Origin of the sequence: uncultured Pseudomonas sp. (assembly GCF_913774235.1) — a bacterium.
In the GTDB taxonomy this organism is placed as follows: Bacteria; Pseudomonadota; Gammaproteobacteria; order Pseudomonadales; family Pseudomonadaceae; genus Chryseomonas.
On sequence record NZ_CAJYDW010000005.1, the window covers coordinates 111,583 to 168,819 of the forward strand.

The following is a 57,237-nucleotide window of genomic DNA, read 5'->3' on the forward strand; positions in this document are numbered from 1 at the left end:
CGGACTCCGACTTCGGAGTGGTGGCCAGGGCGCTGCTGCAAAGAATGGCCTGATCAAGGTCTGGCGTATGGCTGGCCTTGGTATAGGTAGTCGCTAGCGCCTGCCGGCGGAAGGTCGGCTGATCAGCCAGGTCAAGGCAAAATACAGTGGCTCCAGCACGATAAAGCCCAGCAGGATACCGCCCAGCCGCTCCATGCTTACTACGGGATCGATATGGTCATAGTGGTCAGGCACCATCACCACGAGGAAGGCCAGCGCGAACTGCATACCGAGATAGCCGATACCGAGCGGCCCATTTTCGATATGTCGGCCGATCAGCACGCCTATGGCCACACCCGCCAGTATCAGCCAGAGACTGCCCTGACCGAGCAATAGCAGAAGGGCGGCCAGGCCGCCGCCGAGAAGACAGCCGAGCATCCGATGCAATAGCCGCCTGGACACTGCCTTGCTGGCTTCGCTCAGCCTGTCGAGTGGAACGACCATGACGGCCAGGATGGTAATGGCCGCCTGGCTGATGTCCACGCCGATCTTCCACCCTGCCATTAATGACAACAATGCCAAGGCAAGCCCGCCCTGCAGGGCATGGCGCAGCGCCGAGGTCTGCCACAAGGCGAGGGCAAGCGGCTCCGATGTCGGGGTGTCCGGTGCCTTGGGCAACCAGCGGTTGCGTATGGCATAGGTGGATAGGGCGCTTACCAGCACACAAGCCGAGGTGCCGAGCAGGACCTCCAGCAGGCGTGACCAAGCAAATAGCTCGATTTTGTCGGGGGTCTGGAGGCCCGCCAGGATGACCATGGCATAGGTGAGGCCTCCGAGCAGCCAGGCATAGCCGTGGCGGCCCACCAGGGTCAGGTAGAGGGTGAGGCTCCCCACGATGCCCAGCAGTACCGCCTGTGCGTGCGTTTGCAGGTGCAGATAGTGCAGGACGAGCAAGGCGCATCCGGCGCCGATGCAGGTACCCAGCACCCGCAGGCAGCCACGAGCGAAGCTATCGCGGACATTGGACCTCATGACGATATAGCCGCTGAACGCCGCCCAACCGACATGCTGGACCCCGGCCAGGTGGCCTAGCAGGATCGCCAACAATACAGAGGCCAGGGTTTCCAGTTCATCGATCAGCCGGCGGCGATCACGGCCGAAACGCCGGAGATCTCCACCGAGATCCAGCAGCAACTGCTTGAGCTGCGACAGTGCGTGAGAAGGTAGCATGGCTTCAGGTATGACTACCGTTACGGCTGTTCATGCTACAGCGCCAACTCGACGTCCGATATCAAGCGAAGCCAACTATCTCGTTATCTCGCCTAAGGATTGATTCAGCGCTTTCGGTTCCAGGCGGATCGAATGGATACCGAGCGGACTTACCTTTTGGTATCCCTGGAATGGGTGGAAATTGCAGGGGGCACGGCAGCCGCCCTGAGCAGCCGCTGTAGCCCTGAACCTGCATGCGCTAATCAAGGAGGAGACCCCGCAGGCTGTTCCCGTGGCGATTGCAGGTGCCGCCAGATGATGATTGCAGCGGTGTGGGTGAAGGCGGCGGCCAGTTCGAGATCGACGGCATCGGGCAGTTGGGGATGTTCGAAGTACATCGCCAGGGAGCCGAGGCTCTCGCCTTCCGCGGTTTTCACCGGAAAGGACCAGCAGCCGCGGAAGTCGTATTGGCGCGCTAGCCAGGCCCAGGATTCCCATAGCGGTTCTTCCAGCACATCGCGGGTGATGACGGGCTCGCCCAGCGCGATGGCCAGTCCACAGGCCAGGGACTCAGGGGCGATCAACAGGCCTTCGACCTCGCGGGCATAGCCTTCGGCCATCCCCACCACATGGCTCAAGCCGGTGCTTTTGGCGAGGAAGAAGGCGCAGCGGCGCTGATCGCCGGCCTGGGCGATCAGCGCGCGGACGAGGATGCCCAGGGACAGGCAGAGATCCTCTCCCTTCATGGCGGCTTGGAAGGCCTCCTTTTGCGCCAAGAGCCACTGTTGGTTGCGTTTCAACTGGCGCTCGCGCTCGCGCAACGCCAGCTCCGCCTGGGTGCGCAGGGTGATGTCGGCGAAGGTGAGGACGACGCCGGTGACGCGCTGGGCATCGCCGGGATCAGGGCTGACCCGCCGAAGAAACCAGCGGGCGTCCTGGGACTGCACCACGGCGGTACGGGACTCGCCCCCCTGGAGTACCTGTCTGATGTCCTCGAACAGCGCTGGATCCCGGAATTTCGGTACCAGATCCTGCACATGACGCCCAGTATCGGCCTGCCGCAAGGGCAGCAGGTCGCTCATGGCCGGGGTGAACCAGCGGATTCTCAGGGTCTCGTCCAGGCACAGGATCATCACCGCGCCCGACGACAACACCCGCCTTTGCATCTGCAACTGCTCGATGTGTTCCTGCAGCGAGTCGTTCGCTCGGTTGAGGTCCTCGTTGCTCAGTTGCAAATGGTCGTTACTGTCCTTGAGTTCGTCGTTCAGAGCCTTCAGTTCTTCGTTGAGTGCCTGCAGCTCTTCTCGGGACGCTTCGAGCTCCTCCTGGGAGAGACGCACCGCTTCGCACCAGTCCGCTTCCTCCACGATGACGGCATCCGAGGTGGCTGCCGCTGCCGGCGGTGCCGTTCGGCTTTCCTGGCGGATGAAGGACACCAGGACCTGGTCATGCTGACCAGGTCCGTCCAGCGGAGTGATGCGCAGCGTCACGCCCAGGCTGGCGTCGAAGCGATCCGGCAATCCGGCCACCAGGGAGGGCTGGCCACCGTGCAGGGCGGAGGTGAGGTGGTGGCGCAGGTGGGCGACCCAGGGCCGCGGGACCAGATCGAGCAGCCGGTAGCTGGGCTCGCCAGCGGCGAGACCGAGAAAGGCCGAGGTATCGCCGTACACCCGCAGCACCTGCCCTTCGACGTCGATCAGCACCGACGGTAGCTCGAAGTGTTCGAGTGCCTGGCGCTGGGCTGCGGCGGCGCGGGTCGTCCTGGTGGACCTGACACGGGGCAGAGCGGGCGGCTGGGTCGACAGCGGTCCTACCTTGCGATGCAGGTTCCAACGCGGGGCGACCGGTTCGAAGCCGCGGCGATGCAATGGATAGGCTTCGCTCTTGCCGAGCAGCAGATAGCCACCGGGCCGCAGGGCGCCGTGCAGCACCTGGAGGACGACATCGATGGTCTCGGGTTCGAGGTAGATCAGCAGATTGCGACAGCTGATCAGATCCATCGAGGCCAGGGGCGGATCGAGCAGCAGATCCTGAATCGCGAACACCAGGTGCTCGCGCAGGACGCGCCTGACCCGGAAGGCGCCATCGACCGGGTAGAAATAACGCGCGCGACGTGCGGGAGAAAGCGCCGCCACCTCATTGGCGCGATAGAGGCCACGGCTGGCCTGGGCCAGTAGCTCCGGGGCCGGTTCGGTGGCGAACACCTGGGCCTCCCGGGTGCAGTCGTGCGCCGTGCGGAGTTCGTCCAGCAGCATGGCCATGGAATAGGCTTCCTGACCGCTGGAGCAGGCCGGAATCCAGATACGCAGCGGCTCGGCGTCCGGTCTGTCCAGCAGGGGCAGCAGGACCTCCTCGCCCAGAGCTTCCCAGGCCTCGGGGTCGCGAAAGAATTCGGTGACATGGACGGGAATGCCCTTGACCAGGGCGACCAGTTCCGCCGGATCGTCATCCAGCAGGGCGGCGTAGTCGGTGAAGGCCCAGACCCGGCGGACGTCCATGCGTTGCTGAATCCGCCATAGCAGGGGAGAGGTCTTGTAGCCGCTGAAGTCGAATGCCGCCTGCCTGCGGATCAGGCCGAGGATGTGGTCGAGGGTAGCTGCCAGAGGTGTCTGCTGCGTGGCAGGCGTTGGCCAGACGTGGTCCGGCGCGGCGCAGTCGATGAGGTAGTGCGCGATGTCGCCTATGGCGAGGGTCAGGTGATGCAGGTCGCGTTGGACGATGGCGGTGGGCATGCTGGCGTGGGCGGCCGTCAGCGGATCCTGGACGATCACCGTGCCTCCGCATTGGCGGATGTGGATGGCGCCGGCGGTGCCGTCCATGCCGCTGCCGGAGAGGATCACCGCGATGGTGCGGGCGCCTTCGACGGGGGACAGGCTTTCCAAGAAGGCGTCGATGGCATCCGTCCCCGGGCGCCGATGCCCACCTTCGGCAGGGCGGGTACGGAAGCGTTGGTCTTCCAGGGTGAGGATGTCGTCGGGCGAGGGCAGATGCACCGTGGCAGGCTGGGGGTGGGTGGCGTCCGCGGCCAGGCGGACCGGCATCGCCGTCCAGTTTCGCAGCAGGCCGGCGAGGCCGCTGGGGTTGCCCGGCGGCAGGTGTTGGAGCACCACGAAGGCGAAGGGCAGTTTGGCGCCCAGGGCTTCGAACAATTGCTGGAGGAGGGTGACGCCGCCGGCCGAGGCGCCTATGACGATGAGCGGAGGTAGCGCGACATCTGCGCCAGTTGCGGGGGATGGTGTCATGTTCAGGGTCCGTGGCAGCGCCGGCTGGCTGGTCGGTGGTGGACTGCAACCCGCGGCGCCAAGGACAGGGCCGACGTCTTGAGCCGGCGACGAACAACCTTGGGCGGAGGTGGTAGCCGCTGAGGCGGAGCCAGCGTGAGAGAAGCGCCAGGGCCTCAGGGCGATAATTCACGCTGAATGAAGGGTGCTCAGTGTTGAGCTTATACCCAAAACCGGAATCGGCCAGCGACGCCCGGAAGACCTTGCATTGCCGAGCCAGCCATGAGGGCTGACCGCTACCTATGCCTTACTCGTTGGTGGCAAAAAGCCACTACACAGGTCGCCTTGGCATTGGTAATGTTCATCATCATTAGCCAGACTAAGATCCACTCAACGTCTCCTCAGTCATTGCCCCTTATGACCGCCTCACGTAGACCTCCCCGCGCCGCCGGCCGCAGCGCCAAGCCCGATTCGCTCCGCGCGGCCCACCAGCAGATCACCCGTAACAACGGCACCCTGGCCGATATCGCCGACCTGATCGAACTGGAGGGGAAGGCCCATCCCGCGCGGCTGCCACCCGGCCAACCCTCGCGCGAGCAATCCAGGAGCGGCAAGGCGGCCAGCACCGCCGCGCCCCAGGGCCAGGCCAAAGCCAGCGGCGGCCAGTCGCTGGAGTATCACCCCTTCGGTATTCCGGTGCTGGCCATATTGCTCTGCGCCCTGATCGTCGGCGCGGCGGTCGGGGTGCCGCTGGGCGTCCTGACCTATGGCACCGCGATCTACAGCGCCGTGATGGACAGCCTGGCGGTGTTCTAGGCCAGGCACCGCGGGAGCATTCCGACCTGCCTCAGACCTTGAAGCGGCGGGTCATCTCCTGGAGGCTGACGCTGATGCGGGCCAGCTCCATGCTGGAGGAGGCCGTTTCTTCGCTGGCCGCGGCGGTCTGGTCGGAGATGTCGCGGACGTTGGTCACGCTGCGGCTGATCTCTTCCCCGGCGGCGCTCTGCTGTTCGGCCGCGCAGGCGATCTGCTCGTTCATGGACTCGATGTCCTTCACCGAGCGGGTGATGCGCTTGAGCATCTCGCTGGCTTCGCGCGAGAGGCCGACGCTGCTTTCGGTCAACTGTACGTTCTGGTCGAGTACCGCCGCCATGCGATCGGTGCTCTGGTTGAGGCCGGTGATGAGCTGGGCGATCTCGTCGGTGGAGGAACGGGTGCGCTGAGCGAGTCCGCGGACCTCATCGGCGACCACGGCGAAGCCGCGACCCGCTTCGCCGGCGCGCGCGGCTTCGATGGCAGCATTCAGCGCCAGCAGATTGGTCTGCTCGGACACGGCCTTGATCACATCCAGGACGCCGCCGATGCTTTCCGCGTGGCTCCGCAGGGTCGCCATGGCGGTCTTGGTCGATTCCATCTCGGTGGCGAGGAGTTCGATCTGGGTCACCGCCTTGGTGACGGCCTGGTCGCCCTGCAGGGCTTGCTGGCTGGCCTCCAGCGCGGACTTGGCTGCCGTCCCGGCATTGCGCGAGACCTCGTGGGTAGTGGCGGTCATTTCCTGCATGGCCGTGGCGATCTGGTCGGTCTCGACCTTCTGCGACTGCACGCCGGCGCTGGTCTGTTCAGTCACCGCCGAGAGCTGTTCGGCCGCACTGGCCACCTGGACGACGCCATCCTTCATGTCGCCGATCAGCCGCCGCAGGTTGAGGGTCATGCGCTGCATGCTGGCCTGGAGCGCGCCCAGCTCGTCCTTGCGGGTCACCTCCTGCTGATGGGTGAAGTCACCGTTGGCCACGGTTTCGGCGAGCGCCACGGTGTCCTTCAGCGGGCCCACGATGGAGCGGGTGATCAGCCAGGCGCCGAGCAGGCCCAGGGCGACGGCGATGGCCAGCCATACCAGCAGCAGTTGTCGGGCGCCGGTGACGTCCTCGCCCTGGAATTCCTTCTGGATCGCGGTCAACTTGTCCGAGTTGGCGAGGATCGAGGTGATGGATGCCGAGATGCCGGCCTGGCCTTCGTCTACCTTCGCCTGCTGGACGGCCAGCTGTTGCAAGCGCTGCTGGTACCCATCGATCTCACCTTCGAGTTTCTTCTGGAGATCGCTCGGTAGGCCGGTGCTAGCCAGCGCCTTGACCTGGGTCCGCACGCTATCGATGGCGCTGCGTGCAGCCTCTTCGGATTCCTTGCTCGGTGTCGCCGCATAACTGCGCAGGCTGATGCGCATCTTCTGCAGGCCGATGAAGAGCGCCGCCAGTTGTTGGCGATCTTCGAAGCGGCCGCCCTCGGCGTTGGCGGCCTCGGCCAGGCTCAGCAGATGAGTGTTGGCCGTTTCGGCCGAGGCAGTAGCCTGCTTCTGGAGGGCTTCACGCTCACGCGTCGCGGTCACGACCTCGGTGTAGAAGTCGCGATAGCGCTTGAGGGTGGCGCCCGTCTCGCTCATCAGCGCCTCGTTGATCTTGGAGGTGAAGTTGGGCGTGATGCTCTGCAACTGGGCTTCGGTCTTGTCCAGCGCCGCGAGCCATTTCGCGGCCTGGGCGTCATCGCCCTTGATGATGTACATCAGCCGCTCGATCCGCATGTTCCTGGCCAGCGTACTGAAGCTGGCGATGTCGGTGATCCGCTCGCTGCGGTCGCGCAGCGTGTCGGTCGCCCGCCAGCCCGTATAAGCCACCAGCAGGATCATGCCGATGAGCAGTGAAAAGCCGAGCGCAAGCTTGGCGCGCACGCTGAGGTTGGTGAACAGATTCGAGCCGGTCGTGGACATTGGGGCTACCTGGAGAAAGACCATCGAGGAGAGGGCGTCGCGCGCAGCGAAATTCGCCGGGTTTGGTTATTGCAATCATTATCATTTGCCGTGTGGACCTGGCTCTTGACGACTCCACCGGACGACCGCTCGAACGCCGGATCGGGGATCCTAGGCGCGTATCAGTGAGGTATCCGGTAGGAAAGGAGCGAGATCGGGGGGCAATACAGTGCACCGCTTCGGTTGTAGAGACTACCGAAACCGCAAAAAGTGATGCGGGTCACATAAAGTGGCGGATGGCCGGTGTTGGTATGAGGATGAGCGGCGTTGTCCCCGGCGCGGCTGCCGGAGAAGTCTCGGGATAGACGCAGATCGCCCGCGGCCAGAACGGGCGCCGGGCAGGAGAAGGGGAGAGTCGGAGCTGCGCTGGCAGGCGGTCACCTTGGCCCTGGAGGAGTCGCGCTCCCGTGAGGTGCGTTATGGCCGACCAGCGCCGGGCGGAGCGGCTGGCCTCGGCGGGGGGCGGCGACCGGCGAAGCCGGCCTCACCCTTGATTTAGACATCTCGCGTGGCAAATCACGGGACGCTCAGCCGAAACCAACCCGGGGTGGCGCGGGTCTGTGAAGTGTCCATTTTTTCAAGGGAATACCCGATGTCGAAGCTTCTCCTGCCAGCGTTCCTGCTGGCTGCCGCCACGACCCTCGCCGCCTGCGACAAGACCTCCGAAGACCACGCGCGGGATGCTCAGGCGCATACCGAGAACGCCCAGGGCCACGCTGCCGAAGGCCAGGTCCAGCGCGCGACCCAGGAGCAGGCCAAGGCTCAGGAGGATCGCTCCCAGGCCAATGCTGCCGCCGCCAACGAGGGGCGCCAGGCGCCACCGGATTCGGCGGTGCCCGGCTACATCAAGGCGCCCGACAAGAATACCCCCTGAGGTAGATCCGAGCGCCCTGGCGTCACGGCAGGGCAAGGTGGGCAGCGCCGACAGGCCGGCGTGCGCCTGATGACGTGACCCTACACCAGGAGGCCAGGCCATGAGCGAGCGGATCACCGAACAGGCACCAGCGGTCGCGGCACCCAGGGGCAACAAGGGGCTAGCCCAGGGCCGTCTCGGCTTCCTAGCCTGCGTGGTGCTGGGGATTTCCACCATCGCGCCGGTCTACACCCTGACCGGCGCCCTGGGGCCGACGGTCCGCGAGGTCGGCACCCAGCTGCCTGCGGTCTTCCTGGTGGGATTCCTGCCCATGCTGCTGGTTGCCCTGGGCTATCGCGAACTCAACGCCGCCGATCCGGACAGTGGTACCTCCTTCACCTGGTCGGCACGGGCCTTCGGTCCTACCGTCGGCTGGATCGGTGGCTGGGGCATGGTGGCGGCGACCACCATCGTGCTGTCGAACCTGGCCGGGGTCGCGGTGGATTTCTTCTACCTCTTTCTCGCCCAGGCCCTCGGGCGGCCGGAATTGGCCGAGCTCAGCGGCGTGCTGTGGCTCAATGTCCTGACCTGTTGCCTGTTCATCGCCCTGGCGGTATGGATTTGCTGCCGTGGGCTGGCGACCACCCTAGGGGTGCAATATGCGCTGGTCGCCCTCCAGGTACTGGTGCTGCTCGGCTTCTGCGTGGCGGCCTTCACCCTGGAGCGCGAGGCGCGGGTGCCGAGCTTCGAATGGCACTGGTTCAATCCGCTGGCCATCGAATCCTTCTCCGCCTTCGCCGCGGGGCTGGCGTTGTCGATCTTCGTCTACTGGGGGTGGGACGTGTGCCTCACGGTGACCGAGGAGGCGGTCAGCAGCCATGCGGTGCCGGGGCGGGCGGCTACCTGCACGGTGCTGCTGATCCTGCTGCTCTATCTGCTGACCGCCATCGCCACCCTGACCTTCGCCGGGGTGGAGGAGTCCGGCCTGGGACTGGGCAATCCGGCGATCCAGGAGAACGTCTTCGCCCACCTGGCCGGGCCGGTGTTGGGGCCTCTGGCGATCCTGATGTCGGTCGCGGTGCTGGCCAGTACCGCCGCCTCGTTGCAGTCGACCTTCATCACCCCTGCGCGCACCCTGTTCGCCATGGGCCACTATCGCGCGCTGCCCAAGCGCTTCGCCCGCGTCAGTAGCGCCCAGATCCCGCGTTTCGCCACCCTGTGCGCGGGCCTTGCGGCTGGCGTCTTCTACGTCAGCATGCGGTTGCTCAGTGACAACGTCCTGGCGGACACCATCACCGCGCTGGGCATGATGATCTGTTTCTACTACGCCCTGACGGCCTTCGCCTGCGTCTGGTTCTTCCGCCACAGCCTGGTGGACAGCCTGCGCCACTTCTTGCTGCGCGGACTCTGCCCGCTGCTCGGTGGCTTGGCGCTGGCCGTCATCTTCCTGCAGACGGCGGTCGATAGTCTTTCCCCCGACTTCGGCAGCGGCTCCCATATCGGTGGGATCGGCCTGGTGTTCGTCATCGCCCTGGTGATCTTCCTGCTGGGGCTGGCGCTCATGCTGCTGTTTCGCTGGCGCGCGCCAGCGTTCTTCGCCGGGGCGACCCTGGGCGAAGGCCCCCAGGCCGGGCCGCGAGGCTAACGGCGGAGCAGAGCGGTTCCGCGCCAGGGGCACAGCTGTTCGTCCGCCGAGCAACGGCTGTTTACATTGGGGCCAGGGTGATTAAAGTAGGGCGTCCGGCGCTCCTCAAGAGGAGCTGCCCCCGCGCCCACGCCCAGGAGTCGCCATGAGCCCTTCGCGATCCATCCGTTGGTATCGTACCCGCCCCGCCATCGAAGTCGTGGCGCTGGTGCTGGCCGCCATCGCGTTGCTGGTCGCCTGTGACCAGGGCCTGCGCAATTCGCCTGCCGAACACCTGGCCGACTACCATGCCTGCAAGGGCGACGGCGGCCTGGCGCGGATGAATGCCATCGGCGAAATCGTCTGTCGGCTGCCCAGCCCGACTCTCGGTCAGGTAGCGGGTAAGACGCCCGCCGTCTCCGGCCTCTGAGCTCTGCCGTTTCGTCCCGGATTACCCTCGCTGATCCCGCCTGCCTAGCGCCCTGCGCGCGTTCCTGCTGCCCGTCGCGCTCTTCCTGCCCTGCACCCTGACTCCGCTCGACGGACGTCATGGCTTGCGCCTGTTCGCCACGTCAGGCCGCTTCACTACACGTAACATTTGATAATGAGAGTTTTTATCATTTAAAGTGCTGGCCCTCGCGAGTCTCGCGGAGTGCAGCCTACGTGTACGGCGTCGCTGCAGCGCCACGGTCACAAGGATCACCATGAACGCCCAAGGAACCCTCTGCCAGCCCGTCCGCCCTGCGTGCGGCGTCCTTCGTCAGTTGCTGCTGGTCGGTGCGCTGATACCCTTTCCCTTGACGGCTCTGGCCGCCACGGTGGCCGAGCAGAACGCCACGGAACTGGACACCCTGACCATCGAGGGCAACCGTCTCTACGACATGGCGCCTTCGGAGCAGAGCGGCGGCTACACCGTGGATTCGGCGACCGTGGGCACCAAGACACCAGCCGCCTTGCGTGACATTCCCCAGTCGATCACCTCGTACACCAACGATTACATCAAGGATCGCAACTTCAACACCCTGGACGACCTGGCCAAGTCCACCGCCGGGCTGCGGGTGCTGACCAACGACAGTGGCCGTTCCTCCATCTATTCCCGCGGCTACGAGTACGACGAATACAACATCGACGGCCTGCCGGCACCCATGACCAGCATCTTCGGTACCGTGCCGATCCTCTCGCCCTTCGACCGGGTCGAGATCATGCGCGGGCCCTCGGGGCTGTTCAACAGCACCAGCGAGCTGGGTGGCATCGTCAACATGGTGCGCAAGCGCGGCACCGAGGACTTCCAGGGGCACATCACCGGGCGCTACGGCTCCTGGGATACCAACTACCAGGAAATCGACCTGGCCGGTCCGCTCACCGAGAGCAAGAACGTGCGCGGTCGCTTCGTCGCCTCCCGCGCCGATACCAATGGCGAGGTGGACTACAACGCCAGCACCAACGAGAGCTACTACGGCGACCTGGACATCGACCTGTCCGACGCCACCCAGATCTCCTTCGGCCTGATCCATCAGGTCAAGAACATCACCCCCAACAATGGCTTCCCCACCAATGCCCAGGGCCAGTTGCTGGACTTCAGCCATTCGCGCTTCTTCGGCGCCGACTGGAACTACTTCGACGGCCAGACCACCGATGGCATCTTCGAGCTGACCCACAGATTCGACAATGGCGGTTACGGACGGGTAGCGGCGCGGGCCTCGCATCGGGAAACCGACTACCTGTATGCGTTCACGGCGCAGAACAACAACGCCTATCGACTTCAGGCCAGCGATCGTGATTTCGAGCAGGATGCCTACTCTCTCGATGCTAGTTACAGCCAGCCGTTCGAGGCACTGGGTCAAGTCAGCGAGTTCGTCGTCGGCACCGACTACAAGCATTACGACACCGACTATCTCAACGGAACCATCAATCTGGGCAGCGTCAATCTGGCTACCTACACGCCTACCTTGTTCGCCAAACCGGCGAAGAGCTATCAGACCCGGATCACCAGCGACGAGAAGGAGTTCGGGCTCTATTCCAAGCTGACTTTCCGTCCCTTCGAAAGATTGGCGTTGATCGGTGGGGCCAGAGTGGGCTGGTACCGCGGGGAGGCGAACACTAGGACTTTCGCCACGGCAACGGCTGCCGAGCGCAACGCGCCCGCCGATCAGACACACAACGGTTATGTCACCCCGTATGCCGGCTTGGTTTATGACCTTGATGACAACCACTCCCTCTATGCCAGCTATTCGCGGGTTTACAAGCCGCAGACCGCCTATTTGGAAGCGGATGGCAGCCCCATAGATCCGCGTGAAGGCGAACAATACGAGGCCGGTATCAAGGGCAGCTACTTCCACGGCGACCTGAATACCCGTCTGTCGTTATTCCAGCTCACCGACGAGAATCGCGCCGCCGCGCTAATCAATGCGAATGGCACCGCTACTGGTTCCTACACCAACTCCGGCAAGACCCGGGTGAAGGGCGCCGAGGTTGAGGCCAGTGGCAAGCTGACCGACCAATGGGAAGTGCTCGCGGGCTACACCTACATGCGCACCGAAAACCTCAGTGGCGTGGCCAACACGCTCTTCGAAACCATGCCCAAGCACATGGCCTCGCTCTGGACCAAATACACGCTGGCTGGCGGACCCCTGACCGGCCTCAGCCTCGGCGCTGGGGTGACGGCGATGAGTGATTTCTCGCAAACCAACAACGGCGTGACGGTATCTGCGCCTGGCTATGCCATTGTCGATGCCAAGTTCGCCTACCCGGTCACCAAGCAACTCACCGCGACCCTGGACGTGAACAACTTGCTCGACAAGGATTATTGGTCCCGCGTGGGTTCGGTCTCCACCTTCAACTTCCAGGGGCCGTCGCGTAGCGTGATGGTCGGGGCGCGTTACGACTTCTGATGATACTTCTGTCCGGGCGGCGCTTCAGGCCGCCGCCCGGACAGAGCTCCCAGGATCGGTGACCTTGGGGTCGCCGCCGACGATCCATCCAGACGATGTACTGTAACGCGATGAACGATTCCTTCTTCCAGCGTGACGATGTGGGCCGCGAGCCCTGGTGGCAGGCCGTGGCCCAGCGGGGTACGCCGCTGATCGAACCCACCGAGGGCGGGCGCTATCGCCTGACCTTTCTGTGGCGAGATCTCGAAGGTATAGCGTCCGGCACCCAGCGGGTCTGGCTCAATATCACCGGGGTGACCGATCACCACCAGCCAGGCTTGCCGCAGAGCCTGCAGCGTCTGCCGGGTACCGATGTCTGGGCCTGGGAGACCGAACTGGACGGTCGCTGGCGGGGCAGCTATTGCCTGATCCCCACCGACGAGCCGGCACCGTTCGAGAGTGAGGCCCAGCCCGACCTCCAGGGTATCCGTCTCTGGTGGCGTAGCGTCTTTCCCCTGGCCCAGGCCGATCCCCTCAATCCGCGCCGCGCCTGGCAGGGCGGTCGTGGCCTGGCGGTGTCGGGAGTGCACCTGCCCGAGGCGCCGCCGCAGTCGGCCTGGGCCGGCTTCGATGTCGACGTAGCGCCAGCCGTCTCGCCCGCCTTGCAACAGCATCTGTGGGACAGCGAGCGCCTGGGCAATCGTAGACCCGTCTGGCTGTTCACTACCGGTAATACCACCCCTGATGAACGGCCGCTGGCCATTCTGTTGGATGGCCAGTTCTGGGCGCAGACGATGCCGGTGGGCGCGCCGCTGCAGCAGCTCACCGATGCCGGCCTGCTGCCGGAGGCGGTCTACCTGCTGATCGACAACAGCGACCGCGCTCTGCGCAGCAGCGAGTTGCCCTGCAATCCGGCGTTCTGGCTGGCGCTGCAGGAAGAGCTGTTGCCGCAGGTGTGTGACTGGGCGCCCCATGCGCAGTCGCCGTCCTCTACCGTGGTCGCCGGGCAGAGCTTTGGCGGGCTGGCGGCGCTCTACGCTGCGCTGCACTGGCCGGAGCGCTTCGGCTGCGCCCTGAGCCAGTCCGGGTCCTTCTGGTGGCCACAGCGGGGCGCGCCGGGACGGCTGTTCGAGGCGCTGGCGAGCGGGCAGGGGAGCACGCACCCCTTGCGGCTGTTCATGGAGGCCGGGCTGCGCGAACCGGCCATCCTCGAAGCCTCCCGGGCCCTGGTTCCGCGCCTGCGCGAGCAGGGCCATGAACTCGACTATCGCGAGATCGACGGCGGCCACGACGCCCTCTGGTGGCGCGGCGGCCTGCTCGACGGCCTGGTCCAGCTCTGGCGACCCCTGGTCGCGCCCGAACGCTAATCCTTTGCCCCAGGAGGTCCGATGGACGCTCTCAATCCCTTCGATGACCCCGAGCAGATCCTGCTGATTCTGCGCAATGCCCAGGGCCAGTGCAGCCTCTGGCCGCAGCTCCTGGAGTGCCCGCCCGGTTGGACGCCAGTGTTCGGCCCGGCACCGCGCGCAGCCTGCGACGACTGGCTGACGAGCCATTGGCGCGACATCCGCCCAGTCGTCTCCGCCGCCCCTTCCTTATAGGAGTCATCGTGTCTTTCTCTGCCCCTTCTGCCATCATCGAGCTGCCTCTGGTCGCCGCCCAACCCGGCATCTGGATGGCCGATCAGCTGTCGCCCCACGCCAACGCCTTCGCCGTGGCGCACCTGGTGGAACTGCGAGGCTCCGTCCAGGCCGCGCCACTCGTGGAGGCCATCGTTCAGGGCTTGGGCGAGCTGGACAGCCTGAGACTCAACTTCGCCGAGCGCGAAGGGGAGCTGGTGCAGTGGATCGATAGCGATGCGGCGATCCCTGTGCCCGAGTGGCTGGACCTGCGTGGGACGGCCGATCCGGAAGGCGCGGCGCGGGCGGCCATCCGCGCCGACCTCGACGGCGACCTGCGCGCCACCAGCGGCGGTCCGCTATGGCTCAATCGCCTCTACCAACTGGGTGACGATCACCTGTTCTGGTACCAGCGCTATCATCACCTGCTGATCGATGGCTATGGCTTCGCCGCCCTGGCCAAGCGCGTCGCGGCGCTCTACAGCGCCAAGGTGCGCGGTGAGACGGCCGAAGCCTCGCCCTTCGTTTCCTTTGCCGAGGTGGTGCGCGAATACCAGGACTACCAGCAATCCGCCGTCCGCGAGCGCGACGAAGCCTTCTGGCGCGAGCGCGGCGCGGCCTTGCCGCCGGCGGCCTCCCTGGCACCCGGTGGCCTGGCGGGTCAGGTGCCCACGCCGCGGGTGGTGGAAGCCCGCGCTCGGGTGCCCGCCGCGGTCTTCGCCAGACTGGCCGAGCAGGGTAAAGACCAGGGCGTGACACCGGCCGATCTGGCGGTGGCCCTGGCCGCGACCTGGTTCGCCCGTCTGAGCGGCCAGCCGGCCTTCAGCGCCGGTTTCATCTTCATGAGGCGCATGGGGTCAGTGGCGCTCAAGTCCGGTGGCGCGACGCTCAACGTCCTGCCCCTGGGCGTGCGTACCGACTCGGCCCAGACGCTGCCGCAACTCGCCGCCGTGCTGGGCGCCGAACTCAAGAAGGTGCGTCGCCACCAGCGCTACGACGCCGAACAGATCGCCCGCGATCTCGGTCGGCCGGGCGATGCCGAACCCCTGACCGGACCAGTCATCAATCTCAAGCTGTTCGATTTCGCGCTGGATTTCGCCGGGGTGCCGGGCATCACCCACGAACTGGCCTCGGGGCCGGTGCGCGACCTGGAGATCGCCCTCTACCTGGAAGCCAGCGGCGCTCTGGACATCAAGCTGCTGGGCAACGCCGAGCGCTATGCCGCCGACCTGTTGCAAGGGCATGTGGAGCGCTTCGGTTTGCTGGCGCAGCAGTTCGCCGGACAGCCAGGGCTCACCCTGGGCGAGGCGGAGCTGCTAGGGACGGCGGATCGTGCCTGGCTGGCGAACATCAATGCCACCGAACGCGCCTTACCCGCGACCACATTGGCGCGACTACTGGCCGAGCAAGCGTCCCGCACGCCGGAAGCTCCGGCGCTGGCCGACGAGCAGCTAGCCTTCACCTATCGCGAAACCCGCCAGCAGGTACTGGCCCTGGCCCAACGCCTGAGCGCGGTCGGGGTCGGTCGCGGCGACATCGTCGCGGTGGCCCTGCCGCGTTCGGTGTTCCTGTCCCTGGCGCTGCTGGCGACACTCGAACTGGGCGCCGCCTACCTACCGCTGGATAGCGGCTATCCCGACGAGCGCCTGCAACTGATGCTCGACGATGCCCGGCCCCGGGTGCTGGTGACCGATGCCAGTCAACGTGGACGTTTCCCGGGGCTCAGCGACGCTCAGACGGTGATCCTCGACGCGCCTCTGGAGGAGCTGGGCGAAGCGCCGGTGTTCGAAGGGCCGCGCTCCAGCGATCCGGCCTATGTGCTCTATACCTCCGGCTCCACCGGCCGCCCCAAGGGCGTGGTGGTCGGCCATGCGGCCATCGTCAACCGCCTGCTGTGGATGCAGGACAGCTATCCCATCGGCGCGGGGGATACGGTGCTGCAGAAGACGCCGAGTAGCTTCGACGTCTCGGTCTGGGAATTCTTCTGGCCGCTGCTGGTGGGCGCCCGGCTGTACCTGGCGCCGCCCGAAGCCCATCGCGATCCCGCGGCGCTGCAGCAACTGTTCGCCCGCGAGCGGGTGACCACGGTGCATTTCGTGCCTTCGATGCTGGCGGCCTTCGTCGCCAGCCTGGACGAGCCGGCCGCGGTGGCCCGCTGTGCCAGCCTGCGCCAGGTGTTCTGCAGCGGCGAAGCCCTGCCCACCGAGCTGGCCCGTACCTGGGAGCGCCGGGTCGGCGCCCCCCTGCACAATCTCTATGGTCCCACCGAGGCCGCGGTCGACGTCTCCTATCATCCCGCCCATGGCGCCGCCCTGGCGGCCGTCAGCGGCAGCAGCGTGCCCATCGGCAAGCCGGTGTGGAACACCGGGCTGCACATCCTCGACGAGCGTCTGCGGGCGGTACCGCCGGGTGTGGCGGGCGAACTCTATCTGAGCGGGGTGCAACTCGCCGATGGCTACCTGGGCCGCCCCGAGCTGACCGCCGCGCGCTTCATCGCCGCGCCGGATGGGCAGGGCGAACGTCTCTATCGCACCGGTGACGTGGCGCGCTGGCTGCCCGAGGGTGTCGTCGAATACCTGGGCCGCAGCGACGACCAGGTCAAGTTGCGCGGGCAGCGCATCGAGCTGGCGGAAATCGACCACGCCCTGTTGGCGCTGCCCGGCGTCGCCCAGGCGGTGACCCACGCCCGGGTGCTCGGCGAGGCGATCAATGCCACCGGCGGCGATGCCCGCCAGTTGGTGGGCTATCTCGTCGCCCAGTCCGGCGCCGTGCTGGACCTGGAGCGCCTGCGTGCGCGCCTGGGCGAAAGCCTGCCGCCGCACCTGGTGCCGGTGGCCCTGGTGGAGCTGGACGCCTTGCCCCTGGGCGCCACCGGCAAGCTGGATCGCAAGGCGCTGCCGCCGCCCCAGGGCGTGGCCAGGGCCGCCAGCCGGCCCCTGGCGCCGGGGCTGGAAAGCGACCTGGCGGCAGCCTTCTCCGAGGTGCTCGGCTGCGCCATCGTCAGCGCGGACGATGACTTCTTCGCCCTGGGCGGCCATTCGCTGCTGGCCATGTCCCTGGCGGCCACGCTGCGCCGGCGCCTGGGGCGGCCGGTGTCCATCGGTCAGATCATGGTGGCCTCCAGCGTCGCCCGCCTGGCGCAGCAGTTGGAGCAGGATGCGGCCAGCGCGACCCGTGCCGGCTTCGAGACGCTGCTGCCGCTGCGCCCAGGCGACGGACCGACGCTGTTCTGCTTCCACCCGGCCTCGGGCTTCGCCTGGCAATTCAGCGTGCTACAGCGCCATCTCGATCCGCGCTGGTCGCTGCTCGGCATCCAGTCGCCACGGCCGGACGGGCCACTGGCGCAGGGCGCCGATCTGGAAGCCGTCATCCAGCACCATCTGCGCACCCTGCGCGAGATGCAGCCGCACGGCCCTTATCATCTGCTCGGCTATTCCCTGGGCGGCACCCTGGCTCAGGGCCTGGCGGCACGGTTGCAGGCGATGGGAGAAGAGGTGGCCTTCCTCGGCCTGCTCGACACCTATCCGCCGGAAACCCAGAACTGGCAGGAACGCGAGGGCCAGCGCGAGCTGGACCCGGAGGTGCTGGCCGAGGTGAATCGCGAGCGCGAGGCCTTCCTGGCGGCCCAGCAGGGCCTGGCCGATCCGGCACTGGGGGAGGGGGCGGAGCTGTTCGCCACCATCGAAGGCAACTACGCCGACTCGGTGCGGCTGCTGGCCACGGCGCGCAGTGCCCGCTTCGACGGCGAGGCGCTGATGTTCGTCGCCCGGCGCACCCTGCCGGCGGGAATGGACGTCAAGGCCACCTGGGCGCCCTGGATCACCCGCCTGCAGGCCCACGAGGTGGATTGCGCCCACGTCGACATCATCGCCCCGGCCCAGCTGGCGCAGATCGGCCCGGTGCTGAATCGGGCGTTGAAGGCCCTGTGAAGGCTCGCGCGTTCGGCTCGACGGCGACTCCCCGCTCAGGCAAGGTGTGAAGCCTGGGCGGGGCAGGAGAGATGATCGGCCAGGCCGCTCCTTCTCTCGTTGCAGGTGGATCCATGGCGAAAAGCGTGACCATTCAGGATGTCGCCCGGCAGGCAGGCTTGTCCAAGTCTGCCGTTTCGCGCTACCTGAATCACAGCCTGAGCCTGCCGCCCGCCACGGCGCAACGTATCGAGGGCGCCATCGAGGCCCTGGGCTTTCGGCGCAACAGCCTGGCCCAACGCTTGAGCAAGGGCGGCAGCGAGACCATCGGGCTGGTGCTGCCGGACATCGCCAACCCCTTTTTCGCCGAGCTGGCCGATGCCGCCGAGGCCACGGCCTTCGCCCATGGCTACAACCTAGTGCTCTGCCTGACGCGCAACGATCCGGCGCGGGAAATCCAGTACGTCCACTGGAAGGGATCGCGCCGCGTGGATGGTCTGCTGTTCATCACCAACCGCGCGGATGACGGGACGCTGGCGGCGCAACTGGGCGCCTACCGGGAGATCGTGTTGCTGGACGAGGATGTCCCGGGTACCTCGATGCCCAAGGTCTTCGCCGACAATGTCGCCGGCGGCCGACTGGCCACCGACCATCTGATCCGCCAGGGGCATCGGCGCATCGCCCATGTCTCCGGACCGGCAGCGGTGATGAGCGTGAGGGAGCGGCGCGAGGGCTATGAGCGGGCCCTGGCCGCGGCCGGAATACCCTTGCGTTCCGATTATCTGCTGCTGGGGGAGTACAGCCGCGACTTCGGGCGTCAGGCGGCCGCGACCCTGCTGGATCTGCCGGAGCCGCCTCAGGCGATCTTCGCCGCCAGCGACTTCATCGCGGTAGGGGTGCTCGATACCCTGCGCGAACGCGGCCTGGCGGTTCCCGCTGCCCTGTCCCTGGTCGGCTTCGACGACGCGCCCTACGCGGAATTGCTCACGCCGCCGCTCAGTACCGTGCGCCAGTCGGCGCGGGACTTGGGTCGCCAGGGAATCGAAGCCCTGCTGGCGGTGCTCGCCGGGCAGCCGGTAGTGGGGGAGCAGCGGGTCGCCGTGGCCCTGGTGGAACGCGGCTCGGTCGCCCCAGCGCCTGCCCCAAGGTAGCACCTGGCGTTTCCATTCTGCCCAGTCGTGGAGCACTCCGGTGGCTGTCCGGCCAGAGGCTCTGCGCAGGGGGGTTTGAGTAACCGTTTGAATTGGCAGCGGAAGAGGATCCTCCAGTCGCTGCTGGCACGCCTTGTGCTGTTTCCTTTCCAGCAGAACCTTCCCGGTTCTATTTTTTGGCCTGTTTAGTAAACCGGTTTACTAGCCGCTGCCACATCCGCTGGCAGGGTAGAGGAGGATGGAGATGCTTCGATTCGGCAAGACGTTCGCTTCCATGCTGATGGTGTTCGGATTGGGCCTGGCCGGTAGTGCCCAGGCGGCACCGGCCAAGCGGCTGGCACTGGTCCAGGTGAATCAGCAGGCGCTCTATTTCACCCAGATCACCCAGGGTGCCCAGGCCGCCGCCAAGGCGGCGGGCGCCGAACTGGTGGTGTTCAACGCCAACGACAACCCTTCCGCCCAGAACGACGCCATCGAGGCCTATATCCAGGACAAGGTGGACGCCATCCTGGTCTGTGCCATCGACGTCAACGGCATCAAGCCGGCGGTCTCGGCGGCGGTCCAGGCCGGCATCCCGGTGGTGGCCATCGACGCCGTGCTCAATGGCGACAACCAGGTGCAGGTCGGCGTCGACAACCGCGCCGCGGCTCGCCAGCTGGGGGAATACACCGGCAACTACATCGCCCGAGAGCTGGGTGGCGAGGCCAAGGTCGGGGTGGTGGGAGCCCTGGGTTCCTACGTGCAGAACCTGCGCCTGGACGGCTTCCGCGAGGGGCTGGCCCAGCGTGCGCCCAAGGCGAAGATCGTCGGTACCGTGGATGGCAACAACGTGCAGGACACCGCGCAGAGCGCCGCGGAAAATCTGCTCACCGCCAATCCGGATCTGCAGATCGTCTATGCCACCGGCGAGCCGGCGTTGATCGGCACCGTGGCGGCCAGCGTCGCCCAGGGCAGCGGCGAGCGCACCCGGATCTTTGGCTGGGACCTGTCGCCTCAGGCCGTCCAGGGCCTGGATGACGGCTCCGTGGCAGTGGTGGTGCAGCAGAACACCCGGGGCATGGGCAAGGCGGCAGTGGAGGCGGCTCTGGCGCTGCTCGCCGGCCAGCAGGTCACCAAGCAGCAGGATATCCCGGTGACCCTGGTCACCCGGGAAAACCTGGATGCCTATCGCGCCGACTTCAAGTAGCGGAGACCCAGCATGGACACTGCGACGACGGTTCCCCGGGTCAGCATGACCGGCATCACCAAGAGCTATGGCTCCATCCAGTCCCTGCGCGGCGTCGACCTCGCCCTGCAGCCCGGCGAGGTCCTGGGGCTGGTCGGCGACAACGGCGCCGGCAAATCGACCCTGACCAAGATTCTTTCCGGCGCGGTGCTGCCCACCAGTGGCTGCATCCGCATCGACGGCCGCGAAGAGGTGTTCCAGGGCCCGGCGGATGCCCAGCGTTGTCGGATCCAGATGGTCTATCAGGATCTCTCCCTGTGCGACACCGTGGACGTGGCCGGCAACCTCTTCATGGGGCGGGAGCCCCGCCGCCGGCTGCTCGGGCTGCCGCTGCTGGACGAGCGCAAGATGCACGCCGATGCGCGCCGCATCCTCGAGGGGCTGCGCATCAGCCTGCCCGATACCCGCGCCCAGGTGCGCCACCTCTCCGGCGGCCAGCGCCAGGCCGTGGCCATAGCCCGTGCCGCGGCCTTCGAACCCCGGGTACTGATCATGGACGAGCCGACCGCCGCCCTGGCGGTGGCCGAGGTCGAGGCCGTGCTGGAGCTGATCCGCACCATCAGCCGCCAGGGGGTGAGCGTCATCCTCATCACCCACCGGCTGCAGGATCTCTTCCTGGTCTGCGACCGCATCATGGTGATGTACGAGGGCCAGAACCTGGCCGAGCGCCGGGTGGCCGACACCAGTCTGGGCGAGATCGTCGAGCTGATCGTCGGCCACAAGTTCACCGCCCGTTCCGCCTGCGCCTGAATCGGAGGATCTCATGAATACCCTCGACCTGACCCGACAGCGCGTGGTGGTGCAGTCACCGCTGCGCCGCCTGCTGCACGACTATCCCGGCGTGGCCAGCATCGCGCTGTTCTTCGCCCTCTGCTGCCTGCTGTTCGCGCTGGTGACCGACAACTTCTTAAGCAGCGGCAACCTGCTCAACGTCATTCGCCAGAACGCGCCCTTGCTGATCGTGGCCGTGGCCATGACCCTGGTGGTGACCACCGGTGGCATCGACCTGTCGGTCGGTTCCACCCTGGCCCTGGTGGGTGCCCTGGCCGCCCTCGGCCTCAACACCTGGCAGCTGCCCTGGCCGGTGGTGCTGGCCGGCGGCCTGCTGGTGGGGGCGCTGATCGGCGCGCTGAACGGCTACTTCATCGCCTACGCGGGAATCCCGGCGTTCATCGTGACCCTGGCGACCCTGACCATCATTCGCGGCCTGGCGCTGCTCATCACCCAGGGCTACTCCATTCCGGTTCCCCGTGAACTCGGCGCCTTTCTCGCGCTCGGTCGCGGCTGGGTGCTGGGACTGCCGCTGGCGGTATGGCTCGCGCTCTTCGCGGTGCTAGGCGGCATGCTGCTGCTGGGCAGGATGCGCTTCGGCCGCTATCTCACGGGGATCGGCGCCAATGCCGAAAGTGTCCGCCGGGCAGGGGTGAATACCCGCGGCGTGCTGCTGCGCGTCTACGTCCTGAGCGGCATGGCGGCGGCGCTGGCCGGGATGATCGTGACGGCACGACTAGGCAGTGGCTCCTCCAACCAGGGGGAGGGCTTCGAGCTGGAGGTCATCGCGGCGGTGGTGCTGGGCAGCACCAGCCTGTTCGGCGGCTTCGGTACCATCCTTGGCACCCTGCTGGGCGTGCTGACCATGGCGGTGATCAAGAACGGCCTGATCCTCGCCCATGTGTCGCCCTTCTATACCCAGATCGCCACGGGGGCCATCGTGCTGCTGGCCATCTGGCTGAACACCCGCATCCTCAAGACCGGCCGCCCGCTGGGGAGGGTAGGCGGATGAGTCTGTTTCGCCATCCCGAGCCGCTTCCGGTCGGGGTCGACAGCGGCCATGCCATGACGGTGCTTGGCCCGCTGCCGGTGGACCGGTTGGGCGTGACCCTGATGCACGAGCACATCCTGCTCGACGCCTCCGGCAAATGGGTGCCACCCCGTTGCTGCGGCGAGCGACACCTGGCCGAGCAGCCGGTGAGCATCGAACTGCTCGGCGAGCTGCATATGAATCCGCTGGTGAGCCGCGATAATTGCCAGCTGTTCGACGTGGAGCTGGCCTGCGCCGAGCTGCTGAAATATCGCGCCCTGGGCGGGGAGACGGTGGTCGATCCCACCAACCTCGGCATCGGTCGCGATCCCCAGGCGCTGCAGCGCATCGCGCGGCTCACGGGTCTCAACATCATCATGGGCGCCGGTTTCTACCTGGAGCCCTCGCACCCGGCCTATGTCAGGGAGCGCTCGGTGGAGGAACTCACCGCCCAGATCGTCCACGACGTGGGCGGAGCGGCGGAAAAGCCGGAGGTCATCGCCGGCCTGATCGGCGAGATCGGGGTGTCGGCCGCCTTTACCGCCAGCGAGGAAAAATCCCTGCGCGCCGCCGCCCGGGCCAGCGGCCTCACCGGGGTGCCCCTGGCGGTCCATCTGCCCGGCTGGGAGCGTTTGGGCCACCGGGTGCTGGACATCGCCGCCGCCGAGGGCGCCGACCTGCACCACGTGGTGCTCTGCCACATGAATCCCAGTCATCGCGACCTCGACTACCAGCACGGACTCGCGGAGCGGGGCGCCTTCCTCGAATACGACATGATCGGCATGGGCTACTACTTTGCCGACGAGGCCGCCCAGTCGCCGTCCGACGAAGACAACGCCCGCGCCCTCGTCGGTCTGCTGGAGGCCGGCTACGGCGAGCGCCTGCTGCTGTCCCAGGACGTCTTTCTCAAGACCATGCTCACCCGCTACGGCGGCCACGGCTATGGCTACCTGCTCAAGCACTTCGTCCCGCGTCTGCGCCGCCACGGCGTCACGGGGGCGCAACTGGAAACCCTGCTGATCGACAACCCGCGCCGCGTCTTCCAGCGCGTTCGATCGGCCTAAAGTCCCGCAACCGGAGAACCTATGAAACAGTCCGTTCTGCTCGCTGGCGAATCCTGGGTCAGCACCGCGACCCATATCAAGGGCTTCGACCAGTTCGCCTCCGTCACCGCCCACAATGGCGCCCAGCGCCTGCTGACCGCACTGGCCGACAGCGACTATGCCGTCACCCAGATGTGCGCCGACCAGGCGCAAACCGAGTTTCCGGCGACGCTGGAGGCCCTGCGCGACTACCAGGTGATCATCCTGTCGGATATCGGTGCCAACAGCCTGTTGCTGCATCCGGATACCTGGCTGCGCAGCCGCCGCACGCCGAATCGCCTGACGGCGCTGCGCGAGTACGTGCTGCAGGGTGGCGCGCTCATGATGGTCGGTGGCTACTACAGCTTCCAGGGCATCAACGGGGGTGCCCGTTATCGCGGCACGGCGGTGGAAGAGGTGCTGCCGGTGCGTTGCCTGCCCTATGACGACCGCATCGAGGTGCCCGAGGGCTTCACGCCAGAGGTGCACGGCGAGCATGAGTTGCTGCGTGGCCTGCCGCAGGACTGGTCCTATCTGCTGGGCTACAACGAGGTGGAATTGCATCCGGACGCCCAGCTCGTGGCGAGCGTCGCGGGCAGCGGTCATCCACTGCTGGCGACCCGGGAAGTTGGCCAGGGGCGTACCCTGGTCTGGACCAGCGACATGTCGATGCACTGGATGCCCGACGACTTCCTGGCCGGCGATGCCTATCGGCGCTTCTGGCTCAACTGCCTGGACTGGCTCTCGAGGCGCGCCTGATCACCCGTAGTCCGACTGGAGATCCCCCATGCTCGACGATCCTTTGGCCCTGACCCGAGCGCTGCTGGGGTTTCCCACGCTCAATCCGCCGGGCGATGAAGAAGCCTGCGCGCGGTTCCTGGTCACGACGCTTCGCGAGGCGGGCTTCCACTGCGAGTTGCAGCATTTCGGCGAACGACGTTGCAACCTGGTGGCCTGGCTACCGGGGCGCGGGGCCGGCAAGCCGCTGGGCTTTACCGGGCACCTGGATGTGGTGCCCCTGGGCAATGGCACCTGGCGCCACGGGCCCTTCGCCGGCGAGGTGGCCGAAGGGCGCCTCTATGGTCGCGGCGCCAGCGACATGAAGGCGGGCATCTCCGCCTTCATCGTCGCCTGCCAGCGCAATCGCGAGGTCATCGCCCAGGGGCCTGGCGTCCGATTGCTGCTCACCGGCGGTGAGGAAACCGGCTGTGACGGCGCCCGGGCGCTGTGCCGGGACGCACCGCACCTGCTTGGCGAACTGGGCGCGCTGCTGGTGGGCGAGCCAACCGCCAATCGGCCGGTACTGGGGCACAAGGGGGCCTTCTGGCTCCGCTGCACGGCCCATGGCCGCACTGCCCACGGCGCCATGCCCGAGGAGGGGGAGAACGCCATCTACCGCCTGGCCGAGGCCATTGGCCAGGCGCGTACCTTCGCCGTCGGGCCGGCGCATCCACTCATGCGCCAACCCACGCTCAATGTGGGAACCGTCAGCGGTGGGCTGAACATCAATTCGGTGCCGGATCGTGCCGCCTTCACCCTCGATCTGCGGACCGCACCGAACCTGGACCATGCCGACATCCAGCGACGACTGGCCGAGCACCTGGGCAGCGATCTGGAGCTGGAGGTCCTGGTGGATCTGCCCGGTGTCTGCGCCGATGCCGGCGACGCCTGGGTGCGGCAGGTCTTCGAGCGCTGCGCCACCCTGCATGGCGAGGCGCTGCCCGCCAGCGTGGTGCCTTACTTCACCGATGCCGCCGTGCTGCTGCCCGCGCTGAAGGATCCGCCCACCCTGATCCTGGGGCCGGGCGAGCCGAGCATGGCGCACAAGGTGGACGAATACTGCGAGGTGCAGCGACTGGAGGAGGGCACCGCGCTCTATGGGCAGTTGCTCCGGGACTGGATGCTCGCCGCAGGCTAGCGCCGCGCCAGGGGCACCACCATGGGTGTCCCAGCCACCGGGTCGTCGATGATCAGGCAGTCCAGGTCGTAGACGGCCTTGATCAGTGCCGGGGTGATGACGTCGCGCGGGCGGCCGGTGGCCAGTACCTTACCGTCGCGCATGGCCACCAGGTGGGTGGCGTAGCGACAGGCGTGGTTGAGATCGTGCAGCACCATCACCAGGGTATGGCCCTGCTGGCGATTGAGGTCTTGCAGCAATTCCAGCAGATCGATCTGGTGGGTGATGTCGAGCCAGGTGGTGGGCTCGTCGAGCAGCAGCAGCGGGGTTTCCTGGGCCAGGGCCATAGCGATCCATACGCGTTGGCGTTGGCCGCCGGAAAGGGTGTCCACCGCCCGGTCGGCCAGCTCGAAGACACCGGTGGCTTGCATGGCGTGGTTCACCGCGCGCTCGTCGTCGGCGCGCACGCCGCCGAACAGCGTCTGGTGCGGATAGCGCCCGCGGGCCACCAGATCGCGCACCGAGATGTCGCCCGGGGCCTGGGAGCTCTGCGGCAGCAGGCCCAGGCGGCGGGCCACCTCCTTGGTGCGATAGCTCTGGATCGCCTGGCCGTCCAGCCAGACCTGGCCGCTGCTGGGTGCCAGCAGCCGGCTCAGGGTGCGCAGCAGGGTCGACTTGCCGCAGCCGTTGGGGCCGATGATGACCGTCAGCTCGCCATCGGGGATGGTCAGCGAGAGGTCTTCGGCGATCAGCTTGTGGCCGTAGCCCAGGGTCAGGCGCTCGGCGTGCAGGCGCGAAGCGGGGGCGTCGTTCATGAGCGGCGGGACTCCCAGATGAGTAGGCCGATCAGGTAGAGCCCACCCAGGCTCACCGTGACCAGGCCGACCGGCAGGACATAAGGCAGGAACAGGCGCTGGGCGACCAGATCCGCGCCCAGCAGCAGCACCGCGCCGGTAAGGGCTGCGGCCGGCAACGCCAGGCGCTGGGTGCCGGTCAGGCGACGGGCGATCTGCGGCGCGGCCAGGGCGATGAAGGAGATGGGGCCGGCCACCGCGGTGCCGGCGGCGGTGAGCACCACGCCCAGTCCCAGCAGCGACAACCGGGTGCGCTCCACCGGCACGCCCAGGGCGCAGGCGGTATCGTCGCCCATCTCCAGTAGGAACAGCCGGCGACTGAGCGCAAGGCTGGCCGCGCCTGCCAGCAGGATGAAGACCACCGCCGGCCAGGCCTTGGCCCAGGTGATACCGTTGAGCGAACCGGCACTCCACAGGCCGGCGCTTAAGGCGGCTTCCAGGGAGGCGTGGACGATCAGCCAGGTGTTGAGCGCCATCAACAGGGCGCGCACGCCGATGCCGACGATGATCAGGCGTAGCGTATCCACGCCGCTGCCACGCCAGGTGAGGGCATAGACCAGGGCGGCGCTGAGCAGGCCGCCGATCAGCGCGGCGGTGGTGCTCCAGAGGATGCTGGCCTGGAACAGCACCAGGGCGACCAGCACACCGCTGTAGGCGCCGGTGTTGAAGCCCATGATGTCCGGGCTGCCGAGGGGATTGCGCAGCAGTGATTGGAACAGCGCGCCGCTCAGGCCCAGGGCGGCGCCGATCAGCAGTGCCAGGGCCACCCGCGGCAGTCGCCACTGGGTGACCACCAGTTCGATGCCGCGGGGTGCCTCGCCGAGCAGGGCGGCCAACACCTGGGCGGGACTCAGGGCCAGGCTGCCGCTGCCCAGGGCGAACAAGGCCAGCAGCAGGGCGCCGCCGAGTAGGGCGAGCAGCACGCCGGGCAGACGCAGGCGACCGGGGCGGTTCATGCTCGACCTCCCTGGCGCTGACGGCGCGCCAGCCAGATCAGCAGGGGCGCGCCGAGGAAGGCAGTCACCACCGAGACGCGCAGCTCATTGGTGACCAGCAGGCGGCCGACGATGTCGGCGGTCAGCAGCAAGCTGGGGGTGAACAGCAGGACGAAAGGCAGCAGCCAGCGATGGTCTTCGCCGATGGCCCAGCGACCCAGGTGTGGCACCATCAGGCCGACGAAGGCGATGGGACCGACTGCGGCCGCGGCGGCCCCGCAGAGCAGGGTGATGGCCAGCAGGCCGAGCAACTGGGCCTGGCGGACCCGGGTGCCGAGAGCCACAGCCAGATCGCTGCCCAGGCTCAGGGCATTGAGCGCTGGGGCCAGCAGCAGGGCGATGACCACGCCCCCCAGCACCGGCAGGCTGGCGCTGCGCAGCAGCTCGAGCTGACGCACGTCCAGGGAGCCGAATTGCCAGAATCTCAGCTGATCGTAGACCTGGGGATCGAGCAGGGCGATGCCCGAGCTGACCCCTTCGAGCATGGCACCCAGGGCCACCCCGACCAGCACCAGGCGCATCGGGTTGAAGCCGCCGCCACCGGCGATGCCGGCCAGCAGCACCACCAGGCTGGCCAGCAGGGCGCCGCCGAAGGCGAAGCCCAGGTACTGCTCGGGGCCGCTGGCACCGAACAGGGCGATGCCCAGCACCACGGCGAAACTGGCACCGGCATTGACGCCGAGGATGCCCGGGTCGGCCAGGGGATTGCGCGTCAGCGCCTGCATCAGGGTGCCGGCCACGCCCAGCGCCGCCCCAGCGAGCAGGCCGGCGAGGGTGCGCGGCAGCCGCGCTTCGCGCACGATCAGGCAGGCCGGCTCGCTGCAGCCCTGGCCCAGCGCCTGCCAGACATCGGCCAGCGGGATGGCGGTGGCGCCGAGCGCCAGGCTGGCAGCCATCACCAGGAGCAGCAGGACAGCGGCGCAGCCGAGTATGAAGAGGCGGCGCCTGGTCATCCGCGACGACCGACGGGGAGGGGAGTGGATGAGAACAAGGCGTATTAACACATGCTAGTCTGTATTACATGCTAACAGCCTTGCCCCGGCGGCTCGATAGCGTCCCCTGTGTTTTTCCGGTGATTCATGTCCAAGACGTCCTTCCTGCTCGACTTCGGCCTGCTCAGGTCCCATGCCGCCTTTCGCACCCTGTTCATCGCCCGGCTGGTCTCCGTGCTGTCTCTTGGCCTCCTGGCCGTGGCTATCCCCATCCAGGTCCAGGCGCTGACCGACTCGCCACTCAAGGTGGGGCTGGCGCTGACCATGGCCGGTATCGGCATGTTCGTCGGCCTGCTCACCGGTGGGGTACTGGCCGACCGTCTGGAACGGCGCCGGCTGATCCTGGCCGCGCGTTCCATCTGCGGGCTGGGCTTCATCGGCCTCGCGGTCAACGCCAGCCTGCCCGAGCCGTCGCTGACCGCCATCTACCTCTTGGCCCTGTGGGACGGCTTCTTTGGTGCCCTGAGCGTGACCGCGCTATTGGCGGTTACGCCCATCCTGGTGGGCCGGGAATCCATGGTGCAGGCCGGCGCTTTGAACATGCTTAGCGTGCGGGTGGCGGCCATCGTCGCGCCGCCGCTGGGCACCCTGCTGATCGCCCAGAGCGGCGTGGCCTGGAACTACGGCCTGACCGCCTTTGGCGCCCTCATCACCCTGCTAGTGCTCTTGCGCCTGCCGCCGCTGCCCCCGCCGGAGCAGCCACGCGAAACGCCCTGGCAGGCCCTGGGCGGCGGCATCGCCTTCCTCTTCGAGAATCGCCTGCTGGGCGCCGTGGCCCTGGTCGGCGCCCTGGTCACCATGGCCAATGCGGTGCGGGTGCTCTATCCGTCGCTGGGCGAGGACTGGGGGCTGGATACCGGACACCTGGGCTGGCTCTATGCCGCCGCGCCCCTGGGGGCCGCGCTCGGCGCCCTGACCAGCGGCCGGCTGAACCAGGCGACCCGGCCGGGGCGGACCCTGCTGATGACCGCGGTAGCTACCTTCCTGGCCGTGGCGGTCTTCGCGTTGCTGCCCGGCTTCTGGCTGTCAGCGTTGTGCCTGGTGCTGTTCGGCTACCTGGGTGCGCTCAATTCCCTGGTGCAGTACGCGCTGATCCAGCAGCTCACTCCGGATCGCCTGCTCGGGCGCATCAATGCGCTGTGGACGGCGCAGAACATCGGCGGCGAGGCCATCGGCGCGGCGTTGTTCGGCGGCCTGGCCAGCCTGCTGCTGCCGGCGCAGGCCGCGCTGATCTTCGGCCTGGTCGCCATGCTGGTGGCCGCGCTGTGCTGGGCGCTGGCCAGTGGGCTGCGAAGGGCGGAAAGCCTGGGCGCTTGATTCGCTCCGGTTTGCCCTGCGCAGCGTTTTCCACGGGACCATGGTGATGAGTGGTGAACAAGACCGATCGCGGCCATGGGCCGCTCCTACAGGCTAGCCGGTACCTGTAGGAGCGGCCGCATCGGCGGACCGCCATGGCCGTGATGGCACCAAGCCGTAGTGTGGAAAACCGCGCAGCGTTTTCCACGACTGCCCTGCTCAGGGCTTGGCGTACAGCTGTTCCAGGCGATCCAGCAGCAGGTTGGCGCTGTAGGGGTCGAGGCGGAAGGTCTCGGCGCCCAGGGCTTCCACGCGGTTGTCCTTGACCGCCGGCAGGTGTGCCAGCAAAGGATTGCTGCGTACCGCCTCGGCTTCCTTGGCGTCCGCGGCGAACAGCAGGAAGGTCTGACCATTGAGGCCGGTGGCGACGTTCTCGCCGGCCAGTTGGAGGATGTCGTGACGCTGACCCTGGCTGTGACCCGTCTTCAGGTCGGCCGGCAGCTCCGCCAGCTTGAGGCCAAGGCTTTCCAGCAACTGGCCCTGGGAGGAGGCGGTGGTCCAAAGATTGGCCTGGCGCGTCGCCGGGTTGTAGACGAAGGCCGAGACCGGTTGCGGCGGCAGTCGCAGGCGTGCCTTGAGACTGGCCACCCGCTGGTCGAAATCGGCTACCACCTTGGCGGCGGCGTCCTCGCGCCCGGTGGCCTGGCCGAGCAACTCCACCACCTGCTGCCAGCTGCGATTGTCGTAGCCCACCACCAGCACCGGGGCGATGGCCTTGAGCTGGTCGACCAGGCGCAGCGCCGAGTCGTTGCCAGCGGCGCTGACCAGGATCAGATCCGGCGCCTCGGCGGCCACGGCTTCGGCATTGGCCTCGCCGATGTACAGCCGCTTCACGTCGCGCTGCTTGGCGACCTCACCCCACTGGCGCAGGAACCCCTGGTCATCGGCGAATCTGTTGTTGGGTGAGGTGGCGCCGCTGGCCACTACCGGCGCGCCGATGGCGAGCAGGGAGCCGGTGAGGGTGACACTGGTGGAGACGATGCGTTGCGGCTTGGCCGGCAGGGTCACCTGGCTGCCGTCGGCGCTGATCTGCCGGGGCCAATCCGCCGCCTGGGCGGTGCCACCCACGGCCAGGATGGCGACAGTTAGAGCGGTGAGAATGCGAAACACTGACAACAAGCTGAACATGGACGCCTTCCGGTTGTAAGATAATAACTCTCATTTTCAAAGATGCACCCTGCGACAGCAAGGGCTGCCAGTGGCGGTCGTGGGGAAGGGGCGATCAAAGCCTGATGCCAGAGCTGTCCAGTAGGCTCCATAGGTGAGCGGTCCAGCGGTGATTCGGTAGCGGGATCAAGGCCTTACGCGGCTCAGACGGAAACCGTTTGGCAGCTAACGAATTGACTTCCAAGAATACGGAAGTTAATTTCCATTATTGATAAGCATTATCATTTGTGTAGAGGTCCGTAGTGATGTCGAGTAACAGGGCTGACGTGGTCGGACAGATCGCCCCCGAGCAGCAGGAGCAGGGCGCCTTCCTGTTTCAGTCGGGTGACCGTGTCCTGCAGGGACGCGGCATCTTTGCCCGGGTCGAGACGCCAGCCAGTGGCGGTGCCCACAGAGATAGCCTGTTCCTGCATGCCGTGGAAGACGCCTTCGCCCGTGCCCGCCAGGCCGGCATCGCCGAGCCGTTGATCATGGGCGCCATTCCCTTCGATACCACAAGGCCCTCCTGCCTTTATGTGCCCTGGGAGCATGCCTGGACGGCGCGGCCGGCGCCGGTCAGCAGCGCAGCGGTGGCCCCGGCGCAGGTGCGCGAGGTGCGTAATCTGCCCAGTGCGGACGGCTTCTGCCTGGCGGTGGAGGAGGCCATTGAGGCGTTCCGCCGCGGCGAGTTGAGCAAGGCGGTGCTGTCGCGCATTCAGGAGATCCGCCTGGCTGAGCCTGCTGGCGTGGAGACCATCCTAGCCAACCTGGCGCGGCAGAATCCCACCGGCTATCAATTCCGTATCCCCACCGCCGAGGGCGGTGAGTTGGTCGGCGTCAGTCCCGAGTTGCTGGTACGCAAGCAGGGCGCGCTCGTCCATACCAATCCGCTGGCCGGTTCGGCCAAGCGCCGGGTCGATCCCCAGGAAGACGAAAGGGTCGCCCGCGAACTGCTGGACTCCAGCAAGGACCACTACGAGCATCGTCTGGTGATCGAGGACATCCGCCAGCAACTGGCGCCGCTATGCAGTCGGCTGGACGTGCCCGAGGGCCCCTCGCTGCTCAGCACCAATGCCATGTGGCACCTGTCCACCGCCATCGACGGCGAATTGGCCGACAGCCGTACTTCGGCGCTGCAACTCGCTTGCCGCCTGCATCCTACCCCGGCGGTCTGCGGCTATCCCACGGCGGCGGCGCGCCAGCTGATCCAGCGTATCGAGCCCTTCGACCGCGGCCTGTTCACCGGCATGGTCGGCTGGTGCGATGCCCAGGGTAACGGCGAGTGGGTGGTGACCATCCGCTGCGGCACGGTGCAGGGCGATCTGCTGCGGCTGTTCGCCGGCGCCGGCATCGTCGAGGCCTCCGATCCGGCGGCGGAGTGGGCCGAGGTCACCGCCAAACTGGGTACCATGCGGGCCGCCTGTGGCTTGCTCGACGAGGAGAACCCCACGTGAGTCTGGAATTCACCCCCTGGCCGGACGACCTAGCGGCCCGCTATCGCGCCCTGGGTTACTGGCTTGACCTGCCGATGACCGAGATCCTCGCCCGTAGTCGCGCGGCCCTGCCGGACGCACCGGCGATCCTCTGCGGCGAGCGGCAATTGAGCTATGCCGAACTGGACGAGCGCTCCAGTCGCCTGGCCGCCCATCTGCAGGCCGCCGGGCTGCGTCGCCACGACACGGCCCTGGTGCAACTGCCCAACGTAGCCGAGTTCTATGTGGTCTTCTTCGCCCTGCTCAAGGCCGGCATCGCCCCGGTCAATGCGCTGTTCAGCCATCAGAAGCTGGAGTTGCTCGCCTATGCGCAGCAGATCCAGCCCAGGCTGATGATCGCTTCCACCGAACACAACCTGTTCCGCGACGACACCTTCGTCAACGAGCTGCGCGACGTGGCGCCCGGCCTGACCGAGATACTGCTGGACGGCGCGCAGGATTCGCGCAGCCTCCAGCAGCGCCTGGATACCTTGCTGGACGGCTATCAACTGACGCCCACCGCCGGTGGCGAAGTAGCCTTCTTCCAGCTTTCCGGCGGCAGTACCGGTACCCCCAAGCTGATCCCGCGCACCCACAACGACTACTACTACAGCCTCAGGCGCAGCGTCGAAATCTGCCAGCTGAGCCCAGCGACGCGTTTTCTCTGCGCCTTGCCGGCAGGGCACAACTACACCCTCAGCTCACCCGGCGCCCTGGGGGTCTTCATCGCCGGTGGCTGCGTGGTCATGGCGCGCGATCCCGAGCCGCTACGCTGCTTCGAACTGATCGAGCGCCATCGAGTGGATTGGGTGGCCCTGGTACCCCCGGCGGTGGCGCTCTGGCTGCAGGCGGCGGCCGCACCCGAGCAGCGCGCGAAGCTCGCCACTTTGCGGATGGTGCAGGTGGGCGGCGCCAGCTTCGCCGAGGCCCAGGCCCGTCGCGTGCCCCGTGAACTGGGTTGCCAGTTGCAGCAGGTGTTCGGTATGGCCGAGGGCCTGGTCAACTACACCCGGCTGGACGACGACCTCGAGCGCATCTTCACCACCCAGGGGCGCCCCATGAGCCCGGACGACGAGGTGCGCATCACCGACGAGGACGGCAACCTGGTGCCCGATGGCGAGCCCGGCCTGTTGTCCACCCGTGGCCCCTACACCTTCCGCGGCTACTACCGCAGCCCCGAGCACAACGCCCAGGTATTCGATGCCGAGGGCTTCTACTTTTCCGGCGACGTGGTTCAACGCGACGCGGCCGGCTATCTCAAGGTGGTCGGGCGGGTGAAGGATCAGATCAACCGCGGTGGCGAGAAGATCGCCGCCGCCGAGATCGAAGGCCTGCTGCTGCGCCATCCCGGCATCACCCACGCGGCGCTGGTGGCCATCGCCGACGAGCTGATGGGCGAGAAGAGCTGCGCCTGCCTGGTGGTCAGCGATCCTGCGCTCAAGCCGGTGGCCCTGCGTCGCTACCTGCGCGAGCAGGGCGTAGCCGAATACAAGCTGCCCGACCGTTTCCAGTTCCTCGACCAGCTGCCGCTCACCGCCGTCGGCAAGATCGACAAGCGCCGCCTGCGCGAGCAGCTACAGACCCCTTCCACCGAGCGTCTTTAAGGTTTCCCATGGCTATTCCCCGTCTTGCCTCCTATCCCTTGCCCCAGCCCGACGGCTTTCCCGCCAACAAGGTCGCCTGGACGCCCGCGGCCGACCGCGCCGTGCTGCTGATCCACGACATGCAGCGTTACTTCGTCGAGTTCTATGGCGACGACAGCCCGCTGATCGACCAGGTGGTAGCCAACATCGCCGCCCTGCGCGCCTGGGCCGATGCCCAGGGCGTGCCGGTGGTCTACACCGCCCAGCCCACCGACCAGCCGCCCGCCGATCGCGCCCTGCTCAACGACATGTGGGGGCCAGGCCTGACCCAGGCCGATCCCGCCCTGCAACAGGTGGTGGACGAGCTGGCGCCCAAGGCTGACGACGTGGTGCTGACCAAGTGGCGCTACAGCGCCTTCCATCGTTCCAACCTGCAAGACCTGATGACCGAGTGGCGTCGCGATCAGTTGATCGTCTGCGGCGTCTACGCCCACATCGGTTGCCTAACCACCTGCACCGATGCCTTCATGAGAGACATCCAGGCCTTCCTGATCGGCGACGCCGTGGCCGACTTCAGCGAGGAAGAGCACCGCATGGCACTGCGCTACGTGGCCACCCGCTGCGGCAGCACCCTGAGCACTGCCCAGGTCACCGGCGGCGCCTTGACCCTCGACGAAGCCTGGCTGCGCGCTCAGGTCCAGCCACTGCTGGATGCCGACGACGAAGAGCCGGCACTGGACGACAACCTAACCGACTTCGGCCTGGACTCGGTGCAGGTCATGACCCTGGTGGGCGAGTGGCAGAAGCGCGGCCTGCCGGTGACCTTCGCCGATCTCGCCGCCCAGCCGACCCTGCAGGGCTGGCTGGATCTGCTGCGCGCTCGCGCCTGAGGAATTTCCTGATGACGCAACTGGATTTCACCGGCAAGCGCGTCTGGGTGACCGGCGCGGGGCAGGGCATCGGCCTGCAGGTGGCACGGCGCTTTCAGGAAGCGGGCGCCGAGGTCATCGGCCTCGACCGGCAATTCGCCGAGAGCGACTATCCCTTTCGCATCCAGCTGCTGGACGTCGCCGACGCTGCCCAGGTGGAGGAAGTCTGCCAGGCGCTGCTAGCGGAAGAACGCCGCCTGGACGTGCTGGTCAACGGCGCTGGCGTGCTGCGCCTGGGCACCAGCGACAGTCTGAGCCTGGACGACTGGCAGGCGCTGCTGGACGTCAACGTCTCCGGCCCCTTCTATCTGTTCCGCCAGCTGGTGCCGCTGTTCAAGGCCCAGGGCCGCGGCGCCATCGTCAACATCGCCTCCAACGCCGCCCATGTGCCGCGCCTGCAGATGGCCGGCTACTGCACCTCCAAGGCGGCGCTGGTGTCCCTGAGCCACTGCGTGGCCCTGGAACTGGCCGGGTCGGGCGTGCGCTGCAACGTGGTCTCGCCGGGTTCCACGGCGACGCCCATGCTGGCTGGCATGCTCGGCTCGCCGGAGGGCTACCAGCGGCTGGTGGACGGTTTGCCCGAGGACTTCAAGCTGGGCATCCCGCTGCGCAAGATCGCCCAGCCCGACGAGATCGCTAACACCGTACTGTTCCTCGCCTCGGACCTGGCCAGCCATATCACCATGCAGGACATCGTGGTGGACGGCGGCGCGACCTTGGCGGCGTGAGGGCTTTCGTCGGTTGGGTTGAGCGCTAGCTAAGTCCAATGCGGTGAGTTCGACTCCGCCTGTTGGGCTTCGACGATGGGGCTGTCTCAACCCAACCGACGGCTTGCCTCGCGACCGCTCACGAGCTTGCCGGGCAGAAGAAGCTGAACGCTTGCTCGGATAGCCCCCTCTCCCTTCGGGAGAGGGTTGGGGTGAGGGCGCCCCCTCGCCGCAAAGCCCAGTGGAAAAGGCTGCGCCGTTTTCCACGCTACGGACTCAAAGATACGGCGGTGAACCGGGGCTTGACCGCTGGGTGCTGGAGAGTGGCTATGCCGGGCTGAGCGATAGCTAAGCCCAGAGTACCGTCATGAAACGCATCGCGGCCATGGGCCGCTCCTACAAGAGCATCGTTTCCTGTAGGAGCGGCCGCATCGGCGGACCGCCATGGCCGCGATTGGTATTGCTGAAGAGCTTCGCTAACGAAGCCCTCCACTCAACCCGCCACCAACACCCGAATCGCTTCCAGGCGCAGCGAGGCCTTGTCCAGGTAGGTCAGGCCTTCTTCGCGCTGCTGGCGCAGGCGGTCGATCTCGTCCTGGCGGACGCTGGAGTTGACCGCGCGCAGGGCCTCCAGGCGGGCGATCTCTTCGTCCATGCCCGACAGGTAGGCCTGGCGGGCCTTGGCGACGCGTTCCTCGTGGCGGGGCAGGGCTTTGCCTTCACCGCCGCCGATCAGCTTGGCCAGGGAGTCGCGCTGGGCCTGGACGAACTTGTTGGCGCTGGTGCGCGGCACGCTTTCCAACTGGTCGTTCAGCGTCTCGAAGGCCACCCGGGCAGCCAGGTCGTTGCCGTTGGCATCCAGCAGGCAACGGATCGCCAACGGCGGCAGGTAGCGACCCAACTGTAGGGCGCGCGGCGCCACCGCCTCGCTGATGTAGATCAGCTCCAGCAACACGGTGCCCGGCTTGAGCGCCTTGTTCTTGATCAGCGCCACGGCGGTGTTGCCCATGGAGCCGGACAGCACCAGATCCATGCCGCCCTGGGCCATGGGGTGCTCCCAGGTCAGGAACTGCATGTCCTCGCGGACCAGGGCCACATTGCGGTCGTAGGTGATGGTCACGCCTTCGTCGTCGCCCAGGGGGAAGCCGGCGTCGAGCATCTTCTCGCTGGGCTTGAGGATGAGGGCGTTGTCCGAATGATCCTCGCTGTCGATACCGAAGGCGTTGAACAGCTCTTCCATGTACATCGGCAGGGCGAATTGGTCGTCCTGTTCGAGGATGTCCTCGACCAGTTGTTCGCCGGCACCGGCGCCCGAGGAATTGAGTTCCAGCAGGCGGTCACGGCCGTTGTGCAGCTCGGCTTCCAGGGCGGCACGCGCCTGGGCGCCCTGTTCCAGCAAGGCTTGCCAGGTGGCGTCGTCGCCACCGGCCAGCTGCTCGTCGAGCTCGCTGGCGAAGCGCGCCTGGAGGGCGCTGCCGGTGGGCGAGGTGGCCAGGAAGGCGTTCAGCGCCTGGTGGTACCACTGGAACTGGCGTTCTTGGCGGCTGCCTTCGAGATAGGGCACGTGCAGCTGGATGGTATGGCGCTGGCCGATCCGGTCCAGGCGGCCGATGCGCTGTTCCAACAGGTCCGGGTGGGCCGGCAGGTCGAACAGCACCAGGTGATGGGCGAACTGGAAGTTGCGGCCTTCACTGCCGATCTCGGAGCAGATCAGCACCTGGGCGCCGAATTCCTCGTCGGCGAAGTAGGCGGCGGCGCGGTCGCGTTCGAGGATGCTCATGCCCTCGTGGAACACCGTGGCCGGGATACCGGACTTCAGCCGCAGGGCGTCTTCCAGGTCCAGGGCGGTTTCCATGCGCGCGCAGATGACCAGCACCTTGTGCGGCTTGAGCGCCTTGAGGGTGTCGATCAACCATTCGACGCGGCCGTCGTGGCGCCACCAACGGTCGTTGTCGTCTTCCGGGGCGAATTCGGTTTCCGGTTGCAGCGACTGGCCGGGCATCACGCCCTCGTCCAGGTAGGCATCCGGGAAGGGCAGGGCATGGGCGTGCAGCTCACGCTCGGGGAAGCCCTTGACCGCGGCGCGGGTGTTGCGGAACAGCACCCGGCCGGTGCCATGGCGATCCAGCAGCTCACGCACCAGGCGCGCACGGGCCTCGGCATCGCCGGCGGCGGCAGCGTTCAGCAGGGTCTCGCCTTCCTGGCCGAGGAAACCGCCGATGGCGTCCTGGGCGGCCGGGCTCAGGGCGCCGGCGTCGAGCAGTTCCTGCACGGCTTCGGCCACCGGGCGGTAGTGCTGGGATTCCTGCTGGAAAGCGGCGAAGTCGTGGAAGCGGCTGGGGTCGAGCAGGCGCAGGCGAGCGAAGTGGCTGTCCTGGCCCAACTGCTCGGGGGTCGCGGTGAGCAGCAGCACGCCGGGGATGACCTCGCCGAGTTGCTCGACCAGGCTGTATTCGCGGCTGGCGCCTTCGGGGTGCCAGACCAGGTGGTGGGCTTCGTCGACCACCAGCAGGTCCCAGCCGGCAGCGAAGGCGGCATCCTGGGCCTTTTCGTCGCGCACCAGCCAGTCCAGGGAGACCAGGGCGAGCTGGGCGTCCTCGAAGGGATTGCCCTCTTCGCTGGCCATGAAGCGCTCGGCGTCAAACAGCGCCACTTCCAGGTTGAAGCGGCGGCGCATCTCCACCAGCCACTGGTGCTGGAGATTTTCCGGGACCAGGATCAGCACCCGACTGGCGCGACCGCTGAGCAACTGGCGATGGATCACCAGGCCGGCTTCGATGGTCTTGCCCAGGCCCACTTCGTCCGCCAGCAGCACGCGCGGCGCGACCCGGTCGGCCACGCTGCGGGCGATGTGCAGCTGATGCGGAATCGGCTGGGCGCGGGCGCCGCCCAGGCCCCAGAGGCTGGATTGCAGCAGGCGGTTGCGGTGCTCGTGGGTGTGATAGCGCAGGCCGAACCAGGGCAGGGGATCGATCTGCCCGGCGAACAGGCGGTCGCTGGCCAGGCGGAACTGGATGAAGTTCGACAGCTGGGCCTCGGGCACGCTGCGTGCCTCGCGCTCGGCGGTGAAGCCGTGGTAGGTCAGCAGGCCGTCCTCTTCGGACACCTCGCGCACCGTCAGCTTCCAACCCTCGAAATGGGTCACCTCGTCGCCCGGCGCGAAGCGCACCCGGGTCAGCGGGGCGTTGCGCTGGGCATACTGGCGCGTCTCACCGGTGGCTGGATAGAGCACCGTGAGCAGGCGGCCGTCCAGGGCCAGGATGGTTCCCAGGCCCAGTTCGGCCTCGCTGTCACTGATCCAGCGTTGTCCCGGTTGATGTGACGCCATGTAGAAGCCTCTCCCCTGCTATCAAAAAGCCGGCTATTTTAGCCAAAGCGGAGTCATAAGCCCAACCTGCTGTTTTGCCGCGGAGCCTGTTCAAAATCTCGCGAGCTAGAGCCAAACAAGGCGAAAAGGCCTGAGGAAGCGGACTTTACGAGGGGTAAATGAGCATTCCGAAGGCATTTTCAACGCGGTTTGGCCGACGCGCAGCAGATTTTGAACAGGCTCTCAGTTCGCTAAATTCGAGGTGCTTGTCATGATCCCCATCATTCCACCGCCCGGCGTGACCCCGCCGAACCAGTTGGACCCGGCTCCGGTACGTCCGCCCGTGGCCCCGGTCGCGCCCGTGGAACCGGCAGCCGAGACGGCCCATGCCCCCCTCGAAGACGAAGCCACCCTGGATCGCGAAGCCCGCCGGCGGCGGCGCCAGCGCGAAGCCCTACGCCAGGGGCTTGGCGCCGAGCGCGCCCAGGTGCTGGAAGAGCCCGAGCAGGTGGGCGCCCAGGTGGATCTGCGCGTCTAGCCATGATCGAAGAGCTGACGCTGGCCGACGCCGAGCTGGCCTTCTACCCGCAATGGCTGCCGCTGGAACGAGCCGACAGCTGGCTGCGGCAGTTGGAGGCCGAAACGCCCTGGAGCCAGCCACAGGTGCGGGTGTTCAATCGCTGGCATCCGGTACCGCGACAGGTGGCCTGGTATGCCGATCCTGGGGTGGTCTACGGCTACGCCGGTCTGGATCACGCCGCCTTGCCCTGGACGCCGCTGTTGCAACTCATCCGTGAAGCCGTCGAGGCAGCCTGCGGCCAGGCCTTCAATGGCGTGCTGCTCAATCGCTACCGCGACGGCCAGGACTCCATGGGTTGGCACAGCGACGACGAAGCCAGTCTCGGCCGCAATCCGGTGATCGCCTCGCTCAACCTGGGCGCCGCGCGCCGCTTCGACTTCCGCCGCAAGGGCACCAGCCGCATAGGTCATTCCCTGGAGCTAGGTCATGGCAGCCTGCTGGTCATGGCCGGCGCGACCCAGCATCATTGGCAGCATCAGATCGCCAAGACCCGCAAGGCCAGCGGGGTACGGCTGAATCTCACCTTTCGTTGGATAGCCCCATGAGCGACGACAGCAACAACCTCATCGACTTCACCACCGAGCGCGGCAAGCGCATCCATGACCTCAAGGAGCGCCGCCTGCAGGAAGTGCGTTCGGCCTTCGAGCAGGCCTTGCCGCTGGCTGCCGCCAAGAAGAAAAAGCGCAAGCCGAAGAAGAAATAGGGGCACTACCGTTCGTCGGGATTCGCCCTTGAAATTTTTTGGGGAATTCCTATCTAGGTTCGTGCGGGATGCCGAAGTCGGGTCCCGCAAGCAACACCGAAACTTGCTGAACCTATCAGGAGATTCATCATGAGCAACGTACTGTCCCTGGCCCCGCTGTTCCGTCATTCCGTCGGCTTCGACCGGTTCAACGACCTGTTCGAATCCGCGCTGCGCAACGACGCTGGCAGCTCCTATCCGCCCTACAACGTCGAGAAACACGTTGACGACCAGTATCGCATCGTGATCGCCGCCGCCGGTCTCCAGGAAGATGACCTGGAAATCGAAGTCGAGCGTGGCGTCTTGACCGTCAAGGGTGGCCGGCGCGAAAACAGCGCCGAGAGCGTGACCTTCCTGCACCAGGGCATCGCCCAACGTGCCTTCAAGCTGTCCTTCCGCCTCGCCGACCATATCGAGGTGAAGGGCGCCGATCTCAAGCATGGCTTGCTGAGCATCGAGCTGGTACGGGTGGTACCGGAAGAAGCCAAGCCCAAGCGCATCGCCATCACCGGCCAGCGCCCGGCCCTGGACCACTGATCGTCCAGGCGGCCTGCCTAAAAGCCCCAGCCCATGCTGGGGCTTTTTCGTTATGGGCGGCCCTCACCCCGACCCTCTCCCTGAGGGAGAGGGGGCGCCATTGTCGAGCTGGGAGTGGGGTGGAAAACCGCGCAGCGTTTTCCACGCGGAGCATCGCTTAGGTAGGGCTGCGGTGGTTCCAACGCTGAAGCCCAGCAAGATGGAGCCTCCAGCCGCTATTCGGCCTCGTTGCCGGCATGCCCCGGATGTGGCCCCAATTCCCTCACCGGACAATCCCGCCACTGCCTGTCACCCAGGCTCGCGGTGAATTTCGGATGCAGCGGATAGTGCAGCCGATTGTCCGCGCGACGGGTATCGCCCACCACCAGCAGTTCCACCGGCTCATCGGTCTCGTTGATGAAGGTGTGGGCGACGCCATCGCCGGCCTTGAAGCCGACCCCGTCGCCCGGTCCGAGTCGATGGGCGTGGCCGTCGATCCAGGCGGTGGGGTGGCCGGCGATCACATAGATGAATTCGTCCTCGGTAGCTTCCGCATGGGGCCGCGAGGTGCGGCGGCCGGGTGGCAGCAGTTCGTGATGGATACCCAGGCGGGCGAAGCCAAAGTGGCGGCCGAAGGCGGCGCCCAGGGAAAAGCGCTCGTCGCTATCCGGGTAACCGGGGCTGTCGGGCGCCTGGAGCCGGGACCAGTGGACGATCTTGTCGAAATCTTTCCGGGATTGCATGGGGTGCTGCGCCTCGCGGGAAAATAGCTCAAGCTTAGCCGCTTGGGCGGATGCTGCCGCCCCAGGTATCCATCGGTACAGGAACGCGATGCCCAGACTGTTCAGACAACTTCTCGCGCTGCTGACCCTGGCGCTGCTCGCTGGCTGCTCGCCAAGCGACACGCCGATCAACAGTCCGTACCGCGCCGGGGCCGAGGGGCAGAATACCCTCTATACCGCCTTCACCACCCGCTCGCCGAAGTACCTCGATCCGGCCAGTTCCTATTCCGGCGACGAGACCAACTTCACCTACAACATCTATGAGCCGCTCTACGGCTACCACTATTTCAAACGACCCTACGAGCTGATCCCGCGCGGCGCCGAGCGGGTGGTCGCGCCCTATTACCTGGACGCCCAGGGCCAGCGGCTGCCCGACGATGCGCCCGCGGACCAGATCGCCCAGAGCGTGTACGACATCCCCATCCGTCGCGACGCCCGCTATGCGCCCCATCCGGCCTTCGCCCGCGATGCCCAGGGCCACTACCGCTACTTCCCGATCAAGCCCGAGGATCTGGCGGACCGGTACCAGATTCCCGATTTCCCCGAGACCGACAGCCGCGCCCTGACCGCCGCCGACTACGCCTATGGCCTGCGCCGGCTGGCCAGTCCACGCCTGGTCTCGCCCAGCTACGCCATCTTTGCCGAGCACCTGGTGGGGATGCAGGCCTTCGGCGATAGCCTTCGCGCCGCGGACAAGGCCCTGCGTGCCACGCTGCCCAAGGGCGCGCCGCTGCCCTGGCTGGACCTGCGCCAGGGCGATCTGCCCGGCGTAGAGGTGCTGGACGACCACACCCTGAGGTTGCGGGTGATCGGCAAATACCCCCAATTCAACTACTGGCTGGCCATGACCTTCGCCGCGCCCATTCCCTGGGAGGCGGAGCGCTTCTACAGCCAGCCCGGCATGGCCGAGCACAATCTCAGCCTCAACAGCTGGCCGGTGGGCACCGGGCCCTATCGTCTGGCCGAATCCATCCCCAATCGCCGCCACGTGCTGGAGCGCAATCCCAACTACCACGCCGATCCCTACCCCTGCGAGGGGGAGCCCAGCGATCGCGAGCAGGGCCGGCTGGACGACTGCGGCAAGCCCATGCCGCTGATCGACCGCGCCGTGTTCAGCCTGGAAAAGGAAAGCGTGCCGCTGATGGGCAAGTTCATCCAGGGCTACTACGACGCGCCACAGATCGAGCGCGGTGAGTACGGCGTGGCCCTGCGTACCCGCGCCGGTGACTCGGTCGACTCTGCCGAACTCTATCGCGAGCGCGGCCTCAAGCTGCCCACCGCGGTGGAAGCGTCCAACTGGTACATCGGCTTCAACTGGCTGGACCCGGTGGTGGGGCAGGGTGCTACACCCGAGCAGCAGGAACGCAATCGCAAGCTGCGCCAGGCGTTGTCCATCGCCTTCGATTGGGAGAGCTACATCACCGTCTTCCTCAATGGCAACGGTCTGATCGCCAACGGCCCGTTGCCGCCCGGGGTGCTGGGCTACGAGGCGCCGCCCGCTGGCAGCAACCCGGTGGTCTATAGGCTGGTCGACGGCAAGCCCGAGCGGCGGCCCATCGAGGACGCCAAGCGCCTGCTCGCCGAAGCGGGCTATCCCGACGGGCGCGACGCCAACAGCGGGCGGCCGCTAATCCTGCAGTACGATGCCCAAAGCAGTGGCGACAGCGCCATGTTCGACTGGATGCGCCAGCAGACCGCCAAATTGGGTATCCAGCTGGAACTGCGCGGCACCGACTACAACAGATTCCAGGACAAGATGCGCAAGGGCGCGGCGCAGATCTTCTTCTGGGGTTGGAATGCCGACTATCCCGATGCCGAGAACTTCCTCTTTCTGCTCTACGGCCCCCAGGGCAAGGCCAAGCATGGCGGCGAGAATGCCAGTAACTACCGCAATCCCGAATACGACCGGCTGTTCGAGCAGATGAAAAGCCTCGACGACGGGCCGCAAAAGGTCGCCTTGATCCGGCGCATGGTGGCCATCGTGCAGCAGGACGCGCCCTGGCTGTTCGGTTGGAATCCGCTCTCCGGTGGCGCCTACCAGCAGTGGGTGTACAACGCCAAACCGACCCAGATGGTGCGCGATCAACTGCGCTACCTGCGCCTGGACCCGGCCCTGCGTGAGCGCGAGGTCCAGGAGTGGAATCAGCCGGTGCTCTGGCCGCTGTGGTTGCTACTGGGCCTGGCGCTGCTGCTGGTGTGGCCGGCCTGGCGCATCCTCAAACGCCGGGAGCGCCAGACCGCCTTTGGCGATGCGGCAAGGGAGGAGCGGCCATGATCGGTTACCTGCTGCGGCGCCTGGCCTATGGCGTGCTCATCCTGATCGGCGTGAATCTGCTGACCTTCGTGCTGTTCTTCACCGTCAACACCCCGGACGACATGGCGCGCCTGGCCATCGGCGGCAAATATGTCACCGCCGAAGCCATCGAGGACTGGAAGGCGGAGCACGGCTATGACAAGCCGCTGCTCATCAATACCACCCGTGAAGGAGGGCAGCGTTTCACCGATACGCTCTTCTTCGAACGATCGGTCAGCCTGCTGATGTTCGACTTCGGCACCTCCGACAGCGGTCGCGACATCGGCCGGGAGATCGCCGAGCGCGCCGGACCGAGCCTGGCGCTGGCCCTGCCGACCTTCGTCCTCGGCTTGCTCGCCAGCGTCGGCTTCGCCCTGCTGCTGGTATTCTTCCGCGCCACTCGCCTGGACTTCTGGGGCGTGGTGCTCTGCGTCCTGCTGCTGTCGATCTCTTCGCTGTTCTACATCATCGCCGGCCAGTGGCTGTTCTCCAAGATCCTGCGCCTGGTTCCTTACTCGGGTTACGAAGAGGGCTGGAACCTGCTGCGTTTCCTGGCATTGCCGGTGCTGGTGGCGGTGATTTCCGGACTGGGCAGCCAGGCGCGTTTCTATCGCGCGCTGTTCCTCGAGGAGATCGGCAAGGACTATGTGCGCACCGCCCGCGCCAAGGGCCTGGCCGAGCGCCAGGTGTTGTTGCGCCATGTGCTGCGCAACGCGGCGCTGCCGATTCTCACCGGGGTGGTCTCGGCCATTCCCCTGCTGATCATGGGCAGCCTGATCGCCGAATCCTTCTTCGGCATCCCTGGGCTGGGCAGCTACACCATCGACGCCATCAACGGCCAGGACTTCGCCGTGGTGCGCACCATGGTGTTCCTCGGCTCGGTGCTCTACATCGTCGGGCTGATCCTGGCGGACCTGTCCTACACCCTCGCCGATCCGCGCGTCCGTTTCGAGTAGCCGCCATGCCGACCTTCGTCTTGCTCTGGACCGATCTCGCGCTCTTCCTGTTGGTGGCCGGTACCCTGGTCTACGCCTGGCGCGCGCGCCGCCAACCCGCCTTGCGCGCCAGCTGGCGCCGGGTGCTGGAGGACGCGCCGGCGATGAGCGCAGCCGTGGTGCTGGCCAGCTTCGTCACCATCGCCCTGCTGGATTCGGTGCATTATCGCCCGCAACTGCCGGCTGCGCCCGGGGCCTCGGCGCCGATCTATTCCCCTACGGTGCTCTCGGCCCTGGATGGCTTGCTGGCCGACACCAGCCTCACCCAGCGCGAGAAGACCTATTCCGCGCCGCTCGCCACTCACCAGTTCACCAAGGAAACCCTGGGCACCACCGCCGATGGCAAGGCGTTGCGGGACTTCCCGCGGCTCAAGCACGCTGGCACCACCCTAAGCGATCCCGCCCGTGAGTGGCGTGGCGATGTCCTCAGGCGGCTGGCGCTCGGGCTGCTCGGTGGTCTGGCGCTGGCCCTGGCCACCGCCGCCCTGGCGGCGGTCCGGCTGCGCGAAGCCGGTAGCTTCAAGAAACGCTGCGAGCTCATCATCCGTGGCCATACCGCCACGCCCTGGCGGGCGATCCTGCTGACCTGGCTGGGCGTCTGCCTGGTGGCCGGCAGCGTGATCGGCCTGGCCAGCGGTTACCACGTGCTGGGCACCGACAGCACCGGCAACGATGTCCTCTACCAGTCGCTCAAGAGCATCCGCACCGCCTTCGTCATCGGCAGCCTGACCACCCTGGCCATGCTGCCGCCGGCCATCGGCTTCGGCCTGGCCGCCGGTTATTTCAAGGGCCGGGTGGACGATATCATCACCTACCTCTACACCACCCTGACCTCCATCCCCGGGGTACTGCTGGTGGCCGCCTGCGTGCTGATGATGCAGGTGTTCATCGACCGGCACCCGGAGCTGTTCGACACCGGCGCGGCGCGGGCCGACCTGCGGCTGTTCATGCTCTGCCTGATCCTTGGCCTGACCGGCTGGGCCGGCCTCTGCCGCCTGCTGCGCGCCGAGGCGCTCAAGTTGCGCGAGCTGGAGTACGTACAGGCGGCGCGGGCCTTCGGTGTCTCCCATTTCACCATCCTGCGCCGGCACCTGCTGCCCAACGTCTTCTACCTGGTGCTCATCACCCTGACCCTGGAATTCTCCAGCCTGGTGCTCTACGAAGCGGTGCTGTCCTACCTGGGCATCGGCGTCGACCCGACCATGAATTCCTTCGGCTCCATGATCAACGACGCCCGCACCGAGATGTCGCGCACGCCGATGATCTGGTGGAACCTGTTCAGCGCCTTCGCCTTCATGCTGGCCCTGGTGCTGGCGGCCAACCTGTTCGCCGATGCGGTACGCGACGCCTTCGATCCGCGCAGTCGCCGGTTGAGATCCGCCTGGCGCAGACGCCGCCCTGGGCAGGGTGAGGTACAGCCATGAAGCCGGTGCTGGAGATTCGCGACCTGGAGATCCTGGTCGACGGCGAGGAGGGCACCCGCCAGGCGGTCAAGGGGCTGGCCCTGGCCATCGCCCAAGGGGAGACCTTCGCCCTGGTGGGCGAGTCCGGCAGCGGCAAGAGCGTCACGGCGCTCTCGCTGCTGCGCCTGCTGCCGCCGTCGCTGGGCATCACCCGGGGTGCCGCGCTCCTGGCCGGTACCGACCTGCACCGTCTGCCGGAACGCCGCCTGCGTGAACTGTGCGGTGGGCGCATCGGCACCATCTTCCAGGAGCCGGCCACCAGCCTGAATCCGGTCATGCGCATCGGCGAGCAGATCGAGGAGACGCTGCGCGCCCATACCCCGCTGCGCGGTGCTGCCGCCCGGGCCAAGGTGGTGGAGTGGCTGCGCCGGGTCGGCATTCCCGAGCCGGAGCGGCGCATCGACGACTATCCCTTCCAGTTCTCCGGCGGCCAGAAGCAGCGCGTCATGATTGCCCTGGCGTTGGCCGCCGAACCGGATCTGCTGATCGCCGACGAGCCCACCACGGCGCTGGACGTCACCGTCCAGGCGCAGATCCTGATGTTGCTGGCCGATATCCAGCGCGAACTGGGCATGGCCATCCTGCTGATCACCCACGATCTCGCGGTGGTGCGCCAGGTCGCTCATCACGTCGCCCTGATGCGCCATGGCGAGATCGTCGAGAGCGCCCCGGCGGCGGAGTTCTTCCAGGCACCCCGGCATCCCTATGCCCGCGAGTTGTTCGCCGCCATTCCTACCTTCGCCAAGCGCGGCCAGACCCTGGCCGGTACGCCACGCGCCTTGCCCGAGAGGCAGCCGGGCGAGCGGCTGCTGGAAGTGCGCGAGCTGGCGGTGCACTATCCGATCCGCCGTGGCGCCTGGGGGCGGACCCGCGACTGGGTCAAGGCAGTGGACGGCGTGACCTTCGACCTGCACGCCGGTGAGACCCTGGCGCTGCTGGGTGAATCCGGCTGCGGCAAGACCACCACCGGCAAGGCGCTGCTGCGGCTGCTGGATGGTCCACGCATCCAGGGCAGCGCTCACCTCGGCGGCGAGGATTTGCTCAGGGCGGATCGCCGCACCCTGCAACGGCTGCGGCGGCAAATCCAGATCGTCTTCCAGGACCCCTTTGCCTCCCTCGATCCGCGCATGCGCATCGGCGCCACCCTGGAGCAGGGGCTGCTGGCCCTGCGCCCGGAGCTGGACGCTACCGAGCGCAAGCGCCGTGCCGCCGCCCTGGTGGAGCGGGTCGGCCTGCCGGGTGACACCCTCCAGCGCTTTCCCCATGAGTTCTCCGGCGGCCAGCGTCAGCGTATCGCCATCGCCCGGGCGCTGATCGTCGAACCCCAGGTGCTGGTCTGCGACGAGCCCACCTCGGCGCTGGACGTCTCAGTGCAGGCGCAGATCCTCGATCTCCTGCGCGAACTCCAGGCGGAGATGGGCTTGGCCTATTTGTTCATCACCCACAATTTCGGTGTCGTCGAATACCTGGCCGATCGCATCGCGGTAATGGACGGCGGCCGCATCGTCGAGCAGGGCAGCGCCGCGCAGGTGCTGCGTGCGCCCCACCATGCCATGACCCAGCGCCTGCTGGCCGCCGTGCCGCGGCTCGACGTCGGGACCAGGCCTTGAACTTTCCGCCGCGCATCGCCCTGGCCGATTTCGACCTGGTCTGGCCCCAGCCGCGCCTGGCCGCGGCTTTCGCCGAGGCGCTGAACTGGAGCTATGCCGAGCACCGGCGCTTCCTCGCCTGGGCCCGCGAACAGACCACCGTCGCCCAGGCGCGCGACAGCCTGCTCGCCGCCCGTGGTGCCTTCACCCTGGCCCAGGGCGAAAAACGTTACTTCCTGATGCGTGGCGAGGAGTTGCTCGGCTGCCTGGGCCTCACGCCTCTGGAGGGCGGCCGGCGCTACGAGATCGGCTACTGGATGCACAGCCTGCATACCGGACAGGGCTTCATGACTGCGGCGCTGCGGCATTTCGTCGAACAGCGCGGAGCGGCGGGCTTCTATCTCACTACCTCGGCTGCCAATACATCCAGTCAACGGCTGGCTGAGCGAGTCGGTTTCCGCCGGGTGCGGATAGTGCAAGATGATCGCGAGAGCCCCGAGGGCGGGCGTTGCGCGACTTGGGTCTACGAACTTCCACCGGACACCCCGCGATGAGCCTGAGCGTGCCCCTACAGTATCCCCCGCGCTTCGCCGTGACCGCGGCGGTGGAGCTGATCGACCTGACCCTGGCCGACCCTGCTGCCGTGGCCGACTACTACCGGCGCAATCGCCTGCACCTGGCGCAATCGATGCCTCGGCGCTCCGAGGCTTTCTACACCCTGGCGCAATGGCAGGGGCAGGGCGCAGCCTATCGCGCGGGCGGGCCGGGGCTCAGCGAATTGCGTCTGGTCCTGCGCGCCGGTGCGCTGGTGGTAGGCACGGTGAACTTCAGCCAGATCGTGCGCGGTGGCTTCCAGGCCTGCTACCTGGGCTATGGCCTGGACGAGACCTGGCAGGGGCTGGGGCTGATGCGCAACGCGGTACGGCTGGGCCGGGACTTCGTCATCGAACAACTTGGCCTCAATCGCATCATGGCCAACCACCTGCCGGAAAACGCCCGCAGTGCCCACCTGCTGACCAGCCTTGGCTTCGAGCGCGAGGGGCTGGCGCGCCGTTACCTGGAAATCGATGGGGTCTGGCGAGATCACGTGCTGACCAGCTACGTGCGTCCCGCACCCTGAACGAAAAACCGGCGGAGGACCTCCGCCGGGTCGCTCTCAGACTCGTGCCGCAGTGACCGCCGCCGAGCCCCAGGTGGTGCGCCAGCGGCGCTTGACGCTGAGCAGGCCGAACCAGGCGAGGATACCCAGGCCGGCGAACAGCCAGAGGCCGAGCTGGTAGTCACCGGTGGCCTGCTTGACGGCGCCCAGACCGGCGGTGAGGGCGAAGCCGCCGATACCGCCGGCCATGCCGATCAGGCCGGTCATGACGCCGATTTCCTTGCGGAAGCGCTGCGGTACCAGCTGGAACACCGAGCCGTTGCCGGCGCCCAGGCTGAGCATGGCGACCACGAACAGCGCCAGCGCCGCCATGGCGCTGGGCAGGTGGAAGCCCACCGCGGCGATGCAGATGGCCGCCACGGTATACATGCCGAGCAGGGCGCGGATGCCGCCGATACGGTCGGCCAAGGCGCCGCCCAGGGGCCGCATCAGGCTGCCGCCGAAGACGCAGGCCGCGGTGTAGTAGCCGGCCACCACCGGATCGAGGCCGTACTGGTCGTGGAAGTAGCCGGGCAGGGTGCTGGCCAGGCCCAGGAAGCCGCCGAAGGTCACGCTGTAGAAGAACATGAACCACCAGCTGTCGCGATCACCCAGGGCGCGGGCGTAATCGCCCAGGGTCTTGGGCGCCGGCCGCTCCGGGGCATTGCGGGCGCAGAGTACGAAGACCACCAGGGTCAATACCAGCGGCACCAGGGCGAAGCCGAACACATTGGTCCAGCCGAAGGCCTTGGCCAGCGCCGGGGCGAAGAGGGCGGCGAACACCGTGCCGGAGTTGCCGGCACCGGCGATACCCAGAGCCTTGCCCTGGTGCTGCGGCGGATACCACTGGGATGCCAGCGGCAAGGCCACGGCGAAGGACGCCCCGGCGAAACCGAGGAACAAGCCCAGTAGCAGCGACTGCTCGTAGCTATGTACGCCGAGTTGCCAGGCCACCAGCAGGGCGAGAATCACCACCACCTGGCCGATGATGCCGGCGGTCTTGGGCGACAGCCGATCGGCGACGAAGCCGAGGATCAGCCGCAATACCGCGCCGGCCAGGATGGGCGTGGCCACCATCATGCTGCGCTGCTGGGTAGTCAGCTGCAGGTCGGTGGCGATCTGCACCGCCATCGGGCCGAGCACGTACCAGACCATGAAACTCAGGTCGAAGTAGAGGAAGGCGGCGAACAGGGTCGGCGCATGGCCGGCTTTCCAGAAACTGGGACTCATGGGGCACCTCGGGCACATCGCAGGCATGAAAAAGGCGCCAGTCACCCGCCCCGTTGCCGGGAGGTGAACTGACGCCTTTGTCGGTTGGGGTGACCGCCGTTGGCCACCGCTAGCGGATGCTTTGCAAGAGCGACGCCAAGTTGTCCAAGCCCGCGGTTGAGCGAGGCTGACGGGGTTGGCAGCGTCTGAACAGCATGAAGCGCTGCACAATGATCGGGCGCTGTTGGCGGAGATTGCCCTCTATTGGCGCTTTGTAGAGCAGCTGGGGCCGTTTCAATCGCGGCCATGGCGGCCGGCCGATGGCCGATCACCAGCTTGCCGGGGCTGATGAAGCTGAACGCCTGCTCGGATAGCCCCCTCTCCCCTCGGGAGAGGGTTGGGGTGAGGGCGCCCTTCGTCACGAAGCCCCAGTGGAAAGGGCTGCGCCGCTTTCCACGTCTAGCTTGCCGGTGCTGATAGAGCTGAATGCCTATACGGATAGCCCCCTCTCCCCTCGGGAGAGGGGTGGGGTGAGGGCGCCCTTCGTCACGAAGCCCCAGTGGAAAAGGCTGCGCCGTTTTCCACACTACGGCTAACTTGCCGGGGCTGATGGAGCTGAGTGCCTGCTCGGATAGCTCCCTCTCCCCTTGGGAGAGGGTTGGGGTGAGGGCGCCCTTCGTCACGAAGCCTCAGGGGAAAAGGCTACGCCGCGATTAGTGCGTCATGGAGTAGGTAGGGGGCTATCGCGGCCACGGGCCGCTCCTACAAGAGCATCACCCGCTGTAGAAGAGGCCGCATTGGCGGACCGCCACGGCCGCGATAACAGGCTTGCAGCTACTTCGCGTACTTGGTCTGCAATGCCTTGGCTTCCTGCAGGTGATGCTCCAGCGTCGGCAGGGTCTTCTCGGCAAAAGCCTTCAGCTCGGCATCGTCGCTGGTCTGGGATTCGGTGCGGAAGATCTGGATGGTCTGCTCATGGGCCACCACCTGGTTGTTGGCGTAGGAGCGGTCGAAGGAATCGTCGCGCACCTGCAGGATCATGGCTTTGGCCTTGTCCATCAGCTCGGCGTCGCTGGAGACCTCCAGCTTCTTCTGCTGGGCCAGGCTCTTCAACTGCTCGTTGGCCTTGGTGTGGTCGTCGATCATGCGCTGGGCGAAGGTCTTGATGTCCTGGGACTGGCTCTTCTCCAGCGCCAGCTTGCCTGCTTCGATTTCGGCGATACCCTTGGCCGAGGCGTCGTCGACGAACTGGGCCGGGGAGAGCTTGTCGGCGGCCTGGGCCAGACCGGCACCAGCGGCCAGCAGGATGGCAAGGGACAGGCTGGAAGCTTTCTTCAGCATGGGCGTCATGAGGGTGCTCCTGATTTCTAGGCAGTATGAAAGGCGCCACCTGAGGGTGTCCGCCTTGCAAGTGGGACCTGCCTAAAAAGTCATACGTTCCCTTTTAAAATTCCTGAAGGCCGCGTCAGGCGCGGCTTACGCTTGAGCGAAACGCTTCATAGGCATCGAAATCGAAGCGCGTTGCCGAGACGATCTGGCTCTGTTTGAGCGTCAGATAGATGTCCTTGCCCTTGTCCGCGTAGTGGGTGGTGAAGGTCACCCAGAGTTTGTCCTTGTCGCGGTAGCCGCTCATGATCGGCTTGATGCAGACGTCCTGGTCCGCACCCTCCGTTTCACTCGGTTCGCCCAGGGTGGTGATCCGCCCGACGTACACCTTGCGCTCCTCCAGGGTGAGCATCAGCGTCTCCCGATTGATGGAGGCAGTCATCAGCAGGTCGTCCAGCGGGCTGTCCTTGAGGATGCCGGCGAGGATGAAGGTGCGGTAGTTGTCTTCGCTCAGGCCATACTTGCGCTTGATGGTAAAACGCGCCAATGCGGCCCAGCCGCTGGGAATCACCAGGGCGGTCACCGTTACCAGCAGGATCCAGGCGGCTTGCAACGAATCGTCCAGGGTGCCGGTGCGGCGCAGGAGTTCGGCCAGACCGGCGAAGTAGTCGAGCGAGAAGTGCCAACCGCCCAGCGACCAGGTACGTTCCTGCAGGAGCTGGGCGATGCCCAGGTGCAGAGTGACGGCGAGCAGGGTGCAGAACAGACCGAAGCGTGCGCTCTGCAGATAGAGGTACTGGCCCTCGTAGCGATGCAGGCGATAGAAATACAGGGGATGCTTGTGACAGACGAGAAAGCCGCTGACCAGGATCGGCAGGAGCAGCAGGAACATCAGAGTTCGATGAGGCGCCGGGCGCGGGCCAGGTCTTCCTTGAACTCGGGGGAGTCGAAGACTTCCGCCGGATCGATGCGCACGGTACCGCGACCGACGACACGCATGGATTTGTAGGTGTTGTTGATGCTCGCGGCCAACTTGAGTTCGTCCGCGGAAGGCGATTTGAGCAGGTTGAACAGGCCTTTCAGCATGGTGGTGTCCCGAGGGTGCTCTAAGCGCTTATAGCCTGGAACGCCAGGACTGACAAGGATTCGCCGCGCCGCCGGTCAACGGCGCGGCGTGACCTCAGGCCGATTCGACCCCGGACTTACGGGTGGCAGCCTTGGGCAGCAGGCCATCGGCGCGGAACATCTGCTTGATGCCGCGCACCGCCTGGCGGATGCGGTCCTGGTTCTCGATCAGGGCGAAACGCACATGGTCGTCGCCGTAGTCGCCGAAGCCCAACCCCGGCGAGACGCAGACCTTGGCCTCGGCCAAGAGCTTCTTGGCGAATTCCAGCGAGCCCAGGTGGGCATAGGGCTCGGGAATCTTCGCCCAGACGTACATGGAGGCCTTGGGATTCTCCACCATCCAACCAGCTTCGTGCAGGCCGCGCACCAGCACGTCGCGGCGCTGCTGGTACTGCAGGGCGATGTCGCGCACGCACTGCTGGTCGCCTTCCAGGGCGGCGATGGCCGCCACCTGCAGCGGGGTGAAGGTGCCGTAGTCGTGGTAGCTCTTGATCCGCGCCAGGGCGGCGACCAACTCGGGATTGCCGACCATGAAGCCGATCCGCCAGCCGGCCATGTTGTAGCTCTTGGACAGGGTGAAGAACTCCACGGCGATGTCCTTGGCGCCGGGTACCTGCATGATGGATGGCGCCTGCCAGCCGTCGAAGACGATATCGGCGTAGGCCAGGTCGTGTACCACCAGCACGTTGTAGCGCTTGGCCAGTTCCACCACGCGCTCGAAGAAGTCCAGCTCCACGCATTGGGCGGTGGGGTTGGAGGGGAAGCCGAGGATCATCATCTTCGGCTTGGGAATGCTTTCGCGGATGGCTCTTTCCAGCTCGGCGAAGAAGTCCATGCCCTGTACCAGGGGCACCGAACGCACCTGGGCGCCGGCGATCACCGCGCCGTAGATATGGATCGGATAGCTCGGATTGGGCACCAGCACCGTATCGCCGGCATCCAGGGTGGCCAGCATCAGGTGCGCCAGGCCTTCCTTGGAACCAATGGTGACGATGGCTTCGCTATCGGCATCGATTTCCACCTGGTAGCGGTCGCGATACCAATGGGAGATAGCGCGTCTCAACCGGGGAATGCCCTTGGAGCTGGAATAGCCGTGGGTGTCTTCGCGCTGGGCGACCTGGCAGAGCTTCTCGACGATGTGCGGCGGCGTGGCCCCGTCCGGGTTGCCCATGGACAGGTCGATGATGTCCTCACCGCGACGGCGCGCGGCCATCTTGAGTTCGGCGGTGATGTTGAAGACGTAGGGGGGCAGGCGATCGATGCGCGCAAAGCGGCGCACGGGACTGGAGTCAGTCATGCGTTCCTCGAAGTACGTAAGCGCCCGGAACCGTCCGAGCGACGTGGGTCACAGGAGGTGACCTGCAGCGGACATTAGCCGCAGGTCGCTGCGCTTGTCGAGGAAAAAATCGCGCGGGCGCTCAGCTCGTGCCGAGCGCCCCGACCTTCATCAGAGCGATGGGTTGCCCTGCAGCACGGCGACTTCCAGGCGTGCCTGCTGCCGCACCTTGTCCTGGTGCTCCTGGATCATGCCAGGGATGAGGAAGGCATCGACCAGGCACCAGATGCCGATCGCGATCCAGGGGATTAAGAACGTGACCCAACCGATCAGCCAGAGCACCAGCATGACGCAGGCACTGCCGTTGCGGCCGAGGTAGAAGCGATGACCACCGAGTATGCCGAAGAAGAACCAGATGACATAGGCGGCGCCGGTGGATTTGCGCGCGTTGGCGACCTTTTGTTCGACCAGCATTTCGGATTGCAGCGAGCTCATGGGCATAAGTCCTTTTGATTGAGCGAGTCCGTGAAGTCGGTATTTTTACAGAATTTTGCCAACTCTTCCACGGAGGTGGCCGGCTTCCCTGCCGGTCGTAGCTGACTCTCGGCGGTGCGGCGACACTCAGGGCGTGCGGATGACGTCCAGCAGATCCAGTCGCTGCCACTGGTTATGGGCGGGATCCAGGCCCAGTTCGGGCACACCATGGGGCTTGGCGAGGCGTGCCTGGGCGGCGGCGGCGTCGAGCGCCGGTGCCAGGGCCTGGGCCAGGCCAGGGGCGCTGGCGGGAACCTGGATCGGCTGCTTGACTGAACCGGCAGTGGGCGGGCCGTAGCTCAGGGTGTAGTGGTTGAAGGCGAAGGCCGCGCGGCTGTTCCAGGGGTCTTGGCCGACCGCTGCGCTCGCGGCGCACTGGCCCAGGGCCACACCGCAGGCCTTGGTCAGGGCCGTACGCAGTTGCTCGCGCGCCTCGTCGAACAGGCGGCGATAGGCGGGGTCGGCCAGGTAGTGGGCGACGTTGTACTGGGCGATCATGCGTCCGCCGATGACGTCCAGCGGATAGTGCACCCCGAGTACCTGCCGCGAGTAGCCGTAGCCGGCACCGCGGGCAATCAGGGCCGGGGCCCGTTCGGGCAGCATGGCGGCGAGCAGCAGGCTGTCGGTATAGCCCACGGTGCTATGGCCGCTGGGGAAGGCGCCGGCCGAGGCGACATAGGGTTTGCCATCGCCCACCACCACGCGATCCGGCACCAGGGTCACCGGTTTGTCCGGCAGCAGGAAGGGACGCGGGTAATCGAAGTATTTCTTGGCCGGCGCGGTGCTCACTTCCGAGGCCTTGATCAGCGCCGCGGCCTTGCCCAGGTCGCCCCGCTCGTAGGCGTCGAGGAAGGCCTGGCCCAGGCGCGGACCCAGGGCGTCGGCGAGGTAGTAGAGGAAGGCGATGCCGTTGGCATCGAGCACCGCCCGGTCCTGCAGCTTCGGCGAGGCGCTGTGATTGATGCGCACGACGGTGGCCGTGCTGGCCGCCAGCAGGCTCTGCGGCAGGGTACGGAAGCCTTCCAGCACCTGGATGTCGGCCTGTTGCAACTGCTCCTTGGCGAAGTCGTAGCCTTGCGCGGTCAGCCAGGCCTCATCGGTCAGGGGCGCGGTCTGGCGGACGTGCTCGATGCCGCTCTGGTCGAGTGGCTGGGCGGCCTGGCGCAGGCGCTGCACCAGCAGTTCGCGCTGGCGCTGTTCCAGCTGGGCGAAGGCCCCGGTCTTGCCAGCCTGTTCCAGGCTGGTGAGGAAGGCCTGGGGTTGGGTGCTGGCCGCCTGGGCCAGCGGGGTGAGCAGCAATCCGCAGATAAGACTGGCGGTGACAGCGCGCATGGGAGGTCTCCGGTTGACGGTGGCCCCCAGTCTGGGATGCGCTGATTGCCGAAATGTTACAAGATATTTCAGCCGAGCAATTCGCTCATGGCGATGATCTGGTCGGCTACCTGGATCAGCTTCTGCTGCTTGCTCATGGCCTGGCGGCGCATCAGGGTGTAGGCCTCGTCCTCGCTGCAGCCACGCATCTTCATCAGCAGCCCCTTGGCCTGGTCGATTTTCTTGCGCTCCAGCAACTGCTGCTCACGGGCCTGGAGTTCGGCGCGCAGGGCCTGGTCGGTCTCGAAACGCGCCCGGGCGACATCGATGATGGCCTGCAGGCGGCTGGTCTGGATGCCCTCGACGATGTAGGCGCTCACCCCGGACTGGATGGCCCGGCGCATCACCTGGGGATCGTGCTCGTCGGTGAACATGACGATGGGCCGGGGCTGGTCGCGGGTGACCAGGCAGACCTGCTCCATGACGTCGCGGCCGGGGGATTGGGTATCGAACAGGATGACGTCCGGCCGCAATGCCTCGATGCGCGCCGGCAGGTCGATGGTCAGGCCGGATTCCTCGATGACGTCGAAGCCGGCTTCGATCAGTGCGGCCTTCAGCCGCCCGACCTTCTTGGGGGTGTCGTCGATGAGCAGGATGCGCAAGGTCGTGCTCCCTAGTGGTCGGCGAGGGCGTGGAGGTCGAAGCTGCGGGCGTAGCCGGCCGGATCGCTGCCGTCCCAGGCGCGGCCATCGAGCAGGACGCTGTGGCGCCGGGTGGCCGGCACCGCCAGCCCCAGGCTGGTGGCCGCGTCACGATACAGCTCGGTGCATTGCACCGCCGCGGCGATGCCCTGGTAGTCCGGGTCTTCGCGCAGCAGGCCCCAGCGACGGAATTGGGTGAGAAACCAGAGACCGTCGGAGAGATAGGGTGGGTTGACTTCCCCCTGGCGATGGAAAGCCAGTGGGTGGGCATCCTCCCAGTGGTGATCCAGGCCATCCTGGTAGCGACCGAGGAAGCGCTCGCTCACAAGCGCCGGCTCGGCGTTGACATAGGCTGCGCCACTGATGAGCTGGGCGGTGCTGGCGCGGTTCTCGGCGTTTTCCTCGATGAAGCGGCTGGCATCGAGCAGGGTGCGGATCAAGGCGCGGGCGGTGTTGGGATAGCGTTCGGCGAAGGCGCGGGTGCAGGTCAGCACCTTTTCCGGATGGTCCGGCCAGATGGCCTGGGTGGTGGTCAGGGTGAAGCCCTGCTCACCGGCCACCGCGGCTGCGCCCCAGGGCTCGCCCACGCAGTAGCCGTCCACTCGGCCGGCGGCCAGGTGCTCGGGCATCTGCGGCGGCGGTACCAGCACGGTACGCACGTCGTGAAGGGGGTGGATGCCTTGGGCGGCCAGCCAATAATAGAGCCAGAAGATGTGGGTGCCGGTAGGGAAGGTGTGCGCCAGGGTCAGCGGCTGGGCGCCGGGCTCGCGAACACGGGCCACGAAGGAAGCAATGTCCTTTACGCCCGCCAGCGCCAGGCTGCGCGCCAGATTGATGCTCTGGCCATTCTGCGCCAGGCCCATGAGTACCGCCATGTCGGTCGCCGGGGCGCCGCCCAGGCCCAGCTGGATGCCGTAGACGAGGCCGTAGAGGCTATGGGCGGCATCCAGGCGGCCGCCGAGCAGGTTGTCTCTCAGCGCCGACCAGGACGGTTGGCGATGCAGGTGCAGGGTCAGGCCGTGGGGTTCGCCGAAGCCCTGGGTCGCCGCCACGATCAGTGAAGCGGCATCGCTCAGC

At 66.7% G+C, this 57,237-nt stretch carries 48 protein-coding genes (1 of these 48 only partly in view); 30 read left to right on the forward strand and 18 right to left on the reverse strand.

Annotated features, from left to right (window positions below):
- Nucleotides 1-93: 93 nt before the first annotated feature.
- Nucleotides 94-1,173: an FUSC family protein gene (locus tag QZ471_RS03040; protein WP_295460809.1), complete on the reverse strand. Its 1,080-nt coding sequence runs from the start codon at nt 1,171-1,173 to the stop codon at nt 94-96.
- A 278-nt stretch (nt 1,174-1,451) separates the two neighbouring features.
- Entirely contained in the window at nt 1,452-4,430 is a 2,979-nt protein-coding gene (locus QZ471_RS03045) for a CheR family methyltransferase (RefSeq protein WP_295460810.1), read from the reverse strand.
- 396 nt (nt 4,431-4,826) lie between these two features.
- Between QZ471_RS03045 and QZ471_RS03050 the strand changes: the two genes are divergently transcribed.
- Entirely contained in the window at nt 4,827-5,225 is a 399-nt protein-coding gene (locus QZ471_RS03050; RefSeq protein ID WP_295460811.1) for a hypothetical protein, read from the forward strand.
- Nucleotides 5,226-5,256: 31 nt separating this feature from the next.
- Here the strand turns inward: QZ471_RS03050 and QZ471_RS03055 are convergent, their stop codons facing one another.
- Complete coding sequence (locus QZ471_RS03055) at nt 5,257-7,170, reverse strand: methyl-accepting chemotaxis protein (protein WP_295460812.1); 1,914 nt, start codon at nt 7,168-7,170, stop codon at nt 5,257-5,259.
- Nucleotides 7,171-7,801: 631 nt separating this feature from the next.
- Here QZ471_RS03055 and QZ471_RS03060 point away from each other — a divergent pair.
- The 14 genes from QZ471_RS03060 to QZ471_RS03125 all read left to right on the forward strand — a co-directional run bounded on the left by QZ471_RS03060 (nt 7,802) and on the right by QZ471_RS03125 (nt 25,260).
- Nucleotides 7,802-8,083 carry a hypothetical protein gene (locus QZ471_RS03060; RefSeq protein ID WP_295460813.1) on the forward strand — a complete coding sequence of 94 codons (282 nt, stop codon included), beginning with the start codon at nt 7,802-7,804 and terminating at the stop codon, nt 8,081-8,083.
- A gap of 100 nt (nt 8,084-8,183) precedes the next feature.
- Nucleotides 8,184-9,707, forward strand: coding sequence for an APC family permease (locus tag QZ471_RS03065; protein ID WP_295460814.1), 1,524 nt, complete (start codon nt 8,184-8,186; stop codon nt 9,705-9,707).
- Between the two features lie 145 nt (nt 9,708-9,852).
- On the forward strand, nt 9,853-10,116 hold the full coding sequence (locus tag QZ471_RS03070; RefSeq protein WP_295460815.1) for a hypothetical protein: 264 nt from the start codon (nt 9,853-9,855) through the stop codon (nt 10,114-10,116).
- Nucleotides 10,117-10,390: 274 nt separating this feature from the next.
- Nucleotides 10,391-12,577 carry a TonB-dependent siderophore receptor gene (locus tag QZ471_RS03075; protein ID WP_295460816.1) on the forward strand — a complete coding sequence of 729 codons (2,187 nt, stop codon included), beginning with the start codon at nt 10,391-10,393 and terminating at the stop codon, nt 12,575-12,577.
- A 110-nt stretch (nt 12,578-12,687) separates the two neighbouring features.
- Nucleotides 12,688-13,923, forward strand: a complete 1,236-nt coding sequence (gene fes / locus QZ471_RS03080; RefSeq protein WP_295460817.1) for an enterochelin esterase — start codon at nt 12,688-12,690, stop codon at nt 13,921-13,923.
- A 21-nt stretch (nt 13,924-13,944) separates the two neighbouring features.
- Complete coding sequence (locus QZ471_RS03085; RefSeq protein WP_295460818.1) at nt 13,945-14,157, forward strand: MbtH family protein; 213 nt, start codon at nt 13,945-13,947, stop codon at nt 14,155-14,157.
- 8 nt (nt 14,158-14,165) lie between these two features.
- The gene (locus tag QZ471_RS03090; RefSeq protein WP_295460819.1) at nt 14,166-18,104 is read left to right on the forward strand and encodes an enterobactin synthase subunit F; all 3,939 of its coding nucleotides are present in this window, start codon (nt 14,166-14,168) and stop codon (nt 18,102-18,104) included.
- A gap of 113 nt (nt 18,105-18,217) precedes the next feature.
- A complete protein-coding gene (locus QZ471_RS03095; RefSeq protein ID WP_295460820.1) occupies nt 18,218-19,234 on the forward strand; it encodes a LacI family DNA-binding transcriptional regulator in 1,017 nt (338 codons plus the stop codon).
- A gap of 244 nt (nt 19,235-19,478) precedes the next feature.
- Nucleotides 19,479-20,420 (forward strand): substrate-binding domain-containing protein, encoded by a 942-nt coding sequence (locus QZ471_RS03100; RefSeq protein ID WP_295460821.1) that lies wholly within the window; start codon nt 19,479-19,481, stop codon nt 20,418-20,420.
- Between the two features lie 12 nt (nt 20,421-20,432).
- Entirely contained in the window at nt 20,433-21,209 is a 777-nt protein-coding gene (locus QZ471_RS03105; protein WP_295460822.1) for an ATP-binding cassette domain-containing protein, read from the forward strand.
- Nucleotides 21,210-21,222: 13 nt separating this feature from the next.
- Nucleotides 21,223-22,242 (forward strand): ABC transporter permease, encoded by a 1,020-nt coding sequence (locus QZ471_RS03110; RefSeq protein WP_295460823.1) that lies wholly within the window; start codon nt 21,223-21,225, stop codon nt 22,240-22,242.
- Nucleotides 22,239-23,324, forward strand: coding sequence for a phosphotriesterase-related protein (locus QZ471_RS03115; protein ID WP_077172451.1), 1,086 nt, complete (start codon nt 22,239-22,241; stop codon nt 23,322-23,324). The genes QZ471_RS03110 and QZ471_RS03115 overlap by 4 nt, the downstream gene beginning before the upstream one ends.
- 21 nt (nt 23,325-23,345) lie before the next feature.
- Complete coding sequence (locus QZ471_RS03120; RefSeq protein WP_295460824.1) at nt 23,346-24,101, forward strand: glutamine amidotransferase; 756 nt, start codon at nt 23,346-23,348, stop codon at nt 24,099-24,101.
- A gap of 28 nt (nt 24,102-24,129) precedes the next feature.
- A complete protein-coding gene (locus tag QZ471_RS03125) occupies nt 24,130-25,260 on the forward strand; it encodes a M20 family metallopeptidase (protein WP_295460825.1) in 1,131 nt (376 codons plus the stop codon).
- Here the strand turns inward: QZ471_RS03125 and QZ471_RS03130 are convergent.
- Genes QZ471_RS03130 through fepD form a run of 3 tightly spaced genes read right to left on the reverse strand, consistent with a single transcriptional unit; the run spans nt 25,257 to nt 28,041 of the window.
- On the reverse strand, nt 25,257-26,054 hold the full coding sequence (locus QZ471_RS03130) for an ATP-binding cassette domain-containing protein (RefSeq protein WP_295460826.1): 798 nt from the start codon (nt 26,052-26,054) through the stop codon (nt 25,257-25,259). The two genes, QZ471_RS03125 and QZ471_RS03130, sit on opposite strands and share 4 nt — an antisense overlap.
- Nucleotides 26,051-27,049 carry an iron-enterobactin ABC transporter permease gene (gene fepG / locus QZ471_RS03135; RefSeq protein ID WP_295460827.1) on the reverse strand — a complete coding sequence of 333 codons (999 nt, stop codon included), beginning with the start codon at nt 27,047-27,049 and terminating at the stop codon, nt 26,051-26,053. The genes QZ471_RS03130 and fepG overlap by 4 nt, the downstream gene beginning before the upstream one ends.
- The gene (gene fepD / locus QZ471_RS03140) at nt 27,046-28,041 is read right to left on the reverse strand and encodes a Fe(3+)-siderophore ABC transporter permease (protein WP_295460828.1); all 996 of its coding nucleotides are present in this window, start codon (nt 28,039-28,041) and stop codon (nt 27,046-27,048) included. Before fepD ends, fepG begins: the two co-directional genes overlap by 4 nt.
- A gap of 126 nt (nt 28,042-28,167) precedes the next feature.
- Here fepD and entS point away from each other — a divergent pair, with 126 nt between their 5' ends.
- Nucleotides 28,168-29,397 (forward strand): enterobactin transporter EntS, encoded by a 1,230-nt coding sequence (gene entS, locus QZ471_RS03145; protein WP_295460829.1) that lies wholly within the window; start codon nt 28,168-28,170, stop codon nt 29,395-29,397.
- Between the two features lie 198 nt (nt 29,398-29,595).
- Here the strand turns inward: entS and fepB are convergent, their stop codons facing one another.
- A complete protein-coding gene (gene fepB, locus QZ471_RS03150) occupies nt 29,596-30,564 on the reverse strand; it encodes a Fe2+-enterobactin ABC transporter substrate-binding protein (protein ID WP_295460830.1) in 969 nt (322 codons plus the stop codon).
- A 284-nt stretch (nt 30,565-30,848) separates the two neighbouring features.
- Here fepB and QZ471_RS03155 point away from each other — a divergent pair, with 284 nt between their 5' ends.
- The 4 genes from QZ471_RS03155 to dhbA are packed head-to-tail and all read left to right on the forward strand — an operon-like array spanning nt 30,849 to nt 35,294.
- Nucleotides 30,849-32,036: an isochorismate synthase gene (locus QZ471_RS03155; protein ID WP_295460831.1), complete on the forward strand. Its 1,188-nt coding sequence runs from the start codon at nt 30,849-30,851 to the stop codon at nt 32,034-32,036.
- Nucleotides 32,033-33,658, forward strand: coding sequence for a (2,3-dihydroxybenzoyl)adenylate synthase (locus tag QZ471_RS03160; protein ID WP_295460832.1), 1,626 nt, complete (start codon nt 32,033-32,035; stop codon nt 33,656-33,658). Before QZ471_RS03155 ends, QZ471_RS03160 begins: the two co-directional genes overlap by 4 nt.
- Before the next feature lie 8 nt (nt 33,659-33,666).
- On the forward strand, nt 33,667-34,527 hold the full coding sequence (locus QZ471_RS03165; RefSeq protein WP_295460833.1) for an isochorismatase family protein: 861 nt from the start codon (nt 33,667-33,669) through the stop codon (nt 34,525-34,527).
- A gap of 11 nt (nt 34,528-34,538) precedes the next feature.
- Entirely contained in the window at nt 34,539-35,294 is a 756-nt protein-coding gene (gene dhbA, locus QZ471_RS03170; RefSeq protein WP_363286565.1) for a 2,3-dihydro-2,3-dihydroxybenzoate dehydrogenase, read from the forward strand.
- Between the two features lie 472 nt (nt 35,295-35,766).
- On the opposite strand, the gene rapA is transcribed toward dhbA, so the two are convergent.
- Nucleotides 35,767-38,601: an RNA polymerase-associated protein RapA gene (rapA, locus tag QZ471_RS03175; RefSeq protein WP_295460834.1), complete on the reverse strand. Its 2,835-nt coding sequence runs from the start codon at nt 38,599-38,601 to the stop codon at nt 35,767-35,769.
- A gap of 250 nt (nt 38,602-38,851) precedes the next feature.
- On the opposite strand from rapA, the gene QZ471_RS03180 reads away from it, so the two are divergent.
- From QZ471_RS03180 to QZ471_RS03195, 4 genes are all read left to right on the forward strand, one after another.
- Nucleotides 38,852-39,118 (forward strand): aspartate-semialdehyde dehydrogenase, encoded by a 267-nt coding sequence (locus tag QZ471_RS03180; RefSeq protein ID WP_295460835.1) that lies wholly within the window; start codon nt 38,852-38,854, stop codon nt 39,116-39,118.
- Nucleotides 39,119-39,120: 2 nt separating this feature from the next.
- A complete protein-coding gene (locus tag QZ471_RS03185) occupies nt 39,121-39,705 on the forward strand; it encodes an alpha-ketoglutarate-dependent dioxygenase AlkB (RefSeq protein WP_295460836.1) in 585 nt (194 codons plus the stop codon).
- Nucleotides 39,702-39,863: a hypothetical protein gene (locus QZ471_RS03190; protein ID WP_295460837.1), complete on the forward strand. Its 162-nt coding sequence runs from the start codon at nt 39,702-39,704 to the stop codon at nt 39,861-39,863. Before QZ471_RS03185 ends, QZ471_RS03190 begins: the two co-directional genes overlap by 4 nt.
- A 129-nt stretch (nt 39,864-39,992) precedes the next feature.
- Nucleotides 39,993-40,439, forward strand: a complete 447-nt coding sequence (locus tag QZ471_RS03195; RefSeq protein WP_295460838.1) for an Hsp20 family protein — start codon at nt 39,993-39,995, stop codon at nt 40,437-40,439.
- Between the two features lie 215 nt (nt 40,440-40,654).
- Here the strand turns inward: QZ471_RS03195 and QZ471_RS03200 are convergent, their stop codons facing one another.
- Complete coding sequence (locus QZ471_RS03200; RefSeq protein ID WP_295460839.1) at nt 40,655-41,161, reverse strand: cupin domain-containing protein; 507 nt, start codon at nt 41,159-41,161, stop codon at nt 40,655-40,657.
- A gap of 88 nt (nt 41,162-41,249) precedes the next feature.
- Here QZ471_RS03200 and QZ471_RS03205 point away from each other — a divergent pair, with 88 nt between their 5' ends.
- The 6 genes from QZ471_RS03205 to QZ471_RS03230 are packed head-to-tail and all read left to right on the forward strand — an operon-like array spanning nt 41,250 to nt 48,660.
- Entirely contained in the window at nt 41,250-43,475 is a 2,226-nt protein-coding gene (locus tag QZ471_RS03205; protein WP_295460840.1) for an ABC transporter substrate-binding protein, read from the forward strand.
- Complete coding sequence (locus QZ471_RS03210; protein ID WP_295460841.1) at nt 43,472-44,449, forward strand: ABC transporter permease; 978 nt, start codon at nt 43,472-43,474, stop codon at nt 44,447-44,449. Before QZ471_RS03205 ends, QZ471_RS03210 begins: the two co-directional genes overlap by 4 nt.
- 5 nt (nt 44,450-44,454) lie before the next feature.
- Entirely contained in the window at nt 44,455-45,912 is a 1,458-nt protein-coding gene (locus tag QZ471_RS03215; protein WP_295460842.1) for an ABC transporter permease, read from the forward strand.
- Complete coding sequence (locus tag QZ471_RS03220) at nt 45,909-47,561, forward strand: dipeptide ABC transporter ATP-binding protein (protein ID WP_295460843.1); 1,653 nt, start codon at nt 45,909-45,911, stop codon at nt 47,559-47,561. Before QZ471_RS03215 ends, QZ471_RS03220 begins: the two co-directional genes overlap by 4 nt.
- Nucleotides 47,558-48,094 carry a GNAT family N-acetyltransferase gene (locus QZ471_RS03225; RefSeq protein ID WP_295460844.1) on the forward strand — a complete coding sequence of 179 codons (537 nt, stop codon included), beginning with the start codon at nt 47,558-47,560 and terminating at the stop codon, nt 48,092-48,094. Before QZ471_RS03220 ends, QZ471_RS03225 begins: the two co-directional genes overlap by 4 nt.
- Nucleotides 48,091-48,660, forward strand: coding sequence for a GNAT family N-acetyltransferase (locus tag QZ471_RS03230; protein WP_295460845.1), 570 nt, complete (start codon nt 48,091-48,093; stop codon nt 48,658-48,660). The genes QZ471_RS03225 and QZ471_RS03230 overlap by 4 nt, the downstream gene beginning before the upstream one ends.
- Nucleotides 48,661-48,696: 36 nt before the next feature.
- On the opposite strand, the gene QZ471_RS03235 is transcribed toward QZ471_RS03230, so the two are convergent.
- The 9 genes from QZ471_RS03235 to QZ471_RS03275 all read right to left on the reverse strand — a co-directional run.
- A complete protein-coding gene (locus QZ471_RS03235) occupies nt 48,697-49,908 on the reverse strand; it encodes a nitrate/nitrite transporter (protein WP_295460846.1) in 1,212 nt (403 codons plus the stop codon).
- Nucleotides 49,909-50,721: 813 nt separating this feature from the next.
- Nucleotides 50,722-51,237, reverse strand: a complete 516-nt coding sequence (locus QZ471_RS03240; protein ID WP_295460847.1) for a DUF4142 domain-containing protein — start codon at nt 51,235-51,237, stop codon at nt 50,722-50,724.
- A gap of 115 nt (nt 51,238-51,352) precedes the next feature.
- A complete protein-coding gene (locus tag QZ471_RS03245; protein WP_295460848.1) occupies nt 51,353-52,105 on the reverse strand; it encodes a hypothetical protein in 753 nt (250 codons plus the stop codon).
- On the reverse strand, nt 52,105-52,299 hold the full coding sequence (locus QZ471_RS03250; RefSeq protein WP_295460849.1) for a hypothetical protein: 195 nt from the start codon (nt 52,297-52,299) through the stop codon (nt 52,105-52,107). Before QZ471_RS03250 ends, QZ471_RS03245 begins: the two co-directional genes overlap by 1 nt.
- A gap of 94 nt (nt 52,300-52,393) precedes the next feature.
- Nucleotides 52,394-53,635, reverse strand: coding sequence for an alanine transaminase (gene alaC / locus QZ471_RS03255; protein WP_295460850.1), 1,242 nt, complete (start codon nt 53,633-53,635; stop codon nt 52,394-52,396).
- A gap of 150 nt (nt 53,636-53,785) precedes the next feature.
- Nucleotides 53,786-54,109: a TM2 domain-containing protein gene (locus QZ471_RS03260; protein ID WP_295460851.1), complete on the reverse strand. Its 324-nt coding sequence runs from the start codon at nt 54,107-54,109 to the stop codon at nt 53,786-53,788.
- A gap of 126 nt (nt 54,110-54,235) precedes the next feature.
- The gene (locus QZ471_RS03265) at nt 54,236-55,480 is read right to left on the reverse strand and encodes a phosphatase PAP2 family protein (RefSeq protein WP_295460852.1); all 1,245 of its coding nucleotides are present in this window, start codon (nt 55,478-55,480) and stop codon (nt 54,236-54,238) included.
- 68 nt (nt 55,481-55,548) lie between these two features.
- On the reverse strand, nt 55,549-56,121 hold the full coding sequence (locus QZ471_RS03270; protein WP_295460853.1) for an ANTAR domain-containing protein: 573 nt from the start codon (nt 56,119-56,121) through the stop codon (nt 55,549-55,551).
- An 11-nt stretch (nt 56,122-56,132) separates the two neighbouring features.
- Nucleotides 56,133-57,237, reverse strand: partial view of a CmpA/NrtA family ABC transporter substrate-binding protein gene (locus tag QZ471_RS03275; RefSeq protein WP_295460854.1) — the 3' portion only. It continues 92 nt past the right edge of the window; 1,105 of the gene's 1,197 nt are visible here — the last part of the coding sequence; its start codon lies off the right edge, out of view; its stop codon occupies nt 56,133-56,135.

Coding starts and splice junctions, on each gene's coding strand:
- QZ471_RS03045 (WP_295460810.1), bottom strand. CDS start 4,430: ATGACACCATCCCCCGCAACTGGCGCAGATGTCGCGCTACCTCCGCTC.
- QZ471_RS03050 (WP_295460811.1), top strand. CDS start 4,827: ATGACCGCCTCACGTAGACCTCCCCGCGCCGCCGGCCGCAGCGCCAAG.
- QZ471_RS03055 (WP_295460812.1), bottom strand. CDS start 7,170: ATGTCCACGACCGGCTCGAATCTGTTCACCAACCTCAGCGTGCGCGCC.
- QZ471_RS03060 (WP_295460813.1), top strand. CDS start 7,802: ATGTCGAAGCTTCTCCTGCCAGCGTTCCTGCTGGCTGCCGCCACGACC.
- QZ471_RS03065 (WP_295460814.1), top strand. CDS start 8,184: ATGAGCGAGCGGATCACCGAACAGGCACCAGCGGTCGCGGCACCCAGG.
- QZ471_RS03070 (WP_295460815.1), top strand. CDS start 9,853: ATGAGCCCTTCGCGATCCATCCGTTGGTATCGTACCCGCCCCGCCATC.
- QZ471_RS03075 (WP_295460816.1), top strand. CDS start 10,391: ATGAACGCCCAAGGAACCCTCTGCCAGCCCGTCCGCCCTGCGTGCGGC.
- fes (WP_295460817.1), top strand. CDS start 12,688: ATGAACGATTCCTTCTTCCAGCGTGACGATGTGGGCCGCGAGCCCTGG.
- QZ471_RS03085 (WP_295460818.1), top strand. CDS start 13,945: ATGGACGCTCTCAATCCCTTCGATGACCCCGAGCAGATCCTGCTGATT.
- QZ471_RS03095 (WP_295460820.1), top strand. CDS start 18,218: ATGGCGAAAAGCGTGACCATTCAGGATGTCGCCCGGCAGGCAGGCTTG.
- QZ471_RS03100 (WP_295460821.1), top strand. CDS start 19,479: ATGCTTCGATTCGGCAAGACGTTCGCTTCCATGCTGATGGTGTTCGGA.
- QZ471_RS03105 (WP_295460822.1), top strand. CDS start 20,433: ATGGACACTGCGACGACGGTTCCCCGGGTCAGCATGACCGGCATCACC.
- QZ471_RS03110 (WP_295460823.1), top strand. CDS start 21,223: ATGAATACCCTCGACCTGACCCGACAGCGCGTGGTGGTGCAGTCACCG.
- QZ471_RS03115 (WP_077172451.1), top strand. CDS start 22,239: ATGAGTCTGTTTCGCCATCCCGAGCCGCTTCCGGTCGGGGTCGACAGC.
- QZ471_RS03120 (WP_295460824.1), top strand. CDS start 23,346: ATGAAACAGTCCGTTCTGCTCGCTGGCGAATCCTGGGTCAGCACCGCG.
- QZ471_RS03125 (WP_295460825.1), top strand. CDS start 24,130: ATGCTCGACGATCCTTTGGCCCTGACCCGAGCGCTGCTGGGGTTTCCC.
- QZ471_RS03130 (WP_295460826.1), bottom strand. CDS start 26,054: ATGAACGACGCCCCCGCTTCGCGCCTGCACGCCGAGCGCCTGACCCTG.
- fepG (WP_295460827.1), bottom strand. CDS start 27,049: ATGAACCGCCCCGGTCGCCTGCGTCTGCCCGGCGTGCTGCTCGCCCTA.
- fepD (WP_295460828.1), bottom strand. CDS start 28,041: ATGACCAGGCGCCGCCTCTTCATACTCGGCTGCGCCGCTGTCCTGCTG.
- entS (WP_295460829.1), top strand. CDS start 28,168: ATGTCCAAGACGTCCTTCCTGCTCGACTTCGGCCTGCTCAGGTCCCAT.
- fepB (WP_295460830.1), bottom strand. CDS start 30,564: ATGTTCAGCTTGTTGTCAGTGTTTCGCATTCTCACCGCTCTAACTGTC.
- QZ471_RS03155 (WP_295460831.1), top strand. CDS start 30,849: ATGTCGAGTAACAGGGCTGACGTGGTCGGACAGATCGCCCCCGAGCAG.
- QZ471_RS03165 (WP_295460833.1), top strand. CDS start 33,667: ATGGCTATTCCCCGTCTTGCCTCCTATCCCTTGCCCCAGCCCGACGGC.
- dhbA (WP_363286565.1), top strand. CDS start 34,539: ATGACGCAACTGGATTTCACCGGCAAGCGCGTCTGGGTGACCGGCGCG.
- rapA (WP_295460834.1), bottom strand. CDS start 38,601: ATGGCGTCACATCAACCGGGACAACGCTGGATCAGTGACAGCGAGGCC.
- QZ471_RS03180 (WP_295460835.1), top strand. CDS start 38,852: ATGATCCCCATCATTCCACCGCCCGGCGTGACCCCGCCGAACCAGTTG.
- QZ471_RS03185 (WP_295460836.1), top strand. CDS start 39,121: ATGATCGAAGAGCTGACGCTGGCCGACGCCGAGCTGGCCTTCTACCCG.
- QZ471_RS03190 (WP_295460837.1), top strand. CDS start 39,702: ATGAGCGACGACAGCAACAACCTCATCGACTTCACCACCGAGCGCGGC.
- QZ471_RS03195 (WP_295460838.1), top strand. CDS start 39,993: ATGAGCAACGTACTGTCCCTGGCCCCGCTGTTCCGTCATTCCGTCGGC.
- QZ471_RS03200 (WP_295460839.1), bottom strand. CDS start 41,161: ATGCAATCCCGGAAAGATTTCGACAAGATCGTCCACTGGTCCCGGCTC.
- QZ471_RS03205 (WP_295460840.1), top strand. CDS start 41,250: ATGCCCAGACTGTTCAGACAACTTCTCGCGCTGCTGACCCTGGCGCTG.
- QZ471_RS03210 (WP_295460841.1), top strand. CDS start 43,472: ATGATCGGTTACCTGCTGCGGCGCCTGGCCTATGGCGTGCTCATCCTG.
- QZ471_RS03215 (WP_295460842.1), top strand. CDS start 44,455: ATGCCGACCTTCGTCTTGCTCTGGACCGATCTCGCGCTCTTCCTGTTG.
- QZ471_RS03220 (WP_295460843.1), top strand. CDS start 45,909: ATGAAGCCGGTGCTGGAGATTCGCGACCTGGAGATCCTGGTCGACGGC.
- QZ471_RS03230 (WP_295460845.1), top strand. CDS start 48,091: ATGAGCCTGAGCGTGCCCCTACAGTATCCCCCGCGCTTCGCCGTGACC.
- QZ471_RS03235 (WP_295460846.1), bottom strand. CDS start 49,908: ATGAGTCCCAGTTTCTGGAAAGCCGGCCATGCGCCGACCCTGTTCGCC.
- QZ471_RS03240 (WP_295460847.1), bottom strand. CDS start 51,237: ATGACGCCCATGCTGAAGAAAGCTTCCAGCCTGTCCCTTGCCATCCTG.
- QZ471_RS03245 (WP_295460848.1), bottom strand. CDS start 52,105: ATGTTCCTGCTGCTCCTGCCGATCCTGGTCAGCGGCTTTCTCGTCTGT.
- QZ471_RS03250 (WP_295460849.1), bottom strand. CDS start 52,299: ATGCTGAAAGGCCTGTTCAACCTGCTCAAATCGCCTTCCGCGGACGAA.
- alaC (WP_295460850.1), bottom strand. CDS start 53,635: ATGACTGACTCCAGTCCCGTGCGCCGCTTTGCGCGCATCGATCGCCTG.
- QZ471_RS03260 (WP_295460851.1), bottom strand. CDS start 54,109: ATGAGCTCGCTGCAATCCGAAATGCTGGTCGAACAAAAGGTCGCCAAC.
- QZ471_RS03265 (WP_295460852.1), bottom strand. CDS start 55,480: ATGCGCGCTGTCACCGCCAGTCTTATCTGCGGATTGCTGCTCACCCCG.